This window comes from Streptomyces sp. NPDC005151 (assembly GCF_053599875.1).
The window spans coordinates 1-56,221 of the sequence record NZ_JBSFYR010000019.1 but is presented as its reverse complement, the minus strand read 5'-3'; the positions used below and the strand labels follow the sequence as shown (position 1 = coordinate 56,221).

General features: G+C 70.7%; 47 protein-coding genes, 1 tRNA gene and 1 pseudogene (1 of these 49 cut by a window edge). 23 read left to right on the top strand and 26 right to left on the bottom strand.

Annotation, left to right across the window (positions count from 1 at the left end):
* Positions 1–2,483: the 5' portion of an ABC transporter permease gene (locus ACWD6R_RS13565; protein ID WP_451818830.1), read on the bottom strand. It extends 100 nt beyond the left edge of the window; only the first 2,483 of its 2,583 coding nucleotides appear in the window; the start codon lies at positions 2,481–2,483; its stop codon lies off the left edge, out of view.
* Positions 2,480–3,268, bottom strand: coding sequence for an ABC transporter ATP-binding protein (locus tag ACWD6R_RS13560; protein WP_451818829.1), 789 nt, complete (start codon positions 3,266–3,268; stop codon positions 2,480–2,482). Before ACWD6R_RS13560 ends, ACWD6R_RS13565 begins: the two co-directional genes overlap by 4 nt.
* Before the next feature lie 430 nt (positions 3,269–3,698).
* On the opposite strand from ACWD6R_RS13560, the gene ACWD6R_RS13555 reads away from it, so the two are divergent.
* From ACWD6R_RS13555 to ACWD6R_RS13545, 3 genes are all read left to right on the top strand, one after another.
* The gene (locus tag ACWD6R_RS13555) at positions 3,699–5,315 is read left to right on the top strand and encodes an MFS transporter (protein WP_451818828.1); all 1,617 of its coding nucleotides are present in this window, start codon (positions 3,699–3,701) and stop codon (positions 5,313–5,315) included.
* Between the two features lie 241 nt (positions 5,316–5,556).
* Positions 5,557–5,976 (top strand): DUF485 domain-containing protein, encoded by a 420-nt coding sequence (locus tag ACWD6R_RS13550; RefSeq protein ID WP_451818827.1) that lies wholly within the window; start codon positions 5,557–5,559, stop codon positions 5,974–5,976.
* Positions 5,973–7,586: a sodium/solute symporter gene (locus ACWD6R_RS13545; protein ID WP_451818826.1), complete on the top strand. Its 1,614-nt coding sequence runs from the start codon at positions 5,973–5,975 to the stop codon at positions 7,584–7,586. The genes ACWD6R_RS13550 and ACWD6R_RS13545 overlap by 4 nt, the downstream gene beginning before the upstream one ends.
* A gap of 242 nt (positions 7,587–7,828) precedes the next feature.
* On the opposite strand, the gene ACWD6R_RS13540 is transcribed toward ACWD6R_RS13545, so the two are convergent.
* On the bottom strand, positions 7,829–8,368 hold the full coding sequence (locus ACWD6R_RS13540; RefSeq protein WP_451818825.1) for an ATP-binding protein: 540 nt from the start codon (positions 8,366–8,368) through the stop codon (positions 7,829–7,831).
* Between the two features lie 167 nt (positions 8,369–8,535).
* Here ACWD6R_RS13540 and ACWD6R_RS13535 point away from each other — a divergent pair, with 167 nt between their 5' ends.
* Together ACWD6R_RS13535 and ACWD6R_RS13530 are read left to right on the top strand one after the other, a co-directional pair.
* On the top strand, positions 8,536–9,450 hold the full coding sequence (locus tag ACWD6R_RS13535; protein WP_451818824.1) for a helix-turn-helix domain-containing protein: 915 nt from the start codon (positions 8,536–8,538) through the stop codon (positions 9,448–9,450).
* Positions 9,407–9,553: a DUF397 domain-containing protein gene (locus ACWD6R_RS13530; RefSeq protein WP_451818823.1), complete on the top strand. Its 147-nt coding sequence runs from the start codon at positions 9,407–9,409 to the stop codon at positions 9,551–9,553. The genes ACWD6R_RS13535 and ACWD6R_RS13530 overlap by 44 nt, the downstream gene beginning before the upstream one ends.
* Positions 9,554–9,648: 95 nt before the next feature.
* On the opposite strand, the gene ACWD6R_RS13525 is transcribed toward ACWD6R_RS13530, so the two are convergent.
* Positions 9,649–9,792 (bottom strand): hypothetical protein, encoded by a 144-nt coding sequence (locus ACWD6R_RS13525; protein WP_451818822.1) that lies wholly within the window; start codon positions 9,790–9,792, stop codon positions 9,649–9,651.
* A gap of 334 nt (positions 9,793–10,126) precedes the next feature.
* Between ACWD6R_RS13525 and ACWD6R_RS13520 the strand changes: the two genes are divergently transcribed.
* Positions 10,127–11,212, top strand: a complete 1,086-nt coding sequence (locus ACWD6R_RS13520) for a hypothetical protein (protein ID WP_451818821.1) — start codon at positions 10,127–10,129, stop codon at positions 11,210–11,212.
* Positions 11,213–11,234: 22 nt separating this feature from the next.
* Here the strand turns inward: ACWD6R_RS13520 and ACWD6R_RS13515 are convergent, their stop codons facing one another.
* The 3 genes from ACWD6R_RS13515 to ACWD6R_RS13505 form a co-directional block, all read right to left on the bottom strand.
* Positions 11,235–12,128, bottom strand: coding sequence for a cellulose-binding protein (locus tag ACWD6R_RS13515; RefSeq protein WP_451818820.1), 894 nt, complete (start codon positions 12,126–12,128; stop codon positions 11,235–11,237).
* A 216-nt stretch (positions 12,129–12,344) separates the two neighbouring features.
* Complete coding sequence (locus tag ACWD6R_RS13510) at positions 12,345–15,014, bottom strand: SUKH-4 family immunity protein (protein WP_451818819.1); 2,670 nt, start codon at positions 15,012–15,014, stop codon at positions 12,345–12,347.
* A 5-nt stretch (positions 15,015–15,019) separates the two neighbouring features.
* On the bottom strand, positions 15,020–15,997 hold the full coding sequence (locus ACWD6R_RS13505) for an SMI1/KNR4 family protein (RefSeq protein WP_451818818.1): 978 nt from the start codon (positions 15,995–15,997) through the stop codon (positions 15,020–15,022).
* 326 nt (positions 15,998–16,323) lie between these two features.
* Between ACWD6R_RS13505 and ACWD6R_RS13500 the strand changes: the two genes are divergently transcribed.
* Positions 16,324–16,848, top strand: a complete 525-nt coding sequence (locus ACWD6R_RS13500; RefSeq protein WP_451818817.1) for a YwqJ-related putative deaminase — start codon at positions 16,324–16,326, stop codon at positions 16,846–16,848.
* A 10-nt stretch (positions 16,849–16,858) separates the two neighbouring features.
* Positions 16,859–17,395 carry an SUKH-3 domain-containing protein gene (locus ACWD6R_RS13495; protein WP_451818816.1) on the top strand — a complete coding sequence of 179 codons (537 nt, stop codon included), beginning with the start codon at positions 16,859–16,861 and terminating at the stop codon, positions 17,393–17,395.
* A 231-nt stretch (positions 17,396–17,626) separates the two neighbouring features.
* Here the strand turns inward: ACWD6R_RS13495 and ACWD6R_RS13490 are convergent, their stop codons facing one another.
* On the bottom strand, positions 17,627–18,943 hold the full coding sequence (locus ACWD6R_RS13490) for a sensor histidine kinase (RefSeq protein ID WP_451818815.1): 1,317 nt from the start codon (positions 18,941–18,943) through the stop codon (positions 17,627–17,629).
* A gap of 162 nt (positions 18,944–19,105) precedes the next feature.
* Here ACWD6R_RS13490 and ACWD6R_RS13485 point away from each other — a divergent pair.
* The 7 genes from ACWD6R_RS13485 (at position 19,106) to ACWD6R_RS13455 (ending at position 24,884) form a co-directional block, all read left to right on the top strand.
* Positions 19,106–19,176 (top strand) — tRNA-Gln (locus ACWD6R_RS13485).
* 163 nt (positions 19,177–19,339) lie between these two features.
* The gene (gene glmU / locus ACWD6R_RS13480) at positions 19,340–20,773 is read left to right on the top strand and encodes a bifunctional UDP-N-acetylglucosamine diphosphorylase/glucosamine-1-phosphate N-acetyltransferase GlmU (RefSeq protein ID WP_451818814.1); all 1,434 of its coding nucleotides are present in this window, start codon (positions 19,340–19,342) and stop codon (positions 20,771–20,773) included.
* A gap of 120 nt (positions 20,774–20,893) precedes the next feature.
* Positions 20,894–21,868: a ribose-phosphate diphosphokinase gene (locus tag ACWD6R_RS13475; RefSeq protein ID WP_451818813.1), complete on the top strand. Its 975-nt coding sequence runs from the start codon at positions 20,894–20,896 to the stop codon at positions 21,866–21,868.
* Between the two features lie 183 nt (positions 21,869–22,051).
* On the top strand, positions 22,052–22,630 hold the full coding sequence (locus ACWD6R_RS13470) for a 50S ribosomal protein L25/general stress protein Ctc (protein WP_451818812.1): 579 nt from the start codon (positions 22,052–22,054) through the stop codon (positions 22,628–22,630).
* A 127-nt stretch (positions 22,631–22,757) separates the two neighbouring features.
* Positions 22,758–23,351 (top strand): aminoacyl-tRNA hydrolase, encoded by a 594-nt coding sequence (pth, locus tag ACWD6R_RS13465; RefSeq protein WP_359110152.1) that lies wholly within the window; start codon positions 22,758–22,760, stop codon positions 23,349–23,351.
* Between the two features lie 86 nt (positions 23,352–23,437).
* Entirely contained in the window at positions 23,438–23,908 is a 471-nt protein-coding gene (locus ACWD6R_RS13460; RefSeq protein ID WP_451818811.1) for a hypothetical protein, read from the top strand.
* Positions 23,909–24,116: 208 nt separating this feature from the next.
* Positions 24,117–24,884, top strand: coding sequence for an LPXTG cell wall anchor domain-containing protein (locus tag ACWD6R_RS13455; protein ID WP_451818810.1), 768 nt, complete (start codon positions 24,117–24,119; stop codon positions 24,882–24,884).
* Positions 24,885–24,953: 69 nt separating this feature from the next.
* Here ACWD6R_RS13455 and ppc read toward each other — a convergent pair whose 3' ends face one another.
* Positions 24,954–27,683 (bottom strand): phosphoenolpyruvate carboxylase, encoded by a 2,730-nt coding sequence (gene ppc / locus ACWD6R_RS13450; RefSeq protein ID WP_451818809.1) that lies wholly within the window; start codon positions 27,681–27,683, stop codon positions 24,954–24,956.
* A gap of 314 nt (positions 27,684–27,997) precedes the next feature.
* On the opposite strand from ppc, the gene ACWD6R_RS13445 reads away from it, so the two are divergent.
* From ACWD6R_RS13445 to ACWD6R_RS13435, 3 genes are all read left to right on the top strand, one after another.
* Positions 27,998–28,999, top strand: coding sequence for an acyl-CoA desaturase (locus ACWD6R_RS13445; protein WP_451818808.1), 1,002 nt, complete (start codon positions 27,998–28,000; stop codon positions 28,997–28,999).
* A complete protein-coding gene (locus ACWD6R_RS13440; protein WP_451818807.1) occupies positions 28,996–29,682 on the top strand; it encodes a TetR family transcriptional regulator in 687 nt (228 codons plus the stop codon). The genes ACWD6R_RS13445 and ACWD6R_RS13440 overlap by 4 nt, the downstream gene beginning before the upstream one ends.
* 121 nt (positions 29,683–29,803) lie before the next feature.
* Entirely contained in the window at positions 29,804–30,208 is a 405-nt protein-coding gene (locus tag ACWD6R_RS13435; protein WP_451818806.1) for a hypothetical protein, read from the top strand.
* A gap of 59 nt (positions 30,209–30,267) precedes the next feature.
* Here ACWD6R_RS13435 and ACWD6R_RS13430 read toward each other — a convergent pair whose 3' ends face one another.
* On the bottom strand, positions 30,268–30,633 hold the full coding sequence (locus ACWD6R_RS13430) for a VOC family protein (RefSeq protein ID WP_451818805.1): 366 nt from the start codon (positions 30,631–30,633) through the stop codon (positions 30,268–30,270).
* Positions 30,633–31,430, bottom strand: coding sequence for a trans-aconitate 2-methyltransferase (locus ACWD6R_RS13425; RefSeq protein ID WP_451818804.1), 798 nt, complete (start codon positions 31,428–31,430; stop codon positions 30,633–30,635). The genes ACWD6R_RS13430 and ACWD6R_RS13425 overlap by 1 nt, the downstream gene beginning before the upstream one ends.
* A gap of 89 nt (positions 31,431–31,519) precedes the next feature.
* Between ACWD6R_RS13425 and ACWD6R_RS13420 the strand changes: the two genes are divergently transcribed.
* Positions 31,520–32,017: a MarR family winged helix-turn-helix transcriptional regulator gene (locus ACWD6R_RS13420; protein WP_451306829.1), complete on the top strand. Its 498-nt coding sequence runs from the start codon at positions 31,520–31,522 to the stop codon at positions 32,015–32,017.
* Here the strand turns inward: ACWD6R_RS13420 and ACWD6R_RS13415 are convergent.
* The gene (locus ACWD6R_RS13415) at positions 31,976–32,761 is read right to left on the bottom strand and encodes a LuxR C-terminal-related transcriptional regulator (protein WP_451818803.1); all 786 of its coding nucleotides are present in this window, start codon (positions 32,759–32,761) and stop codon (positions 31,976–31,978) included. The genes ACWD6R_RS13420 and ACWD6R_RS13415 overlap by 42 nt on opposite strands.
* A 280-nt stretch (positions 32,762–33,041) precedes the next feature.
* Here ACWD6R_RS13415 and ACWD6R_RS13410 point away from each other — a divergent pair.
* Positions 33,042–33,473, top strand: a pseudogene (locus ACWD6R_RS13410) (GNAT family N-acetyltransferase); the annotation flags it as partial.
* Between the two features lie 4 nt (positions 33,474–33,477).
* Here ACWD6R_RS13410 and galK read toward each other — a convergent pair.
* The 8 genes from galK to ACWD6R_RS13370 form a co-directional block, all read right to left on the bottom strand.
* Complete coding sequence (gene galK, locus ACWD6R_RS13405; RefSeq protein ID WP_451818802.1) at positions 33,478–34,644, bottom strand: galactokinase; 1,167 nt, start codon at positions 34,642–34,644, stop codon at positions 33,478–33,480.
* The gene (gene galE / locus ACWD6R_RS13400) at positions 34,641–35,621 is read right to left on the bottom strand and encodes a UDP-glucose 4-epimerase GalE (RefSeq protein ID WP_451818801.1); all 981 of its coding nucleotides are present in this window, start codon (positions 35,619–35,621) and stop codon (positions 34,641–34,643) included. Before galE ends, galK begins: the two co-directional genes overlap by 4 nt.
* Complete coding sequence (gene galT / locus ACWD6R_RS13395) at positions 35,618–36,661, bottom strand: galactose-1-phosphate uridylyltransferase (RefSeq protein ID WP_451818800.1); 1,044 nt, start codon at positions 36,659–36,661, stop codon at positions 35,618–35,620. The genes galE and galT overlap by 4 nt, the downstream gene beginning before the upstream one ends.
* 588 nt (positions 36,662–37,249) lie before the next feature.
* Positions 37,250–37,945, bottom strand: coding sequence for a helix-turn-helix transcriptional regulator (locus ACWD6R_RS13390; protein WP_451818799.1), 696 nt, complete (start codon positions 37,943–37,945; stop codon positions 37,250–37,252).
* A gap of 247 nt (positions 37,946–38,192) precedes the next feature.
* Positions 38,193–40,073: an outer membrane protein assembly factor BamB family protein gene (locus tag ACWD6R_RS13385; protein ID WP_451818798.1), complete on the bottom strand. Its 1,881-nt coding sequence runs from the start codon at positions 40,071–40,073 to the stop codon at positions 38,193–38,195.
* Between the two features lie 85 nt (positions 40,074–40,158).
* The gene (locus ACWD6R_RS13380) at positions 40,159–41,979 is read right to left on the bottom strand and encodes an outer membrane protein assembly factor BamB family protein (protein ID WP_451818797.1); all 1,821 of its coding nucleotides are present in this window, start codon (positions 41,977–41,979) and stop codon (positions 40,159–40,161) included.
* A gap of 379 nt (positions 41,980–42,358) precedes the next feature.
* Complete coding sequence (locus tag ACWD6R_RS13375) at positions 42,359–44,038, bottom strand: outer membrane protein assembly factor BamB family protein (protein ID WP_451818796.1); 1,680 nt, start codon at positions 44,036–44,038, stop codon at positions 42,359–42,361.
* Positions 44,039–44,164: 126 nt separating this feature from the next.
* Positions 44,165–45,985 carry an ABC-F family ATP-binding cassette domain-containing protein gene (locus tag ACWD6R_RS13370; RefSeq protein ID WP_451818795.1) on the bottom strand — a complete coding sequence of 607 codons (1,821 nt, stop codon included), beginning with the start codon at positions 45,983–45,985 and terminating at the stop codon, positions 44,165–44,167.
* A 99-nt stretch (positions 45,986–46,084) separates the two neighbouring features.
* On the opposite strand from ACWD6R_RS13370, the gene ACWD6R_RS13365 reads away from it, so the two are divergent.
* Positions 46,085–46,726 (top strand): lipoprotein, encoded by a 642-nt coding sequence (locus ACWD6R_RS13365; RefSeq protein WP_451818794.1) that lies wholly within the window; start codon positions 46,085–46,087, stop codon positions 46,724–46,726.
* A gap of 114 nt (positions 46,727–46,840) precedes the next feature.
* Here ACWD6R_RS13365 and ACWD6R_RS13360 read toward each other — a convergent pair whose 3' ends face one another.
* The 6 genes from ACWD6R_RS13360 to rsmI all read right to left on the bottom strand — a co-directional run bounded on the left by ACWD6R_RS13360 (position 46,841) and on the right by rsmI (position 52,439).
* On the bottom strand, positions 46,841–47,734 hold the full coding sequence (locus ACWD6R_RS13360; RefSeq protein WP_451818793.1) for a 4-(cytidine 5'-diphospho)-2-C-methyl-D-erythritol kinase: 894 nt from the start codon (positions 47,732–47,734) through the stop codon (positions 46,841–46,843).
* A complete protein-coding gene (gene rsmA, locus ACWD6R_RS13355; protein WP_451818792.1) occupies positions 47,731–48,633 on the bottom strand; it encodes a 16S rRNA (adenine(1518)-N(6)/adenine(1519)-N(6))-dimethyltransferase RsmA in 903 nt (300 codons plus the stop codon). Before rsmA ends, ACWD6R_RS13360 begins: the two co-directional genes overlap by 4 nt.
* Positions 48,630–49,934: a ubiquitin-like domain-containing protein gene (locus tag ACWD6R_RS13350; RefSeq protein ID WP_451818864.1), complete on the bottom strand. Its 1,305-nt coding sequence runs from the start codon at positions 49,932–49,934 to the stop codon at positions 48,630–48,632. The genes rsmA and ACWD6R_RS13350 overlap by 4 nt, the downstream gene beginning before the upstream one ends.
* Positions 49,935–50,097: 163 nt before the next feature.
* Positions 50,098–50,964, bottom strand: coding sequence for a TatD family hydrolase (locus tag ACWD6R_RS13345; protein ID WP_451818791.1), 867 nt, complete (start codon positions 50,962–50,964; stop codon positions 50,098–50,100).
* Positions 50,965–51,005: 41 nt separating this feature from the next.
* Positions 51,006–51,386 (bottom strand): hypothetical protein, encoded by a 381-nt coding sequence (locus ACWD6R_RS13340; protein WP_451818790.1) that lies wholly within the window; start codon positions 51,384–51,386, stop codon positions 51,006–51,008.
* A gap of 159 nt (positions 51,387–51,545) precedes the next feature.
* Positions 51,546–52,439: a 16S rRNA (cytidine(1402)-2'-O)-methyltransferase gene (rsmI, locus tag ACWD6R_RS13335; protein WP_451818789.1), complete on the bottom strand. Its 894-nt coding sequence runs from the start codon at positions 52,437–52,439 to the stop codon at positions 51,546–51,548.
* A gap of 53 nt (positions 52,440–52,492) precedes the next feature.
* Here rsmI and ACWD6R_RS13330 point away from each other — a divergent pair, with 53 nt between their 5' ends.
* Both ACWD6R_RS13330 and ACWD6R_RS13325 read left to right on the top strand, forming a co-directional pair.
* Positions 52,493–54,274, top strand: coding sequence for a dolichyl-phosphate-mannose--protein mannosyltransferase (locus tag ACWD6R_RS13330; protein ID WP_451818788.1), 1,782 nt, complete (start codon positions 52,493–52,495; stop codon positions 54,272–54,274).
* Positions 54,275–54,426: 152 nt separating this feature from the next.
* A complete protein-coding gene (locus ACWD6R_RS13325; protein WP_451818787.1) occupies positions 54,427–56,076 on the top strand; it encodes a penicillin-binding transpeptidase domain-containing protein in 1,650 nt (549 codons plus the stop codon).
* The last annotated feature ends 145 nt before the right edge of the window (positions 56,077–56,221 follow it).

Below are 56,221 nucleotides of genomic sequence, written 5' to 3'. Positions count from 1 at the left end.
GTGAGGATCGTCGGCCACGGGATCTCCAGAACGCCGAGGCCCTCCAGGGCCAGCAGCTTCTGGGCCGCCGTGCCCCAGCCCATGCCCAGGCCGAGGCCGAGCAGGGCGCCGAAGAGAGCGATGACCACCGACTCCAGGCGGATCATGCGGCGCAGCTGGCGGCGGGAGAGGCCGATGGCGCGCATCAGGCCGATCTCACGGGTCCGCTCGACCACCGACAGGGCCAGAGTGTTCACCACACCGAGCACCGCGACGATGATCGCGAGCGCCAGCAGACCGTAGACGATGTTCAGCAGCTGGCCGATCTGGTCCTTCAGGTCCTGCTTGAAGTCGGCCTGGTTCTGCACGGTGTACTGCGGGTAGGCGGCGAGGGCGTCCTTGAGGGCGGCGTACGCCTCCTTCTCCTTGCCGTCCTGCGCCTTGGCGAACATGATCATGTTCTTCGGCATCTTGTCGGTGGGGACGTACTTCTCCGCGGTCGTGATGTTGGTGTACATCGCGCCCTTGTCGACGTTCGTGTCGTCCGAGGTGATCGCGGCGACCTTCAGCTTCGCCGTCTCGCCGTCCTTGAACGCGACGGTGATCCGATCGCCGACCTTGATCTTGTGCCGGGTGGCGTACGCGTCGCCGACCGACATGGCGTCCTTGCCGTAGGCGTCGGCCAGGTTGCCGGAGACCGTCTCGCGGCGCAGGTCTTCCTTGTACGTCGGGTCGGCGGCGACGACGCCTTCGTCCTCGACCGCGCCGTCGGGGGCGGTGAGCTTGGCACTGACGGCTTTGTAGTCGGTGATGTGCTCGATGCCCGGGACGGCCTCCAGGGCCTTCGCGGCCTGCGGCACGATCGGCTGTGGGTTGCCGCTCGGCTGGATGATGAAGTCCGCGCCGACCGACTTGTCGAGCTCCTCGGTCGCCGAGGCGACCATCGACGAACCGACGACCGAGAGGCAGGCGACCAGCGCGAGGCCGATCATCAGGGCCGCTCCGGTCGCTCCGGTACGCCGCGGGTTGCGCAGCGCGTTGCGCTCGGCCATCCGTCCGACCGGGCCGAACATCCGCAGCACCACCGTGCTGAGCACTCGGACCACGAAGCCGGCCAGCAGCGGGCCGATCACGATGAAGCCGATCAGGGTGAGGACCACGCCCACACCCAGGAAGAGCGATCCGTCGCTCGCCTTGTCGGCCTGCGCCGAGACATACAGGGCGGCGCCACCGGCGAGCGTGAGGACCAGGCCGATCAGGGCCCGTACCCGGCCGGCGCGGCCGTCCGCCGGGGTTCCGGCGTCGCGCAGGGCGGCCATCGGGGAGATCTTCCCGGCCCGGCGTGCCGGGATGTACGCGGCGAAGACGGTGACGACGACGCCGAGCGTCAGGCCGAGCACCGGGGTCGTCCACGCGACGGTCAGATCTTCGGTGGACAGGTTCATGCCCATGGAGTTCATGAGCTTCATCAGTCCGACCGCAACACCGATTCCCGCGCCAACACCGAGGAGGGAACCGACAAAGCCGAGGAACAGCGCCTCGATCAGGACCGACCGGTTGACCTGCTTGCGGCTGGAGCCGATGGCCCGCATCAGGCCGATCTCGCGGGTGCGCTGGGCCACCAGCATCGAGAAGGTGTTGACGATGAGGAAGATGCCGACGAGGAAGGCGATCCCGGCGAAGCCGAGCATCGCGTACTTCATCACGTCGAGGAAGGAGCCCATGGAGTCCTTGTTGGCGTCCGCGGCCTCCTGCTGGGTCTGGAGCTTGTACGCGGCGCTGTCACCGAGGGCGGTGGCGACGTTCTTCTTCAACTGCGCATCACTGACACCGGGCTTGGCGGTGACGGAGATCTGGGTGAAGACATCGGGCTTGCCGAGGAGCTTGACCTGCGCGGTGGCGGTGTCGAGGTAGACGACGGCCGCGCCCGGATTAGTGACCTTGAAGGAGGCGATACCGCTGATCCTCGCCCTGATGTCGCCGGTGACGGCGATGGTGCGCAGCTCGTCACCGATCTTCAGGTGGTGCTTGTCCGCGGTGTCGGCGTCGACCATGACCTCGGTCGGACCGCGCGGTGCGTGGCCGGAGGCGATCTCCATGGAACGCAGTTCGTTCTGCGTCCAGTTGCCCGCGATCGTCGGGGCGCCGGACGAGGAGCCCATGTTCTTGTTGTGGCTGTCGACGACGGTGACGGACATGCTGGTGACCGTGCCCTCGGCGGTCTTCACCCCGTCCGCCCTCCCGGCCTGCTCGACGGCGGCGGCGGGCAGCGAAACGGGCTTGCCGTTCTCCGGCATTTCGTCGACGTCCTGCGCGGCCCTGGGGCTCACGGTGACATCGGCCGACGTCGCGGCGAAGAGCTTGTCGAACGTGGTGTTCATGGTGTCGGTGAAGACGAGCGTGCCGCACACGAACGCCACCGACAGCAGGACCGCGACGGCGGAGAGCGCCATGCGTCCCTTGTGCGCGAAGAAGTTGCGCCTCGATGTCTTCCAGACGGTCATGACGTCCGCCCGCGCGCGTCGAAGTCCTTCATGCGGTCGAGGACCTGGTCGGCCGTCGGGTTGTGCATCTCGTCGACGATGCGTCCGTCCGCGAGATACAGCACCCGGTCCGCGTAGGAGGCGGCGACCGGGTCGTGGGTGACCATGACGATGGTCTGTCCCAGCTCGTCGACGGACTTGCGCAGGAAGCTCAGCACCTCGGCGCCGGCCCGCGAGTCCAGGTTCCCGGTGGGCTCGTCACCGAAGATGATCTCCGGCCGGGCGGCGAGCGCCCTGGCCACCGCGACGCGCTGCTGCTGGCCGCCGGAGAGCTCGGTGGGCCGGTGCTTCAGCCGCTCGGCGAGACCGACCGTCTCCACGACCTGGCGCAGCCAGCCGGCGTCGGGCTTGTGGCCCGCGATGTCCATCGGCAGCGTGATGTTCTCCAGCGCGTTGAGCGTCGGGAGCAGGTTGAACGCCTGGAAGATGAAGCCGATCCGGTCCCGGCGGAGCTGAGTGAGCTTCTTGTCCTTGAGCTGGGTGATCTCGGTTTCGTCGAGGTAGATCTCGCCCGAGCTCACGGTGTCCAGTCCGGCCAGGCAGTGCATCAGGGTCGACTTGCCGGAACCGGACGGGCCCATGATCGCGGTGAACTGCCCGCGGGCGATGTCCACATCGACATGGTCGAGCGCGACGACCCGGGTCTCCCCGGCGCCGTACGCCTTGACGACCTGCCGCGCCCGCGCAGCGACGGCCGTACGCCCTCCAGTGCCCCCGTGCCTGGGAATGGTTACAGCCGTTGTCACGGTGATTCTCCTAAGTCGGTGAAGACGTCGTCGGCGAAGACGTCCTGGGTCAGGACGTCGATTCGAGAGGGGCGCCGCCCGCTGAACGGACGGCGCTGTGTTCGTACTTGAGTCTCGCGTCCGGACGTGGTCCGGCGCACTGGTGCCCAGCGCAGTCTTGAGGTGGGGTTTTCCCCACCCCGCCCCCTGCGGTCACCCGCATTCGCGCTGTAGGAACACGTTAAGGAACGGGCCCCCGGCCTCACGTCCTCCGCCGGGAGGAACCGCCCCTGGACAGAAGTAAGGAGCTACCCCTAGGGGTCTCAGCCCCCAGGTGGAGCCGGATCTCAGGGGTTCCACCCCCAGGTGGCGGCCGACCGGTCCCGGGGCCCTGCCCGGCAGCGGGTGAGACAGTGTCACCGGAAGATACGTGCATGGGGAAGGGATCTTTATGAGCGGCTCGGACGGCGACACCGAAGCGAAATCGGGGTCCGGCGTGGACCCCGTCCCCTCCCCGTCCGAGCCCCGAGGCCGCGGCCCCGTCGTGGCCGCGCTGATGCTCTGCATGACGCTGGCGGCCATGGACGGCACCATCGTCTCCACCGCCGTCCCGCAGATCGTCGGCGATCTCGGCGGCTTCGCCGTCTTCTCCTGGCTCTTCTCCGGCTATCTGCTGGCCGTCACCGTCACTCTGCCGGTCTACGGGAAGCTCTCCGACACGTTCGGCCGCAAGCCGGTCCTGATCGCCGGCATCATCTTCTTCCTGGTCGGCTCGGTCCTCTGCGCCGCCGCCTGGAACATGGCCGCGCTCATCGCCTTCCGGGTCGTCCAGGGACTCGGCGGCGGGGCGCTGCAGGGCACGGTGCAGACGATCGCCGCCGACCTCTATCCGCTCAAGGAACGCCCCCGGATCCAGGCCAAGTTGTCCACTGTCTGGGCCACGTCCGCCGTCGCCGGACCGGTGATCGGCGGGCTGCTCGCCGGGTACGCCGACTGGCGGTGGATCTTCCTGATCAATCTGCCGGTCGGGGCGCTCGCGCTCTGGCTGGTCGTGCGCCACTTCCACGAGCCGTCCCGCGCCCGCGGAGCCGATGCGCCCCGGCCCCGGATCGACTGGGCGGGCGCCCTCGCCGTCTTCGCGACCGGCGCCCTGCTGCTGACCGCGCTCGTCCAGGGCGGGGTCGCCTGGCCCTGGCTCTCCGCGCCGTCGCTCGGCCTGCTGGCCGCGAGCGCGGTCCTCGCCGTACTGACCGTCGTCATCGAACGGCGCGCCGCCGACCCGATCATCCCGGGCTGGGTGTGGCGTCGGCGGACCATCGCCTCGGTCAATCTGGCCCTGGGCGCGATGGGGCTGCTGATGGTCGCCCCGACGGTCTTCCTGCCGACGTACGCCCAGTCGGTGCTCGGCCTCGGCCCGATCGCCGCCGGTTTCGTGCTCTCCGTGATGACGCTGAGCTGGCCGGTGTCGGCGGCCCTCTCCAACCGCGTCTACAACCGCATCGGCTTCCGCCGCACCGCGATCATCGGCATGGGCTGCGCCCTGTTGATCCTGCTCTCGTTCCCGCTGCTGCCGTACCCCGGCGAACCCTGGCAGCCGGCCCTGATCATGCTGCTGCTGGGCGCGGCGCTGGGGCTGTTCCAACTGCCGCTGATCGTCGGGGTCCAGTCGACGGTCGGCTGGTCCGAGCGCGGTACGACGACGGCTTCCGTACTGTTCTGCCGCCAGGTCGGCCAGAGTCTGGGCGCCGCGCTCTTCGGCGCCGTCGCCAACGGGGTCCTCGCCTCCCGGCTCGCCGACGCGCCCGTCCCCGGGCTGCCGGGCGACCTGGACGCGATCTCGCACGCACTGGACGACTCGGGCGCGCTCTCCGCCGCCGCGACGGACTATCTGCGGCGGGCCGTCGACGCCGCTGTCGACCAGGTGTACGTCGGGGCCGCGGTGGCCGCGACGGTGGCGCTGCTGGTGCTGGTCTTCATGGCACCGCGCCGCTTCCCGATCCTCACCGAGGACGCCGGAGCCGGCTCCGCAACCAGCCCTGGAAGCAACACCGAAGCACCACAGAATTAGACCGACCGGCAATGGGGGGTGGGTGAAGGAGCGGGGCTGGGGCACGCACCTCGCGGCGTTGTCGTCAATCACCCCCAATTGCCGGTCGGTCTTAGCCAACTTCTTTTTCACAGAGGGAAGTTCAGGCCAACCCCTCCCCCATTGCCCTACCCGCGAGTAGTGTTCCCGCTCCCAGCAGCGCTCACGCGCTCTCCCTTGCAGTCCGCCCCGGGACCCGAGCCATGCAAGGAGCAGCACTCAGATGTCGTACGAGCCCCCGCACGTCGAACCGTCGCGCCGCCCCCCGTACGACCCCGACCTCCTTCTCCCCTGGCAGAGTTCGCCGCCCGCGCCCCCGCCCCGCCGTCCGACGCCGGTACGCACGCCCATGCCCGCTCCCGGACGACACAGCGATCTGCGCCGGCTGCGCACCGCGTACCGGGTGCTGCGGCGGGTCGCGACCCTGACCGCGCTCGGCTACTTCACGTTCTTCCTGGTGCTGTCCGGCTTCGCCCCCGGGCTGATGTCCCGTCCGGTCGGCGGCGGACTCAACGTCGGCCTGGCGCTCGGTCTGTGCCAGCTCCCGGTGACCCTGCTCGCGATTGCCCTGTACGAGCGGACCGCACGGCGCACGGTCGACCCGCTCGCCGCCGCACTCCGAAGAACAGGAGCGGCCCGATGAACGGGATCGACGAGTCGGCGCAGGCGATGTCCCTCGTGGCGTTCCTCGCGGTCGCCTCCGTCACTCTGCTGCTCTGCGTGATGACCGGCCCCGACCACGACGACCTCACCGAGTTCTACACCGGCTACCACTCGCTCTCCCCCGTCCGCAACGGCCTCGCCATCGCGGGGGACTACCTCTCCGCGGCGACCGTCTTCGGCGCCAGCGGACTCGTCGCCCTCACCGGCTACGACGGGCTCGTGGTCGGTCTGAGCACCTCGCTCTCACTCGTCCTTCTGATGTTCCTGCTCGCCGAACCGCTGCGCAACGCCGGCCGGTTCACCATGGGCGATGTGTTCGCCCGCCGTGCCCCCGGCCGCGCGGTCCGGATCACCACCTGCGGCGTCACCCTCACCGCCCTGCTGCCACTGATGGTCGTTCAGCTCGCCAGCAGCGGCGATCTGATGGCCTTCATCCTGGGATTCGACAGTTCCGGCTTCCGTACCGGTTCGATCATCGCGCTCGGGATCATGATGATCAGTTACGCGGCGATCGGCGGGATGAAGGGGACCGCCCTGATCCAGATCGTCAAGACGGTCTTTCTCGTCGTCGCCTGTCTCACCATCTCCGCACTGGTCATGAACCACTTCGACTGGTCCGCCGCCGCGCTGCTCGCGGCCGCCCAGCGGGGCAGCGGTGCCGGGGCCGCCTATCTGCAGTCGGGGCTCCAGTTCGGCGGCAGCGGCCTCGACATGGTCAGCTCCGAACTGACCCTGGTGCTCGGTGTCGCCGCACTGCCGCACGTCACCATGCGGATGACGGGCGCCCGCAGCGCGCAGGCCGTCCGCCGCTCGATGTCCTGGGCGGTCTCCGTGGTCGTCGGGATCTCTCTGCTGCTCACCGTGATCGGTTTCGGTGCGGCCGCGTTGGTCGGCCACGACCTCATCGTCGCCGCCGGGGCACAGGGCAACGGTTCGGTGCTCCAGGTCAGCGGTGTGGTCGCGGGCAGCGGGAAGATCGGTGCACTGGTGCTCACGGCGATGACGACGGCGGTCTTCCTGACCCTGCTCGCCTCGGTCGCCGGAATGATCCTGGCCTGTGCGAACTCTCTGGCCCACGACCTGTTCGTCCACGGGATGCGCGACGGGAGCAGGCAGCCGGTCGCGGACCGGACCGAGATGGGCACCGCGCAGGCCGCGGCGGTCGGCGTCGGGCTGCTCGCCACCGTCCTCGCCGTGGCGGCCCGGCACTGGAACCTCCAGGCGCTGGTGACGCTCTCCTTCTGCATCGGGGCGTCGGCGCTCGCCCCGGCGCTCGTCTACAGCATGTTCTGGCGGCGCTTCACCCGTACCGGACTGCTCTGCACCCTCATCGGCGGCACCGTCGCGGTCCTCGTGCTGATCACCGGCACAAATCTGGTGTCGGGATCGCCCGGGTCGGTCTTCCCCGGACACGACTTCAACTGGTTCCCGTTCACCACGACCGGCCTCGTCTCGATCCCGGCCGGATTCCTGGCGGGCTGGCTGGGCACGGTGCTGCCCCGGCAGACCTCCGCCGAGGCACGCCGGCGGTACGAGGTGGAGGAGCCGCGGATCCTCGCGGGCGCGCCGCCGGCGACGGGGCGCCGCTGAGGGGTTGCGTCCGTCCCAACGGGCGCTCGTCCCGGTGAACGCGGCCTCGATGCCTTCGGCGAAGCTCGACTTGCCCGAGTCGTTACGCCCTATCTACCATCGCCACGCCGGGCTGGGGGGGCGAGGTCGAGCCTTGGCCCTGCGTCCGATGCCGCGGAATCCGGTTACGGCGACCGAGTCCAGGTAGAGATGCCACGGTCTACGGATCCATGAATCGACTGGTAACCCTGGTTATCAGTACGTCAGGTCTCTACGGCGCCAGTTGTTGAAGCGTGATACTCCACCCATACCGTCTTCCCGACGGGAGTGCGAGGAACCGAGCCCCACCGGCTGGCAAGAATGTCGACGAGGAACAGTCCACGCCCCGACTCCTCCTCGTCCGCAGGTGCAACGGGATCGGCGGGCGGCCGGTCCGGGCAGGCGTCCGAGACCTCAATACGGAACAGCCTCGCCCGCACTTCGTAGACCAAGCTCAGGAGGAAGTCACGGCCGGGCACCCGGCCATGGCGTACAGCGTTCGTGGCGAGCTCTGCGACCATCAGAGCGACGGTGCAGGAAGCGTCCGACATCGGCGGGAATCCCCACTGATCCAGGTGCCTCACGGCGGTCCGCCGGGCAAGGCGGGCGCCCCGGGGAGACGACGTGAACTGCATCGAGATGAGTTGCCGTTCGGCAGCCGGGGCCACGGCCGACGCCTGTCCGTGCGGCTGTGGAGTGTCATCCAATTCCCGCTTCGGGTCCTCGTCCGGCGGGGTCACTGTCTTGAGCATGGTGCGATCCATTCCGGTCGTTCGATCCATCGCACGTCCCCGTGCGTGTGGGGGTCGTGACGTTCCGTACTCAAGATTCGTCCGATGGGCCTACGCTCGAAAGGTGACGAAGCCTTACCTTCCAGGCTGTAAGGAACGGAAGTGACGCCTTGGCCAAAGCAATCGATCCCCAGTCCTCGATGGCCGCGCTGTTCGGTTCACGGGTGCGCAAACTCCGTACGGCTGCGGGACTGACCCAGGCCGAACTGGGCGAGAAGACGCACGTCGTCAGCTCCCGAATCACCCAGATCGAGCGCTCGTCCGGGGCCAGACCGACGCTGGAACTGGCACGGGCCCTCGACACCGCACTCGTAGCGGACAACCTGCTGATCGACCTGTGGCCGTACGTGTACCGGGAGGCATTCCCGGACTGGTCGCGGGCGTTCATAGCGCACTCGGCGCGGGCGGTGTCGATCCGTGAGTACGCATCCCACGTGGTGCCAGGGCTGTTACAGACCGAGGCTTATGCCCGAGCTCTTTTGAGCGTGGGGCGGACGCTCAAGGGCGAGGAGCACCTGGAGGAACGGCTCTCGGCTCGGCTGGGACGTCAGGAACGTCTCGGTGCGGCCGACTGCCCTGAGCTGTGGGTCGTTCTTGACGAGGCAGTATTGCGACGCCCTGTGGGTGGCCCGGCTGTCATGCGTGCCCAGCTGATCCGGCTGCTGGAAGCCGCGACCAAACCCCACATCACTGTTCAGGTATTGCCATTCGACCAGGGGGAGCACGACGCGATGGGTGGTTCCCTGACCGTCCTGGTCTTGCCGGACGGCACAGAAATGGCCTACACGGAGGGTGCCCACTACGGCCAGTTGATCGAGGATCCGGAGGAGGTCAGCCGCTTCGCGGTGACCTACGATCGGCTGCGGGCAGTAGCCCTGCCCCCGCTCATGTCACTCGACATGATCCGATCCGTGATGGAGGGCAACCCCCGTGGAGCGAGTGTCCCGTCTCGATCTGACCGGCGCCGACTGGCGCAAGAGCAGCTACAGCAATCAGGAGGGGGGCAACTGCGTGGAGGTGGCAGACGGATTCCCCGGCGTCGTCCCCGTCCGTGACAGCAAGAACGTGACCGGCCCTGCCCTGGCGTTCCCAGTGGCCTCCTGGGCCGCGTTCATAAGCGAGTTGAAGACGAACCACCGCTTCCGCCCCGGCCGGTAGCCGGCACTGGTTCGGGCTCCTGTGCCGAGCCGTGGTGCACCTTGCTGCCTGCCTCCTGCTCGGCCACGTAGGCGGGCTGCCGCTCGGCAGCCCGCCTACTGATCACGGCTGCTTCGCTCCAGGAGCCCACAGCCCAGATCCTCGGCGAGACGGGCCAGCGGAGCAGCAGTGGCGCCGACCGCGCGCAGCTCACGCAGGACGAACCAGTCCTCGGCAGACAACTTGCGCGTTGTCGACACCCTGCCCACCGTCCAAGCCACGCGTGCGCAGACGGCCCGTACCGGCACGGCACCGTGTCCGGACCGGCCGGGGCCCGGTCTGGAGCGGTGCTCCGGTGTCACCGGGGGCTCGTCTCCGAGGGGCCGGTGGGGCGCGGACCTCCCCAAAGAACTTGGGGAAAGAACCACTTACCCTCCCTCCCCTCCCCACTCGTCACCCGCACGAGTGACTTGGTTGCATATGCGGGGTGGGGCCGGTTACGTTCGCCGCGACAACCTCACACATGAAGACGGCCCCCGGCCGGGACGGCAATCCCGATCGAGGGCCTGACCAACCAGGAAGTAGCCCTTCCCGATGGCTGATTCGCAGTCTAACGCGCGCCCGCGCGCCGAAGCCGGAGCTCCGATCTCCGGCGTGATTCATGTACGCACGCGCCTCACCGCCCACTTCACCGTGATCGCCAACGCCCTTGCGCAGCGCCCCGGAAGTGCGGTCACGGTCGGCGTCGCCGCCTACATCCTCTCGTTGCCGGACGGCGCCCGCGTGAGCGTCGCCGCGCTGTGTGCGCACTTCACCGAGGGCGAGATCCTGATCTCACGGGCGCTCCGGGAGCTGGAGGACGCCGGCTATCTGGAACGCCGCCGGGTGCGCGGGGCCAACGGCCTGATCCACACCCGGACGTACTTCTACGACGTGCCCGGCCGGGGAGACCGGCCCACCCCGCCGCCACGTCCCCGGAAGCCTTCGACGGCGGAGGACATGCCCGCGCCGGGCGTGGAGGGCGCGCCCGCCCCGGACGTCGGAACCGGATCCGCGTCCACGGGCGACGCCCAAGCCGCCCCGGCACCTGCCCCTGGGGATGGGTCTGCCCCCGAGTCCGGTGCAAGCGCCGCCGCTGCTGCCGCATCCGGCGCTCCTGAGAGTGTCGAGGCCGCATGCGGAACTGCCGCCCCGGACAGTGCCGTTGCCCCTCCCCCGCTCTCTCTCGACGATGCCGATCCCCGAGCCGTCGTCATCCTCGCCTCACTGCGCATCGTCAACCCGAGGCTGATCCTGTCCCGGCGCGAAGTGGCCGAGCTCGCCCCTGCCGTCGCCGAGCGGCTCGCACGGGGCGTCGGCGCCGAGGAGATCACCCGGGCGCTCACCCTTGATCTCCCCGACCCGCTCCGGGCCCGCCCGTCCCGCATCCTGGCCTACCGTCTCGGGGAACAGCCCGTCGCCGTACCCGCCGCGTCCCATCCGGCCACACCGCTGGACCGGCCGGAAGCACTGCCCTGGCAGACCTGTGAGGGCGGCTGCGAACGCGCCTTCCGCGCCGCCCGACCCGGAAGTTTCCGCGACTGCGACGGCTCACCCGACAGTGAGGAGAACACGAGAGCCGAGTCCATTCACACCATGCGCGCGGCACTGCGCAGTGCGAAGGACAGGCAGGCAGCCTGAACCGCCGCCGGAGGTATACAGATCAGTTCTCCGCGGGCGCCACACGCCCGGTGAGCGCCGCGAGCGAGTTGCGTACGTGCGCCATGTGCGCCTGCACCTCCTCGCGGACCTCCTCGTGCTCCCGCAGGATCCGCTCGGTCTCCCGGACCACCCGCTCCTCGCGCACCCTGGCCGCCGCGATCAGCTCGGTGGCCTGCGCCTCGGCGTCCTCCTGGCCGTGCCGCGCCGCCTCCTCGGCCTCCGCCAGGGCCCGGCGCTCCTCGGCCAGCCGGGCCTCCGCCCGGTCGGTCAGCTCGTCGTGCCGCGCGGCCTGGGCTGCTTCGCCATCCGCCAGTTCACGTTCGGCGGTCTTCCACCGGTCGGTGTGCTCGTGCTCCTGGTTGTCCAGCACGCTCGCGGTACGGCTGCGGGTCTCCGCCATCGCGGCTTCCGCCTGGTCGCGCGCCTCTTCGGCTTCCTTGCGGGCAGCGGCGAGCGTGGAGTCGGCGCTCCGCTGCGCGGCGGCCACCGTCTCGTCGGCGTGGGCCCCGGCGGCCGACCGGAGGGCGTCGGAGTCCGCGCGGGCGGAGTCGCGGAACGTGCGTGCCGCCGCGTCCGCCGCGTCCCGCAGCGCCTGCCCCTCCTCCTGCGCGGTGCTGCGTACGGTCTGAGCCTCCGCGTCGGCGAGCGCCAGGATCTCCTGGGCCCGCTCGCCGAGCGAGGCGTACGTCTGCGGGGCGAGGGTGGCGACGACCTCGGTCAGCCGTGCCGACTCGGCCTCCAGCTCCTTCGCCAGCACGGCCAGCCGGGACAACCTCTCCCACGCCTCGCCCCGCTCCGCCGACAGATCGGCCACTCTCCCGTCCACCTGCTCCGGGCGGTAGCCACGTCCTCGCACCACGACGAAGCCGTACGCGGACACCGGTGCAGCACTCATCCTTGAAGCCTCTCTCCGACTCTCCGACCACCAAGCAATACGTCAAGGATGCGGCAATTGGCAGAGAAGTCCGAATCCATTCGGTGGTTTCCCGGGGGGAAGCGACAGGTGTCACATACAAGCGACAGGTGTCACATACAACAGAGCGCCCGGATCCCCTGGCGGGGTCCGGGCGCCTCGTGCTCGGCAGGTCGGGTCGGGTCGGGTCGGGTCGGATCAGATCAGGCCGTCCCACATCTGCTCCAGCAGCACCGACCACCAGCTCTCCGGCGACGCGAGCGCCGCCGGGTCCAGTGCCACCAGCTGCGCCTGGAAGTCGACCGTCCAACGGCCCGCCTGCTCCGGGTTGAGGCCGAAGCGGAGCCGCCACATCCGGCCGAGGAGCGCCATCGAGCGCGTGAACTCCGGCAGGCCGGTGTTCACGAACTGCGGCGGCACCGGCTGCCCGCCGGGACCCGCCTCCACCGGCACGGCCACGATGTTCGCCGTGCCGTACTGGACACAGATCGCCCGCCCGAAGTCGGACCCCACGACGAGGTACGACCCCGCGTCGGCGGCCGGCTGCACCTGCCGCTGCGCGGCCAGCTCGGCCAGCGTCGGCACCACCGGCTGACCCGGCTGCGCCCAGAAGAACGGCCCGAAGTCGGCGGGCAGACCCGCCCACACCAGCGTCTGCGCCACGATCTCGGGCACGCCCTGGCGAGACACCGCGCGCTGGTCGAAACGGAGCACGCCCTGCGGCCCGAAGGCCTGCAGCAGCTCCTCCGCGATGGCCTCCGGCGGGATCGGCATCGCGGGCGGCATCTGCGGCAGCGGGGCCCGCACCGGCGCCGGGCGCGCCGGACCGTCCGCGACCTGGTGCAGTTCACCCTGATGGGTGAGCAGATGCTGCATGCCCTGCTGGCGGCTGGCGTGATCGGTGCCGTACGGGGCGACGCTGGTGATCCGCACCTGCGGCCAGGTCTCCCGGATCATCCGCGCACAGTAGCCACCGGGCAGCTCGCACGACTCCAGCTCGGTGTGGAGCTCGATGACCTGCTGTGGCGGCACGTTCATGGCCCGCAGCTCGTGCAGCATCTGCCACTCGGGGTGCGGGGTCCCGGGCGCCGAGCGGCGGATCAACTGCTGCTCGCTGCCGTCGGGCGCGCGGAAGCGAAGCACGGCCTGGTAGCCGGGGCCGACGGTCGGCTGACCCGTCGGCGCCTGCGGATAGCCGTACGCCGGGGGCGGCGGGGTGTGCGGATTCGGCGGCACGGGACCGGGGGCGCCCCCCGGCGGCATGCCGGGGGCCCCGGGCGGGCCGACCTGGGCAGGTCCCGCGAGCATCGTGGCGGCATGGTGCGCGCCACCACCGGGCGGGGGCGGAGTCGACCCAGGAGGTCCGGGCGGGGCGGGAGGCTGCGGGGCGCCGGGGGCGCCGGGCGGGCCAGGGGGCCTGGGCGCGCTCGGGCCGCCCATGCCCGGGTCGGCGAACATCGTCGCTGCCTGATGCACTCCGCCACCGGGCGGGGGCGGAGTGGATCCGGGATGCCCGGGATGCCCGGGCGGACCGGGAGGCTGCGGGACACCGGGGGCGCCGGGCGGGCCAGGGGGCCTGGGCGCGCTCGGGGCACCCATGCCCGGGTCGGCGAGCATGGTCGCGGCGTGGTCGAAGCCGCCACCGGGCGGCGGCGTCGGCCCAGGAGGTCCGGGAGGTGCGGGAGGTCTGGGCTGTCCGGGCTGTCCGGGAGGTCCGGGAGGTCCGGGCCGTCCGGGAGGTCCGGGCCGTCCGGGAGGTCCGGGCTGTCCGGGAGGTCCGGGCTGTCCGGGAGGTGCCGGGGGCTGAGGTGCACCGGGCGGGCCGACCTGCGAGACGAGCTGCGTCGGCAGATACCCGCCCGCCGGGGCGCCGGGCGCGCCCGGACCCGAGGGCGGCGGCACGGGCGCACCCGGCCTGGCGCCCGGCGTGCCGGGGGCGCCGGGCGGCGGCGGAGTGGTCGACCCGCCACCGCGCGCACCGCGCGGCGGCCGCGTGGCCTTGCTGGTGGCGGCGTCGGCTATGTCACCGCTCCCGGGGGCTCCGGGGGCACCCGGCACGGGGGCTCCGGGACCGGGCGCACCCGGCCCCTGTGGGTTCAGGCCGGGGACGATCGCCGTCCGGGGCAGCCGGCTGCCGCCCGACATCAGCGCGGTCGGCGCTTCCGCGGAGACCACCGGCGGCGGGGTGCCGTCGTCATCGGCGCCCGAGAGCGGCGGCGCGAACACGGTGGCCGGCAGCGCGACCGCCCCGTCGTCGGAGTCCGCGTTGGTGTCGGTCCCGGCCCACGGGGTGGCCCCGGTGGGCACGCTCGGCGAAGAGGCCGGAACGCCGTCGGGGGCGGTGGGCTCGTGCTCGTCCTGCGCACCGGCGCCCTGCCAGGGCGGCCCACCGGACGGCGTCCCGGAAGGGGCCGCCTGCGCGGGAACAGAAGGAGCGGAAGGTACGGAAGAAGAGGAAGGCGCGGGGGGAGGGTTCCCGTCGCGCTCCGCCCGCCGGTCCGGGATCCCGAGCTTGTCCGCCGCTTCCTGGAGCCACTCCGGCGGGCTCAGCAGGAATGACGTCTGATTCAGGTCGACGCGCGCCGGCGGCGGGGCCGGGGCCGCGGCGACCGTGCCGTACTCCTCCTCGTACCGCCGGATCACCTCGCCCACCGGCAGTCCGGGCCAGAGCGTCGCCTCACCGCTGTCGCGGGCGATCACCAGCCGCTGCCGGCCGCCGTCCGAGACAGGGCCCTCGGCGCGGTCCTCGGCCCACACCACGAAGCCCAGCTCGAACTCGCGGACCCGCACCTCGCGGTGCTGGTACGCGGGCACGTCTCCGTTGACCCACTCGTCCGCGCGCTCCTGCGCCTGCGCAAAGGTCACCATTGCGCTCACCCCTCCACCGGGACGGCCCGCGCGAAGCCGCCGTCCACCATCAGGTTCGCCACGGTCTCCAGCTCCGGCGGGTTGCCCGCCAGCCGCTGCAGGAAGGCGTCGAAGTCCGCACCACAGGGCAGCAGCAGGCGGTCCACGCGCTCCTGCACGCTCCAGCCGTCCTGGTCCCGGGCATCGTCGTACGCGCAGAACCAGACCGAGCCGACGCCGTTGCCCCGGACCTTCACCGCGACGATGCCGCCCTGGACGAAGCCGACGCCCAGGTAGTCCTTGGTGAGGTGGTCACGCAGGCACTTGTTGACGTACACCAGGTCGTTCACCGCGGCCTCTTCACGCACCGTGAAGAACGGCTGATCGACCAGGAGACCGAGCTCCGCGTCGAGCGCCGCACCGACCGGGGCCGAGCCGCCGGCCGCCTTCAGGAACGAGCGGTACGCGCCCGGCAGCCGGTAGCCGAGGTCCTCCTCGACGCCCTGGATCTGCTGCTCGCTGACCGCGACCGCGCCCTTCGGGAGCCGGAAGTGCGCGGGCCGGGTCTCCTGCAGCGGACGCGTGCCCCGCTTGTTCTGGTCGACCGGGGTGGTCGCGAGACCACCGTGGTGCCGGAGCAGTGCCTTGACCTCGACCGGGACGAGCTCCATCCGCCGGCCGCCCGGCACGTGGTGCCAGGTCCAGCCGTGCGGGGTGGCGACCGCCGGAATCGTGTCCCACAGTTCGTGGCCACTCGCCGCCAGCGCCGCGTTGGCCGAGACGTAGTCGGTGAGCCGCAGCTCATCGACGCCGAAACCCTGCGGAGGCTCGGCGATCTCGGCGGCGGCGCGCGCGTACGGCGCGAATACCGGGCAGCCGTTCTCGTCCACGCGCACACCTCTGGGGTGGCGGGACGCCCGGACCGGATCCGGGAAGTACACGACCTGCCCGGCGTAGGCCGCGTTCGGTGGCGCGGCTTGCTGCCCGAGCCGACCTGTCGTCATGGCGGTTGCCCCCTGCTGCGTCTGTCTGGTGAGGACCGACCTGCCCATGGGGACGGTCCGGGCACAGCCTATGCGGTGGCGCACCAGGGGGTCTCGCCCGTCCGCTTCCCTTCCGGTTCACTTCCGCCATCCCCTCCCCTTCGGTCACGAACCGTCACAACTGAGTGACGGACGAGCGTCGGTCAGGCCACTGTCCGCGACACGCAGACACGTTTCACCGACCCAGCTTCCCCGCCGAGTGGCACATTTGGCAGGCTGTCACCGCAACTCGGGGGCGTGCACATCGTGCAGCTGCCGCTGCGGGGCACGGGAGGGACATTCGCACCATGCACACAGCACAATCAGCCACATCCGGGGATCCGCGCCTCAACTGGAGCAGCACCGGGACGAGCAGCACACCTCGTCTCCACCAACGCCGCGACGGCATCCTGCCGGCCGTGGCCGCGGCGCTGTCCGTCCGCGGTGAGACGCTGACCTGCACGGCGGGCAAGGGCGACCAGCCGCCCGTACTGCACCCGTTGGTCCAGGACTTCCTCGACACGCTCACCAGCGGGCAGCGCGAACGCTTCACCGGCCGCTGCCCCGAGGCGATCCTGCTCTCCCGGCAGCTCACCGCCGCCGAGGCCGGCCGGTCCAAGCGGGCCCAGCGCAAGCCGCTGACCAGCGGGGAGGCGCGGCGCGCACTGAAGCACTCGCGGCTGACCGCGCGTCGGATCCGCGAGGACGGCGACCCGATGCACGGCAGTTACGCGCCACCGTGCCGCTCCTGTACGGCGATGCTCGCCCATTTCGGCGTCCGTCCCGTCGACCTCACCACCACCATCGCGGTGACCACCGCCGAGAAGGGCTGATCGCGCGCCGATGCACGACCGAACCGACCTTCCCCAGCAGAGCGACCGCGCGACCCATGCGGACCGCGCCTCCGCCACTCGCTTTCCCGTCGCCGTCGACGCCGCCCTGCGGACCGCGGGCTGGCAGCCGGGACGCTGGGACATCCGGCAGGCGGAGGAGTGGGCGGACGCGCTGCGCGCCCACACATCGCCGGCCGGACATCAGCACGCAGTGTTCCCGGCGGCGGTGGAGGCGTGGGCGGAGTTCGGCGGCCTGCACATCGCGGCGCCCGCGCCGGGACGGCAGATCGCACCGGCGCCGGTGCGGATCGATCCGCTGAGCGGACTGCACCTGGCCCGCACCCTCGGTGACCTCGGGCGGGCGCTGCAGACCGAGGTCAGCCCGCTGGGCGAGGAGGGGGACGGGCAGGCGGTCCTCGCGATCGACGCCGAGGGGCGGGTGTACAGCATCGACCACACCGGGGACTGGTTCCTGGGCGCGGACATCGACCAGGCCCTGGCGACGCTGGTCGGCGGGTTCCAGCCGGAGCGTCTGACTTCGGGCTGAGCGGGTCCGTGGCGGGGGCGGTGAGGCGGGCCGGGGGCGTCCGGGGACCGCTCTGTCCTCAATCGCCGGACGGGCTTCACCTGCCGGCCCCCTCAGAGCCTGTCGGGTGACGAAGAGAACGCGCCGACCGCAATCGCCGGACAGGGTCGAAAAGCGGGTCTGCACAGCCCGCAGCCCTCGCGGGGTGAACGCCGCGTCCTCATCACCGGACGGGGCGAGACCGCAGGCGGGTTACGCGGCCCCGCGGGCCGGGAGTACCGCCGACACCCGGAAGCCCCCCGCGTCCGTCGGGCCCGAGACGAATACGCCGCCCAGGCCCAGCACCCGCTCCCGCATCCCCACCAGGCCGTTGCCGCCGCTCGGCAGCCCCGCGTCCGTCGCGGCGCCGTCCGACGGGCCGTTCTCCACCTGCATCGCGACTTCCGAGCCCCGGTGCGCCAGCCGCACCCACGTCTTCGCGCCCGCCGCGTGCTTGTGGACGTTCGTCAGGGCCTCCTGCACCACCCGGTACGCCGTCTGTTCCACCTCGGGGGCGTACGCGCACGCCTCGCCGTCCACCGACAGCTCCACCGTCATCCCGGCCGCCCGTGACTGCCCGACCAGCGTCTCCACCTCGTGCAGCCGTGGCCCGTCCTCCGTGGCGGCGGCGGCCGCAGCGGCTGCCGCCTCGCCCACCGCGGCCAGCGGAACCTTCGCGCCCCGGGTCACCGCCGGATCCCCCGTCCGCAGCACGCCGAGCATCTCCCGCAGTTCGGTCAGGGCCTGCCGGCCCATGTCGCCGACCAGCGCCGCGTTCCGTACCGCCTTCGCCGGGTCCTTCGGAGCGACGGCCTGCAGGGCGGCCGCATGCACCACCATCAGGCTGACCCGGTGCGCGACCACGTCGTGCATCTCGCGCGCGATCCGGGTCCGCTCCTCCGTGCGCGCCCACTCCGCCCGTTCCTCGGCCCGGTCGGCGAGCAGCGACAGTTCCCGTTCCAGTGAGTCCGCCCGCTCCCGCAGGCTCTCCATCAGCCGGCGCCGCGCCCCTATGTAGAGGCCGAACAGCACGGGCGGAGCCGTGAGGCCCAGCGACATGAAGAGGGACGTCAGCGGTACGTACCCATCGCCCGGCCCGAAGTCCCCGGACTGCACGGCGACGCTCTGCCGCAGCCGTACGTACGTGACGATGAACGACCCGACCAGCGACATTCCCATCAGCACCGCGGTGATCCGGCGCGGCACGTCGGACGCGGCCAGCGTGTAGAGGCCGACCAGGCCCATCAGGAAGCCCATCTCGGCGGGCGTCGTCGCGATCGCGACCAGCACGACGGCGACCGGCCAGCGCCGCCGCACCACCAGAACGGCCCCGGCGAGCAGGCCGAACACCACCCCGACGGGCACCGGCAGCCCGGTGTCCCCCGCGAACGCCACACCTTCCAGTGCGCATTCCAGCGCCGACAGGAGCGCCAGCCCCACGTCCAGGGCGACACTGCGCCGCCGTTCCCACCACCAATAGCTGCGAGTAGTTGTTCCCGCGCCTTCCCGGTATGCCCCCGTTGCGGTCATGCGTCCAGCCTACGGGCGGGCGCACCTCATTTTCGGGCTACGCGGATCACAGCGCGCCTCGCCGGGGCGCGCGGACCCGTCGCGTCGAAGGCCGGTGGTACGGCATAGTGTTGTCTGCCCGGTCGACGGCCTGACGGTCTGTCCAGTCGATCGGCTTTGCTGTCCCCTGTGGTGTAACGGCAGCACGGTGGCTTTTGGTGCCATTTGTCCGGGTTCGAATCCTGGCAGGGGAGCATGCACGGGCGGGCCCCGACCATGACGGTCGGGGCCCGCGCCCGTTTCGGCCAGTAGCTCCCCCGGTATCCTGCGGATGTCCACCATCCGAAGCCGAAGGGCACGTCCGTGTGCGCCGGACCTCCTCAGGTCCGCGGCGCCGCTCGATCAGGGGAGGCCTCAATGGCAGCCGTCATCGTCCTCGCAGCGGGTGAGGGCACCCGCATGAAGTCGAAGACCCCGAAGGTTCTGCACGAGATCTCCGGGCGCTCACTCGTCGGGCATGTCGTCACCGCCGCACGCGAGCTGGACCCCGAGCACCTCGTCGTGGTCGTCGGCCATGCGAGCGAGCAGGTCACCGCACACCTCGCCACCGTCGACAGCCAGGTGCGGACCGCCTACCAGGCCGTCCAGGGCGGAACCGGCCACGCCGTGCGCACCGCGCTCGAAGAACTCGGCGGCACCGTCGAGGGCACGGTGATCGTCGTCTGCGGCGACACCCCGCTGCTCTCCGGCGCGACGCTCACCGCGCTCGCCGCCGTCCACACCGCCGACGCGAACGCAGTCACCGTGCTGACCGCCGAGGTCCCGGACACCACCGGCTACGGCAGGATCGTCCGCGACGCCGCAAGCGGCGCGGTCACCGAGATCGTCGAGCACAAGGACGCCACCGACGCGCAGCGCGCCATCCGCGAGATCAATTCCGGGGTCTTCGCGTTCGACGGACGGCTGCTCACGGACGCCCTCGGCAAGGTCCGCGCCGACAACAGCCAGGGCGAGGAGTACCTCACCGACGTGCTGTCCATCCTGCGTGAGGCCGGGCACCGCGTCGGCGCCTCCGTCGCTGCCGACCACCGCGAGATCCTCGGGATCAACAACCGCGTCCAGCTCGCCCAGGCCCGCACCCTGCTGAACGAGCGGCTGCTGGAGCGGGCGATGCTCGCCGGCGTGACCGTCGTGGACCCGGCGACGACGCTGATCGACGCCACGGTGACGTACGAGCAGGACGCGATCGTGCACCCCGGCACCCAGTTGCTCGGGACCACGCACCTCGCCGAGGACGCCGAGGTCGGCCCGAACAGCCGGCTGACGGACACCACCGTCCACGCGGGCGCCCGCGTGGACAACACGGTCGCGGTCGGGGCGGAGATCGGCCCGGGCGCGACGGTCGGCCCGTACGCGTATCTGCGCCCCGGCACCACGCTCGGCCCGAAGGCCAAGGCCGGTACGTACGTGGAGATGAAGAACGCCACGATCGGCGAGGGCACGAAGGTGCCGCACCTGAGCTATGTCGGCGACGCGACCATCGGCGACCACACCAACATCGGCGCCGCCAGCGTCTTCGTGAACTACGACGGGGTGTCGAAGCACCACACGACGATCGGGTCACACTGCCGCACCGGGGCGGACAATATGTTTGTGGCGCCTGTCACGGTCGGGGATGGCGGGTACACCGCCGCCGGCTCGGTCATCACCAAGGACGTACCGCCCGGTTCACTGGCCGTCGCCCGCGGCCAGCAAAGGAATATCGCGGGTTGGGTGGCCCGTAAGCGTCCGGGCAGCGCCGCCGCGCAGGCGGCTCAGGCCGCCGCGGAGGAGACCGACAGCGAAAGCTGACCGGAAACGGGTACGCCGCGCACGGCGTACCGTGATAGATGCTCACCCCATTTCGGCTGGCTCGTTGCACATCGGGACGCATGCGTGCAGCGCCAGGAACACGTCTGAGGAGACTGTGCTGTGACCGGGATCAAGACGACCGGCGAGAAGAAACTGATGCTCTTCTCCGGCCGCGCCCACCCCGAGCTGGCCGAGGAGGTTGCGCACCAACTGGGTGTCGGCCTCGTGCCGACGAAGGCCTTCGATTTCGCCAACGGTGAGATCTACGTCCGCTTCCAGGAGTCCGCACGCGGCGCCGACTGCTTCTTGATGCAGAGCCACACGGCTCCGATCAACAAGTGGATCATGGAGCAGCTGATCATGCTGGACGCGCTGAAGCGCGCGTCGGCCCGCTCCATCACGGTGATCGTGCCGTTCTACGGCTACGCCCGCCAGGACAAGAAGCACCGTGGCCGCGAGCCGATCTCGGCCCGCCTGATCGCCGACCTGATGAAGACCGCGGGTGCCGACCGCATCCTCACGATCGACCTGCACACCGACCAGATCCAGGGTTTCTTCGACGGCCCGGTCGACCACCTCTTCGCGCTGCCGATCCTCGCCGACTACGTCGGTGCCAAGGTCGACCGCTCGAAGCTGACGATCGTCTCCCCGGACGCCGGCCGCGTGCGCGTCGCCGACCGCTGGTGCGACCGGCTGGACGCCCCGCTGGCGATCGTCCACAAGCGCCGTGACAAGGACGTCGCCAACCAGGTGACCGTCCACGAGGTCGTCGGCAACGTCAAGGGCCGGGTCTGCGTCCTGGTCGACGACATGATCGACACCGGTGGCACCATCTGCGCCGCCGCCGACGCCCTGTTCGCGCACGGCGCCGAGGACGTCATAGTGACGGCGACGCACGGCGTGCTCTCCGGCCCGGCCGCGGACCGGCTGAAGAACTCCAAGGTCAGTGAGTTCGTCTTCACGGACACCCTGCCGACCCCGGGTGAGCTGGAGCTCGACAAGATCACGGTGCTCTCGATCGCGCCGACGATCGCGCGCGCGGTGCGCGAGGTCTTCGAGGACGGCTCGGTCACGAGCCTCTTCGAGGAGCAGTAGAAACACCTGACCCAGAAGATCCACTTTGGGTGCGGCCTCCCCGCCGGGTAGACTCAGCGAGTTGCTCGGCGAGGGAGGCCGTACTCATGGGTACGGCGGTCCGTTATCGACGCGCTCTTCGTAGCAGGCCTGTCGTGGGCCGGGTGACCATCCAGTTTTCGTCACCCCACGAGGAGTGCAGTCATGGCCGAGATCAAGCTCGCCGCCCAGCCCCGTACCGAGTTCGGCAAGGGCGCCGCCCGCCGCGCCCGTCGTGACAACCTGGTCCCCGCGGTCGTCTACGGCCACGGTGCCGAGCCGGTCCACGTCACCCTGCCGGCCCACGAGCTGCTCCTTGCACTCCGCACCGCCAACGTCCTGATCGGCCTGGAGCTCGATGGCAAGGACGCGCTGGTCATCCCGAAGGCCGTGCAGCGCAACCCGCTCAAGGGCGACATCGAGCACGTCGACCTGCTGACCGTCAAGCGCGGCGAGAAGGTCAACGTCGAGGTCGCCGTGCACGTCGAGGGCGAGCTGGCCCCGGGCGGCAACCTCCTCGAGTACGTGCAGAACACCCTGCTCGTCGAGGCCGAGGCCACCCACATCCCCGAGTCCGTCACGGTCTCCATCGCGGGCCTCGACGCCGGTGACTCCATCGTCGCCAAGGACATCCCGCTGCCCGCCGGCTCCGTGCTGGCCGGCGACGAGGACGCCGTCGTGCTGCAGGTCGTCTCCGCGCAGGCCGAGGAGCCGACCGCCGAGGCCGAGGGCGCCGAGGCCTGAGCCTCGTCCTCCCCGCTTCACCTGCTTCACTGACGGGGCGGCGGTTCCTTCCCCAGGGACCCGCCGCCCCGTCCGCCTGTATCCGGGCCATCCGGAACCATCCGTACGCGAAGGAGACCGAGCGCAGATGTCCGACGCCACCGACCCCTGGCTCATCGTGGGCCTCGGCAACCCCGGCCCCGAGCACGCGGCGCAGCGGCACAACGTCGGCTTCATGGTCGCCGACCTCCTCGCCGAGCGGATCGGCGGGAAGTTCAAGCGGGCCCAGAAGGCGCAGGCGCAGGTCGTCGAGGGCCGCATGGGCCCGCCCGGACCGGCCAACCGCCGCGTGATCCTGGCCAAGCCGATGTCGTACATGAACCTCTCCGGCGGCCCCGTCACCGCGCTCCGCGACTTCTACAAGGTGCCGACCGATCACATCGTGGCGATCCACGACGAGCTGGACATCGACTACGGGACGCTCCGGCTGAAGCTGGGTGGCGGCGACAACGGGCACAACGGGCTCAAGTCGATGACCAAGTCGATGGGGTCCGGCTACCACCGGATCCGGTTCGGGATCGGCCGCCCGCCGGGCCGGATGCAGGTCGCCGACTTCGTACTGAAGGACTTCTCGTCCACCGAGCGCAAGGAGCTCGGCTATCTCGTGGACCGGGCGGCCGACTCGGTGGAGTGCCTGCTCGCGGAGGGTCTTGAGCGCGCACAGAGCGCGTACAACTCATGAGATAGCAGGGCGATCCCGGACCTTTTCCGACCCGGGTCCGACGTGAAGTTGACCGAAAGCGTTCGCCTGCCCAAGGATCGCTCCCCATGAAGCGGAGCACCTCCCACCGCGCACTGTTCTACGGCCGCGGCGCCGCCCTGGGCTGCGTCGTCCTGCTGTTGCTCGTCGCGGGCGTCCTGTCGTCCTGGTCCTCGGCGCAGCACATCGTCCTCGCCAAGGGCCGTGAGCACGGCACGATGACCGTCACCGGCTGCGGCGCCGACGTCTGCACGGGACCGTTCGCCCCCGCCGAGCATGCCACCGCGCGCTCGCGTGTGACGGTCGAGCGGTCCGTCGCGGTGAAGAAGGGCGGCAGGTTCCCGGTCGTCGTGAAGCCCGGTACCGACGAGGTCGTACGCACCGGGACGCCGGGCTTCCTGCACTCCTGGGTGCCGCTCGGCGGCGCTCTGCTGCTCGCCGCCCTGATCATCGGCGGCGGCCTGCGGCTCACCCGGACCGCATGGGGAACCGGGATCGCGGGCGCGGCCCTGCTGGTGGCGACGTTCATCGCCCTCTGAGCCGCGCCCTGAGCGCTTCCCCGGGACGCCCCGAGGCGTGGACTCCCGTACCGGAGCCGCGTGTTCGCCCGATCGTTATCCGGAACCATTGAGGCAGAGCACTACACAGGGGACGGATGTGGACACATCCAACTTGACGGGCGGAAGCAACCACAAGAAGCTTGGCCGACCCCCCACGGCATCCCTCATCCCCTACGTTGGACTGCCCATGCGCATACTTATTCCCGCCGGCGCTCTGGTCACCGCGGTGACCGCCTCGCTGCTGCTGGCACCTTCCGCCTTCGCGACGCCCAAGGGCGACAACGGCACGGTGAAGATCCACGACGCCAAGACCGGCGAGGAGCTTCGCAGGAACGAGCCGAAGGTCTGCTCCTTCTACCTCGACGCGTTCGGCTTCGACGCCGCCCAGAAGGTCCAGTGGCACATCGAGGCCTGGGCCAACAATGACCTGGACAAGGGCGAGACGGTCAAGACGGGCGCCTTCGCGCTCGACGGTTCCGGCCACGGCCGTACCACCGACATGACCCTGCCCGACGGCCAGTACAAGCTGTTCTGGAACTTCGAGGGCGAGAACGGCAAGGCCAAGCACAAGGTCTTCAAGACCGACTGCGAGCCGGGCAAGCCCGGCGAGAAACCCACCAAGCCCGGCGAAGAACCCACCAAGCCCGGCGAAGAACCCACCAAGCCCGGCGAAGAACCCACGAAGCCCGGCGAAGAGCCCACGAAGCCCGGCGAGGAGCCCTCGGCCACGCCGTCCAGCAGCCCGTCCGCTCCCGGCGGCGAGCAGCCGTCCGGCGCCCCGTCCCCCTCGGAAAGCACCCCGGCCGGTGCCCCAACCACCCAGGGCGGCGCGTCCGGCAACCTCGCCGAGACCGGAAGCAGTGCCCCGGTCGGCACGATGGCGGCGGTCGCCGCGGCGCTCGCCGCGGCCGGCGGCTTCCTGGTGATGCGCCGCCGCAAGGCCCAGCAGCACTGACGTCCGCGCAGCGGAGTGCCCCCACCGGATGCGTCCGGTGGGGGCACTGTCGTGCTGCGGGCGAGCGGGTCAGCCGGTGTTGCGCAGACCCGCGGCGACACCGTTCACCGTGAGCAGCAGGGCCCGGGCGAGCAGCGGGTCGGCCTCCTCGCCGCGCTCGGCGGCACGGCGCTGGCGGGCCAGCAGCGAGACCTGGAGGTACGAGATCGGGTCCAGGTAGGCGTCCCGGATGGCGAACGTCTGCTGGAGCACCGGGCTGGTGCCGAGCAGCTCGGTCCCGCCGGTGACCTTCAGGACTTCCCTCACCGTGAGCGCATGCTCGGCCTCGATGTCGGCGAAGACGTGCTTCAGCTCGTCGGGGACGAGCGTGTCGACATAGTGGCGGGCGATCCGCAGGTCGGTCTTGGCGAGCGTCATCTCCACGTTCGAGAGGAAGTTCCGGAAGAAGTGCCAGTGCTCGTGCATCTCGTCCAGAACGGTGTCCGGACCGGCCTCGCGCAGCGCCTTGAGCCCCGAGCCGACGCCGTACCAGCCGGGCACGATCTGCCGCGACTGGGTCCAGCCGAAGACCCACGGGATGGCCCGCAGGCCGTCGAGACCGGCGCCGGAGTCCGGGCGCCGCGACGGGCGGGAACCCAGGTGCAGCTCGGCGAGCTGGTCGACCGGGGTGGACGCGAAGAAGTACGCGGGCAGGTCCGGGTCCTCGACCAGCTTGCGGTAGGCGTCGTGCGCGGCGTCGGAGACGGTGTCCATCGCCGCGTCCCAGCGGGCCAGGGCCTCGTCGGACTGGCGGGGCGCGGTGTGCAGCGCGGAGGCCTGGAGGGTGGCCGCGACGGTCAGCTCCAGGTTCTCCCGGGCGAGCGCCGGGATGAGGTACTTGTCGGAGATGACCTCGCCCTGCTCGGTCACCTTGATCTCACCCTCCAGCGTGCCCCACGGCTGCGCGAGGATCGCGTCGTGCGAGGGGCCGCCACCACGGCCGACGGTGCCGCCGCGGCCGTGGAAGAGCCGCAGCCGTACGCCGTAGCGGTGCGCGACGTCACGCAGCCGGCGCTGCGCCCGGTGAATCTCCCACTGCGAGGTGGTGATGCCGCCGAACTTGGAGGAGTCGGAGTACCCGAGCATGACCTCCTGGACGTCGCCACGGAGTGAGACGAGCCGCCGGTACGACGGGTCGGCGAGCATCTCGTCGAGGATCACATCGGCGGCGCGCAGCTCGTCGGTGGTCTCCAGGAGCGGCACGATGCCGATCTTGGCCCAGCCGCCGTGCAGATCGATCAGACCGGCCTCGCGGGCGAGGACGGCGGCGGCGAAGACGTCGTCGGCGCCCTGGCACATCGAGATGATGTACGACTCGATGACCTCGGGGCCGAACCGCTCGAACGCCTCCTTGATGGTGAGGAAGACACCGAGGGTCTTCGCGCCCGCGGCGTCCAGCGGGGCCGGGGTCGGGGCGAGCGGGCGGCGCGAGCGGAGCTCCTTGGCGAGCAGCTTCTGCCGGTAGTCGCGCGGCATGTCGGCGTACCGCCAGGACTCCTCGCCGAGCCGGTCGAAGAGCTGGCCGAGGGCGTGGTGGTGGGCGTCCGCGTGCTCGCGTACGTCCATGGTGGCGAGCTGCAGACCGAACGCGGAGAGCGTGCGGATCGTGCGGTCCATCCGGCCGTCGGCGAAGAGACCGCCGCGGTGCTCGCGCAGCGAGGTCTGGATGAGCACCAGGTCCTCGATGAGCTCGGCGGTGCCGAGGTAGTCGCAGCCGGGGCGGTGCGGGGTGCCGTTGGCCAGCCGCTCGCGGGTGTTGACGAGCTTCTGCCGGATGCAGGTGGCCTTGAGGCGGTACGGCTCCTCGGCGTTCAGCCGCTTGTAGCGCGGGCTGATCTCGGGGAGCCGCTCCAGGTCGGCCTGGAGGGAGGTGAGCAGCTCGTCGGTGGCGCCCGTGTAGCGGATGGAGTTGGAGAGCAGTCCGCGCAGATAGTCGATGAGCTCCAGCGCGTCGGTGATGCCGTGCTCGTGCTGCAGGATCAGCACCTCCCAGGTGACGGCGGGCGTCACGTTGGGGTTGCCGTCGCGGTCGCCGCCGATCCAGGTGCCGAAGGTCAGCGGCCGGGTGCCCGCGGGCAGCTCGACGCCGACGCGCTCCAGCTCGGCAGCGAGGTCCTCGAGTACGTCCCCGACGGCGTTGGTGTGCAGCTCGTCGAGGTAGTAAATGGCGTTACGGGCCTCGTCGGCCGGCTCCGGGCGGACGACGCGCAGTTCGTCGGTCTGCCAGATGAGGTCGATGTTCTCGGCGAGCCGCAGGTCGTGGCGGCGCCGGTCGGCCTCGATGACAGGGGTGTCCAGCAGCTCGGCGATGCGGCGGAGCTTGTTCAGCACGGAGCGCCGCGCGGCCTCGGTCGGGTGCGCGGTGAAGACGGGCCGTACGTTGAGGTTCTTGACGGTCGCGCGCAGGTGCTCGGGGTCCGCGTCCTTCAGCCGGTCGGCGGTACGGGCCAGCAGACCGCCCTCGGCGGCGCGCCGGTCGCGCATCTCGTGGGCGCGGTGGACCTGCTCGGTGACGTTGGCGAGGTGGAAGTAGGTGGAGAAGGCGCGCACCAGCTGCGCGGCGGTCTCCAGGTCCGTGTCGCCGAGGAGTTCGGCGGCTGCCTCGCCGTCGGTACGGGTCAGGGCGCGGACACGCTCGACGAGGTCGAGGAGTTCCTGGCCCTCCTGACGTACGAGGGTCTCGCCCAGCAGATCGCCGAGGCGTCGGATGTCGGCGCGCAGCTCGGGGCTGGCGGCGGGGGTCTGGTCGGCACTGCTCACAGTGTGCGGCTCCTTGCAGTGATTGAGGAGGTGCGTCGCGAAGCGTCTCCCCACAAGGGGGTCCGGGGTCCGCGGCTGCAGCGGTGCTGTCGCCGCCCCGGGAAAGCAGAGTGCGGACCGCGCTGTCCGACGCTTCCAGGATAGGTGTCCGTGCCGTCGGCGCTGCCCGCAGCCCTCGTCGGCCCGGTGGAGCGGTAGCTCCGACGGCTCAGCTCTCGTGCTGCGGCCTCCGCGCTGTCATACTTACGAAACCGTAGGTTACGGATGCGTAGCCAGAGTTGTCCTCGTACTCCTCACCCTCCAGGGGACCCCCCATGAACACCAGCCCCGATGTGATCGACGACGCCCCGGCAGCGGCGGCCGACGGTCCGGTCCCCCCTTCCGCCACGCTCGGCGACGACAACAAGCGGTCGATCGAGCAGTTCGCCCTGCTGCTGTTCATCGTGGTGCCGTTCATGGCCCTGGTCGCGGCGGTGCCGCTGGCCTGGGGCCGCGGTGTGAGCTGGCTCGATCTCGGTCTGCTGGTCGCGATGTACTTCATCGGCTGCCACGGCATCACGATCGGCTTCCACCGCTACTTCACCCATGGCTCCTTCAAGGCGAAGCGCCCGCTCCGCATCGCCCTGGCCGTTGCCGGATCGCTGGCCGTGGAAGGCCCGCTGGTGCGCTGGGTGGCCGACCACCGCAAGCACCACCGCTTCTCCGACGCCGAGGGCGACCCGCACTCGCCGTGGCGGTTCGGCGAGACACTCCCTGCCCTGATGAAGGGGCTGTGGTGGGCGCACATCGGCTGGATGTTCGACGAGGAGCAGACCCCGCAGCAGAAGTACGCCCCGGACCTGATCAAGGACCCGGCGATCCGCGGGATCTCCCGCCACTTCCTCACCCTCACGATCGTGTCGCTGGCGATCCCGCCGCTGGTCGGCGGTCTGGTGACGATGTCGTGGTGGGGAGCGGCGACGGCGTTCTTCTGGGGCTCTCTCGTACGGGTGGCGCTTCTGCACCACGTCACCTGGTCGATCAACTCCATCTGCCACGCGGTCGGCAAGCGCCCGTTCAAGTCCCGTGACCGGTCCGGCAATGTGTGGTGGCTGGCGGTCCTCTCCTGCGGTGAGTCGTGGCACAACCTGCACCACGCGGATCCGACGAGCGCCCGGCACGGGGTGATGAAGGGCCAGGTCGACTCCAGTGCCCGGCTGATCCGCTGGTTCGAGAAGCTCGGCTGGGCGTACGACGTGCGCTGGCCGGACTCCGCCCGGATCGAGTCCCGCCGGATCGACTCCCGGCGCGAGTCCGCGCACGCCGACGCGGCATGATTGACGACGTGGCGACCGACGGCAGCACGAGCAGCGAGAAGAACCGTCCCTCCTCCACCCGGCGTACCCGCCGCGTGAGGATGACCGGCAAGGAACGCCGTGAACAACTGCTGGACATCGGCCGCACCCTCTTCGCCGACAAGGGCTTCGAAGGCACCTCGGTGGAAGAGATCGCGGCCCGCGCCGGCGTCTCCAAGCCGGTCGTCTACGAACACTTCGGCGGCAAGGAGGGCCTGTACGCCGTCGTGGTCGACCGCGAGATGCGCCAGCTCCTCGACATGGTCACCAGCGCCCTGACCGCCGGCCACCCGCGCGAACTCCTGGAACAGGCGGCGTTCGCGCTGCTCGACTACATCGAGAGGTACACGGACGGCTTCCGCATCCTGGTCCGCGACTCCCCGGTCGCCCAGTCGACCGGCACGTTCGCATCCCTGATCAGCGACATCGCCACGCAGGTCGAGGACATCCTGGGGCTGGAGTTCAAGGCCCGCGGCTTCGACCCGAAGCTCGCCCCGCTGTACGCGCAGGCGCTGGTCGGCATGGTGGCGCTGACGGGCCAGTGGTGGCTGAACGTCCGCAAGCCGAAGAAGGCGGAGGTGGCGGCGCATCTGGTGAACCTGGCCTGGCACGGCCTGGAGAACCTGGAGTCGAAGCCGCGCCTGGTAGGCCACCGGAAGAACTGACCCGACAGGAGCCGGCACCGCACACGGTACGGCGGTGCCGGACGGGCGGGCGGCGGGCCGGGGCGGGGCGGGCCGGCCCGAGCTCATCCCCTCGGCGCCCCTCACCTGTTTCAATACAAGAGTGATCGAATTCGTGATCGATTGTGTGGTGCTCGGCGTCGTCGGTTCTCTCGTCGGCATGCTGATCCGCCGCAGACACCGGCGGAGGTCGGCGCGGGCGGCCTGCGGAGCACCGACCGGGATCCCGTGCATGATCAAGCGGGCGTCCCACGGCAACCGCTGGCGCCCCGGGCAGCTGCTGATCAACGCGAAGCCCCTGACCTGGCGCCCCGCCTACGGCAGGTCGGCGGTCGTCCTCCCCGAGGATCTGCACCGGACTGCGGTGCGCGCGGTATCGACACGTGAGGGTCTGGTCATCAATCCGGGTTCCCGGATCGTGGAGTGCGCGTCGTCGGACGGGACTGTCCTGATCGCGGTCATGCCGGTGGATCTGGAGCTGGTGACCGGGGCCCTGAGCGGCGCATAGCCCACCGTGACACCGCACCGATCGGGATCGGCATCACCCCGCGCGCGCTCGACCGACTCTCACCCGTCCACCGGCTCCAGGAATTCCAGCCGGTTTCCCACCGGGTCGCAGGAGTAGAAGCGCCGGTGCCCCGGCAGGCCGGCGTCCCGGTGCACCTGCGCGCCGTGTGCCTCCAGTCGTGCCGCGAACGCCTCGATGTCCGTGACGCGCAGCCCCGGGTGGGCCTTCTTCGCCGGGCGGAAGTCGGCCTCGATGCCCAGGTGCAGCTGGACCGGTCCCGCCTGGAACCAGCAGCCGCCGCGGGCCGCCAGGTCCGGGGGCTTGGGAAGTTCGGTCATTCCCAGGATGTCCACGTAGTACGTGCGCAGGGCGGGCTCCGAGCCTGCTGGGGCGGCCAGTTGAACGTGGTCCACTGCGGCGATCATCACTTCTCCTTGTGGGCGACGGCGAAGATGCGGCGGAACGGGAAGACCGTGCCGTGCGGACCCTTCGGGTACGCGGTGCGCAGCAGGTCCCGGTAGTCGGTGAGGAACGCCTCGTGCGCCTCCGGGTCGTCCGCGAGCGCCGTCAGGACGGGGCGCAGGCCCGTGCCCTTCACCCAGTCGAGGGCGGCGTCCTCGCCCTGGAGGAGGTGGAGGTACGTGGTCTCCCAGACGTCCGCCGTGATGCCGGGGGCCGTCAGGGCGTCCAGATAGTCGGTGGGGCTGAGGACCGCGTCGGCGTGGCGCAGGACGCCGGTCAGGCGGGAGCGCCAGCGTGGGGACTCCGCCAGTCCGCGCATCAGGGTGTGGGTGGGCTGGTCGAAGTTGCCGGGGACCTGGAAGGCGAACGTGCCGCCCGGGGTGACGCCGTCCAGCCAGTCGGGGAAGCGGCGGGTGTGGCCGGGGACCCACTGGAGCAGGGCATTGGAGACGATCAGGTCGTACGGTTCCGCCGGCGTCCAGGTCGTCGCGTCGGCCTCGGCGAAGTCCAGGAGGGGTGTGGCGTGGGCACGGGCCTGTTCCAGCATCTGGGGGGAGTTGTCGTACCCCGTGATCCGGGCCGTCGGCCAGCGGGCCGTGAGGAGTGCCGTGACGTTGCCCGCGCCGCAGCCCAGGTCCGCGATGCGGGGCGTGGGGGCGGCCGGGGGCTCCGGGATGCGGGACAGGAGATCCTGGAACGGGCGGGTGCGGTGGTCCGCGTGACGCAGGTACTGCTGCGGATCCCAGGTCGGTGTCGTCATGGCAGCCAGGATCACCGCCGAGATATCTTGATGTCAAGACACTCGAATTCAAGAGACTTCATGTCGACAGACCCTTTACACTGATCCACATGGAGGACGAGGTTGACCGACTGGTCGCTGCATGGCGTCGCGAGCGCCCCGACCTCGACGTGGAACCACTTGAGGTGCTCAGCCGCGTCTCACGCCTGGCCCGCCACCTCGACCGGGCCCGCCGGATCGCCTTCTCCGAGCACAGTCTTGAACCGTGGGAGTTCGACGTACTGACGTCGCTGCGCCGCGCCGGAGCCCCGTACCAGCTCTCCCCCGGTCAGCTGCTCACCCAGACGCTGGTCACCTCGGGCACGATGACCAACCGCATCGACCGGCTGACCAAGAAGAACCTCGTCGAACGGCTCCCCGACCCCAGCGACCGGCGCGGCGTGCTGGTCCGGCTCACCGCGGAGGGGCGCGACAAGGCCGACCAGTCGCTGGCCGGACTGCTCGCCCAGGAGCGCGCCATCCTCGGCGAGCTCTCCCGCCACCAGCGCGGCGAACTGGCCGGGCTGCTACGCCAGTTGACCGCCCCGTTCGACAACATCCCCGGATAGCTCGGCCGGTCCGACACCGGCGCGTCGGGCCAGCGCCACCGCAGCCAGCGTCGAGTGCACGCCCAGCTTCCCCAGCACGTTCTGCATATGCGTACGCACCGTGTGCGGGGAGAGGTACAGCCGCTCCGCCACCGCCTTGCGGCCCAGCCCCGCCACCATGCAGCGCAACACCTCGCGCTCGCGCGGGGTCAGCGACTCGATCAGCTGCTCGCTCTCGGTGCGGTGTTTGCGGGCTGCCGTCAGCTCGCGCAGGACACCGGTGAGCAGCGCCGGAGGCAGATGCGTCTCGTCGCGGAGCACCCCCCGGATCACCGTGAGCAGCCGTTGCAGCGAGCAGTCCTTGGCGACCCAGCCGGACGCCCCGGCCTGCAGCGCCAGCGCGGCCCGGCGCGGGTCGTCCTTCTCGGCGAGCACCACCGTACGGACGGACGGCTGGCCCGAACGGACCCCGGCGACCAGCGAGATCCCGTCGACCGGGGCGTGTTCGCCACTTCTCGGGGCGGGGACCGGGACCGGGCCGGGAACGGTGCGTCCCGTGGCCGTCGGCAGGATGCCCAGGTCGGCATCGACGAGTATCACGTCGTACCTACGGCCTTCGGCTGCCGCCCGCTCCAGACACCGAAGCGCGGCCGGGCCGCTGCCCGCCGCCGCCACCTCGACGTCCGGTTCCGCCGCGAGTGCCGCCGCGAGCGACTCGGCGAAAATGCGGTGGTCGTCCACCACGAGAACCCGGATACGAACCACAGGTACCCCCCACACTGCATCTGTTCCGGGGCCACCCCAGAACCCCCCGAACGGGACGGACCGGTGCGGGCACGACGCCCGGAGCGATGAGGGTGAACCGCAGTTCTACGGCCGCCGCCGTATGCCGACTGCCACCCCGCCCCGGGCGTCGTGCCCGACTGTCTCGTACCCCTGAATCAGCACCGGCCCCCACCGGTGCTGAGCATCAGCGTACGGCTGGCGGCCCGGAGCGGAAGGCAATTCACAGAACTGATGAACCTCGGTGTTTAGGGTGTGGTTCATGTTTCGTCTTGAGACAGAAGTAGACAAAGATCGTCGCCTTCTGCTGGGTGAGCGGCTGCACCACAGCAATACGGAATGTTCCCCGGAGCTCCGCGCACTCCTCGCCACGCCCGCCGAGCGCGAACTCCCGCTGGAGGTCTGGGCGATGGACGGCAAAGGTGCGCCGGCGGGTGGACTGGCCGGGCGCACCTGGGCCTACTGGCTCCATGCGGATCTGCTCTGGGTCGAGCCGCTCCACCGCGGTTCGGGCCTCGGCTCGCACCTGCTCGCCGAGGCGGAACGGGTGGCCGTGACGGACCGTGGCTGCGCCCGCTCCCGGCTGGAGACCTGGGGTTTCCAGGCTCCGGACTTCTACCGGAAGCGGGGCTACGAGGTGATCGGGCAGGTCGACAACTACCCGCCCGGAGTCACCGAGTTCATCCTGACGAAAACCTTCACCCGATGCGACGGGCGCCTGCCGACGGGACCGCCGGGAAGACGCCGGGCGTCGCGTACCCGGCCGAGGTGAATGCCTCCAGCACCGACTTGGTGACCGCATCCCCGTCCGCCTCGTCCACCAGCACGATCGCCGAGCCACCGAAGCCGCCGCCGGTCATCCGCGCACCGAGCGCCCCGGACGCGTTCGCCGTCGAGACCACCAGGTCCAGTTCCGGGCAGGAGACCCGCAGATCGTCACGGAGCGAGACATGACCCGCGGTGAGGACCGGTCCCGCCGCCCGCACGTCGCCCGCGTCGAGCAGTGCGATGACCTGCTCCACCCGCGCGTTGTCGCTGACCACGTGGCGTACGTACCGCACGACCGACTCGTCCGCGCCGGACTCGGCGAGCGTGTCGAGCGCGGCATCCAGACCCTCGTACGGAACATCGCGGAGCGTCCCTGTGCCCAGCGCCCGCGCGCCCTCCTCGCAGCCGGCCCGCCGCTCCGCGTACGCGCCGTCGCCCAGCGCGTGCTTGACCCGGGTGTCGACCACCAGCAGCTGCAGACCATGCGCGGCCAGGTCGAACGGGACCTGGCGCTGGGTGAGGTCGCGGGTGTCGAGGTGCAGGGCGTGGCCCTCGACGCAGCACGCCGACGCCATCTGGTCCATGACCCCGCACGGCACGCCGACGAACGCGTTCTCGGCACGCTGCGCCAGCACCGCCAGCTCGGCTGCGGACAGGCCGAGTCCGAAGAGGTCGTTCAGCGCGAGCGCGGTGACCACTTCGAGGGCGGCCGACGAGGAGAGCCCGGCGCCGGTCGGGACGGTCGAGGTCAGCTGGATGTCCGCGCCGGTGACCTGGTGGCCCGCCTCGCGCAGGGCCCAGACGACACCGGCCGGGTACGCCGCCCAGCCGTGGCCCTCGTGCGGTGCCAGCTCGTCGACCCGCAGCCGGACGACACCGCCCGGCACGTCGGTGGAGTGCAGCCGCAGCTCGCCGTCGGTGCGGCGGGCGACGGCCGCGCGCGCGGTGTGCGGCAGCGCGAGCGGCATCACGAAACCGTCGTTGAAGTCGGTGTACTCGCCGATCAGGTTGACCCGGCCGGGGGCCGCCCAGACTCCTTCGGGGTCGGTGCCGTACAGCTCGGTGAAAGCGGTGACCAGCTCAGCGTTGTCGGTCATGGGGCGGTGGGCTCCTCTCGGCGGGCGAACGTCCAGGCATCGGAGACGATTCCGGCCAGGTCGGCGCGGGACGGCTGCCAGCCGAGCCGCTCCCTGGCGGTGGTGGCGGAGGCGACCAGCACCGCGGGGTCGCCGGCGCGGCGCGGGGCCGCGGTCTCGGGGACCGGGTGGCCGGTGACCTTGCGGACGGTCTCGATGACCTCGCGCACCGAGAAACCGTTTCCGTTGCCGAGGTTGCAGATCAGGTGCTCGCCCGCGGTGGCCGCGTCCAGGGCGAGGAGGTGGGCCTCGGCAAGATCGGCGACGTGGATGTAGTCGCGTACGCAGGTCCCGTCGGGGGTCGGGTAGTCGTCGCCGTACACGGAGATCGACTCGCGCTGCCCGAGCGCGACCTGAAGCACGAGCGGGATGAGGTGCGACTCCGGGCTGTGGCGCTCGCCGCAACTGCCGTACGCCCCCGCCACGTTGAAGTACCGCAGCGAGACCGCGGCCAGTCCGTGCGCGGCCGCCTCGCCGGTGATCATGTGGTCGACGGCCAGCTTCGTGGCGCCGTACGGGTTGGTGGGCGCGGTCGGGTCGGACTCCGTGATGTGGCTGGAGACCGGTTCGCCGTAGGTCGCGGCGGTGGAGGAGAAGACCAGGGTGCGGACCCCCGCGTCGCGCATCGCGGCGAGCAGCGCGGTGGATCCGCCGACGTTGTTCACCCAGTACTTCTCCGGGTCGGTGACGGACTCGCCGACCTGGGAGTACGCGGCGAAGTGCAGCACCCCGTCGTAGGAGGAGTCCAGCCAGCGGGCGGCGTCCTGAATGCGGCCCTCGATGAACTCGGCCCCGGCCGGGACACCCTCCCGGAACCCGGTCGACAGGTCGTCGAGGACGGTCACCGCGTGACCGGCCTCCAGAAGGTGCGCGGCAACCACGCTGCCGACATATCCCGCGCCACCCGTGACCAGGTACTTCTTCTGGGGCTTGCTCACTCGCTCGCTACCTCTCTCAGTCGCTGTGCCGCGGCCTCCGGCGGCACATCGTTGATGAACACGTTCATGCCGGATTCGGAACCCGCGAGGAACTTCAGCTTGCCGGAGGTGCGTCGGATGGTGAAAAGCTCGAGGTGGAGCCCGAACTCCTCCCGCCCGGGCACCCCGAACGGCGCCTGGTGCCAGGCCGAGATGTACGGCGTCGGCGGCTCATCGGGGCCGAAGATCCGGTCGAATCGCCTCAAGAGTTCCAGATAGATCTGTGCGAACTCCGTGCGCGCGGCATCGTCGAGTTCCCGCAGGTCGGGGACGCGTCGGCGCGGGTGGAGGTGGATCTCGTACGGCCAGTGCGCCGCGTAGGGCACGAACGCCACCCAGTGCTCGCCGGTCAGCACGATCCGCTCGTTGTCGGCCAGCTCGCGGGCCACGACGTCGTCAAAGAGGTTGCGGCCGGTCCGCTCGCGGTGCGCCTCCATCGAGCGGAGCATCAGCTCGGTGCGCGGGGTGACGAACGGGTACGCGTAGATCTGCCCGTGCGGATGGCCGAGCGTCACACCGATCTCGGCGCCCCGGTTCTCGAAGCAGAACACCTGCTTGACCTGCGGAAGCTCGGCGAGTTCGGCCGTGCGGTCGGTCCATGCCTCCAGGACCAGGCCGGCCTGCTCCTCGGTGAGGTCGGCGAAGGACGCCTCGTGGTCGGAGGTGAAGCAGACGACCTCGCAGCGGCCGGAGTCCCCGGCGAGCGAGGGGAAGCGGTTCTCGAAGACGGCCACGTCGTAACTGTCGTCGGGGATCTCGCTGAGCCGCCCGTCCCGGGACGGGCAGAGCGGACACTCGTCGGCCGGCGGGTGGTACGTGCGCCCCTGGCGGTGCGAGGCGATGGCGACGCTGTCCCTGAGAAGGGGGTCGCGGCGGACTTCCGATGAGGTCGAGACGGCGTCGAGCGGTCGCCGGTCGACGGCGTCCCGGACCGCGTCGTCGCGACTGTCGTAGTAGAGCAGCTCCCGGCCGTCGGCGAGCGTCGTAACCGTCTTCTTCACCAGGTTCCTCCAAACATAACCGACCACAACAAACCACAAGTCAACACATGCGTCAATGATGTGACGGCATCGCCCCTGCACCTCTTGCGAGGTCACGCCCATAGAACCTGGATCTTTCCTCTCATTCGATCACCATCAAACAAGGAACCTCAGGAAGAATCTTTATTTGCACAAGAGCGTGGTTCCTTCGGGTTCCGTTCGCGCAACGAAGCGAGTACCCCCACATGCAATACCTGGCCGAAGGGGTCCGGCTCCCCACGAACGGGGGGCGACGACGCCTGGTACCGCAAGCCGGCCCCGCTCGGCTGCGGCGCGATCGTCCTCGCCGCCCTCTGCCAGTGCCGTGACCGGCAATGTTTGCCCCATGAGGAGCGTCGTCCGGTGCGTGCGATCGCAAGGCGGCCGGAAGTCCCCCAGTGGGGTCTCCCCTGCTCGAACGAAGTTAAGAGTTTGGGGAAGGAGGAGTCGACGCGGAGCGTCGGTGACCGACGACAACGCCGCAAGCGGAGTCACAGGACGCCGGGAGCCCACTCCCTGTCGCGGGGGAGGCCGTAAGCAGTCGGCACACCGCCCCACGGGGGCCGGATGTCACACAGGGTCCGGCCCCGTCTGCCCTGTGTCCACCGCCGCCCGTTCCAGCAGCCCGGTGCGGGCCGCCAGCGCCGCGGCCTCCAGCCGGGAGCCGACACCCAGCTTCATCAGCACCCGCTGCACATGTGTACGGGCGGTGCTCGGCGCGATCCGCATCCCGACCGCGATCAGCCGGGTGTCCTCGCCCTCCGCGACCCGCACCAGGACCTCGATCTCGCGGGGGGTGAGCATCTGCAGGAGCCGCTGTCCTTCGTCGTCCGGCTGGACGGCCGGGTTGAGCAGCTCGGCGAAGGCGCCCTGGAGCAGTTGCGGCGCGACCGCCGTCTCCCCGGCGCGCGCCTTGACCATCGCCCGCTCGACGCCCTCTATCCGCTCGTCGTGCCTGACGTATCCGGCGGCACCGGCGGCGAAAGCGGCCGCGATCCCGCGCGAGCTGGGCACCGGTCCGAGCACCACGACCGCCACTTGCGGGCGCTCCCGTTTGATCCGGGCGATCGGGTCGAAGGCGCCCGGGTCGGCGGGCGTCGCGGTACCGAACAAGCAGACCTCCGGGGCGCGGTTCACCACGATGTCCGCCGCCCCGGCGGTCGGCGCGGCCGCCGCCAGCACCCGGTGGCCCCGCAATTTCAGCGCCGAGGCGAGCGCCTCGGCGAGCAGTCGGTGGTCATCGACCACCATGAGCCGCACGCCCATCGAGAACCCCCTATCAGGACCCAGGCCCCCCCGGCCCTCTTGACCCGGCAAGCTACACGCTTGTTCGACCTCGTGTGCCCCTTACCAGGCAGAAGCCCCCCGGAATGCCGAATCATGTGCCATTCAGGGGCACTTGGCCGATGGCAAGCGGGCAGAAGGGAGCAGGAACCGGGCGGCAAACGAACAGCCCTGCCGGTCGGACGATCGACCGGCAGGGCTGTGGTGCGTGGTGCTTCCCGTGAAGGCGTCAGCCGGCGCCGAACGAGACCGCGAGGTGCCGATCGGCGTCGAGCGAGCTGTCGCCCCGCTTGCTCACCATCGTCTCGGAGATGAACAGCCGGCCGCCCGAGTAGAGGAACTCGGCGTAGTCCGCGGAGAAGCTGGTCTCCGCGTTCCGGTCGGCCTCGTCGGCCGGGTTCTCCAGCAGCACGGTCTGCTTGAAGGTGGACCCGTCGATGGAGACGATCTGGCCGCCCTTGTCGTACGGGGGCTCCTTGTACGCGATGATGTTGGACCCGTCCATACGGATCGGGAACATCGTGTACCGGTCACCCGCGTCGGCCTTGTCGCTGGTCGGCTTGCCGGTGGTGAGGTCGAACGAGACGATCTCGTTGGTGTCGCCGTATTCGCCCGTGCTCCCCTCGTGCCTCTCGGTCGGCAGATAGATGCGGTTGTTGCCGACCGCGAGATGCTGGCAGGTCTCGACCTCGGTGGAGCCGCAGCGGGCGGCGTACTTCTCGCCGTCCGCGGCGATCTTGGTGAGCAGCTTGCCGGTCGACGCGTCGATCGAGAAGAAGTCCGAGATCCCACTGCCGTCACCGGCGGTGTCGCCGACGTCGGCGGCGACGACCAGCGGCTTGGTGGAGACGATGCTCGCGTACTCGACGCCGAGCGGCATCTTGTACGAGGAGAGCGGGGCTCCGGTGGTCGGGTTCAGCGCCTGGATGACGAGCTGCGGGTCGTCGTACGTACCGCACTTGCGGACCACGGCGAGCGCGTCGCCGCCGCCGTACCCCCTGTCGTAGCACCCGTCGGCGCTGACCTTCGGCTTCCAGCGCTCGGCGCCGGTCGCCAGGTCGAATGCGGCGCCGCCCTCGGTGCCGCCCGCGGCGACCGTGGTGCCGCTGAGCGTGATCTCGTCGAACCGGATCGGCTCGTCACCGCCGCTGGCGGCGGTCACCGACTTGCTCCACGTCAGCTTGCCGGTGGTCAGGTCGAGCGCACCGACCTGGGTGCACGGCGGGTACTTGTTCGCCTTGGTCGCCTTGCCCGCCCCGAAGGCGATGGCGGTCTTGAAGTCCTTGGACATGTGCCGGGAGGCGGCGCAGAGCTGGCCGTCCAGCGGGATGGACCAGAGCTTGGTCCCCTTGACCTTGTCGTAGGCGACGATCTCGTTCAGGCCGGTCTTCACGAACGCCTTGTCGGTCAGCCAGGAACCGTTGACCGCCGTGACGTCGGTGACCTTCGGTTCCGGGAGCTGGAAGGCGACCGTGGCCTTGGTGTTCGCCGGGGCCTTCTCCTTGCCGCCGCCGAGACCGCTGCCGGAGCCGCCCTTGCCCTCACCGGTGGTGCCGGTGGAGTTGGACGCCTCCTTCTTCTTGCCGCCGCCGCCCCCGCTGGAGGCGAACCAGACGCCACCGCCGACGATCAGCGCCACAGCGACCACTGCGGCGACGATGATCTGCGTCTGGGTGCCGAACTTCTTGCCGCCGTTCCCGCCCTGCTGCGGCGGCACGTACTGCGGCTGCATCGGAGCGGTCGGGTAGCCGTACCCCTGCTGCGGCGGCTGACCGGGCGGCATGCCGTACCCGCCGCCCGGAAGTGTCTGCGGGTAGCCGTAGCCGGGCTGCTGCTGCGGGGTCTGCGGGTAGCCGTAGCCGGGCTGCTGCTGCGGCGGACCCGCGGGCGGTATCTGCGGAGCACCGAACCCACCGGCAGGCGGCGTCTGCGGGGCACCGAACCCACCGGCAGGCGGCGTCTGGGGCGACGGGGGCTGCGGGGCCGGCTGCTTGCCGAACGGGTCGGCGGGCGGCGGGGCCGGTGCCCCGAACCCTCCGGGCGGCAGGTCCTGCGGGGCACCGAACCCGCCCTGGGGCGGCTCGTTGGGCGGCTGGGGCGGCTGTGTCATGGCGTACGTACCTCGGGGGAAAGGGAGCCGGTCGGTCGGGACCTGGCGTGGTCGGTCATGGTCCGTCTGGTGCCTGCGTGAGCCGTCACTTGCCGAAGGCCATCATGGTCTTCGTCTCCAGCTCTTCCTTGTCGTTGGTCGCGCTGACCGCCCCGCTCGCGATGAAGGAACGGCCGCCCGCGTAGACAATCTTCGGGTTGTAGAACGAGCTCTCGATCTGGGACGTCGACGCCGGGTGCTGCAGCAGCACCTGCGGGGTACCACCGGTCGGTGCCAGGGTGGCGATCCCGCCACCCTTGTTGTACGAGGCCTCCAGGTAGAGCAGCACGTTGCCGCCCTCCATCCGCAGCGGCGTCATGGTCCGCTCGGCCGGGGCCGCGGCCTTCCACTTGGGCTTGCCGGTGTTCAGGTCGAACGCCACGACCTTGTTCGTACGGGCGGTGCCGCTGGAGTCGGCCGTGGTCGCCATGTAGAAGGTGTTGGCGTCGGCGGCGACGCCGACACAGCCTTCCAGCGACTTGCCGAAGATGGCGAACGCGCTGCCGCAGTCCGGCGCGAACTTGTCGCCCTTGTCGCTGACCAGCTGGGAACGGAGCGTGCCGTTCTCCTTGATGGCGAGGATGCTCCACTTCTCCTTCTCGCGCTGGGTCAGCGAGACGACGAGCGGGCTCACCGAGTAGACCCGGTCGACCTCCCAGCCCACGGCGGGACGGTACGTCCACTTGGGGTTGCCGGTGACCGGGTCGAGCTCCTGGATCTGGTTCTGGGGCTTGTCGACGTCGGCGGTGCGGCAGCTGGAGGCGGCGATCAGCTTCGTACCGCCGGCGAAGGCGTACGGCTGGCAGTTGCCCGACTGCTTGCCGAACAGATCCTTGCCGTCACTGACGCGGTAGGCATTGGAGTTGCCGGTGCGTCCGACGGTCACGGTGTCGCCGCTGATGGCGAGGGAGATGTCCGACATCATGTCCCAGATGCCGTTCTGCTTGATCGGCTTCTTCCAGCCGGCCTTGCCGGTGTTGAGGTCGATCATCTGCAGGTCCGCGCAGTCGGCCTTGTCGGTCGTGCCGTTCTTGACCCCGATGACGATCTTGCCGTCCGCGGTGGTCCGGGCGGGCGCAGCGCACAGGTCCGCGGGCAGCTTCAGCGTCCACTTCTGCTTGCCGTCGGCCGCGGAGTAGCCGGAGATCGCCCGGTACATGCCCTTGACGACGGTGTCGCCGACGACCCACGGACCGTACACGTCGGCGCCGTTGCGCGGCAGGTCGACGTCGTTCTTCTGCAGCCAGAGGACCTTCGCCTCGCCTGCCTTGCGCCCGGCGTTGAGGTCGTCGTCGCCGGCGTCGCGGCCGTCGCCGTTGCCGTTGCCCTCGTTGACGGAGGGCGAGGCGCTCGCCTTCTCGTCGTCGGCGCTCCCGTGCGCGACGGGCTTCTTGTCGTCGTCACCGCCGCTGGTGGCGAGGAACACGCCACCGCCGATGACCAGCAGCGCCGCGACCGAGGCACCGATGATCACTGCGGGCTTGCCCTTGAAGGGGTTGCCGCCGCCGGGACCCGCCGGGCCGCCGGGGACCGGGGCGCCGGGGTACTGCTGCTGCGGGTAGCCGTAACCGGGCTGCGGCTGCTGGCCGTACGGTCCGGGCTGCTGGCCGTAGGGGCCCGGCTGCTGGGCATACGGGCCCGGCTGGCTGTACGGGCCGGGCTGCTGCGGGTAGCCGTAGCCGGGTGCCTGGCCAGGCTCCTGACCCGGTGCCTGCGGATAGCCGTAACCCGGCTGGGCAGGAGGCGCAGCAGGCGGCGCGGCCGGCATCTGCGGCGGCTGCGCGGGCGGTTGAGGACTCCCCTGCGGCGGCTCCTGCGGAGCGCCGAAGCCTCCCTGCGGCGGTTGCTGGCTGGGCGGCTGGGTCATCAGCACGTCCCCCTTCGTGCGGTCCGGTACCCGTTCCGGTCTCCCCCGCGATTCCGCAGGGCTGAATTCCCTTCGGAAAGGAGCGAATCGGGCATGGTTCCCGCGGCGTCACGACAGTCGAGCGGGGCTTCTTTGTACCACCCGCACACGTTCGAACACTGGGTCGGTTCATCCCCTGTTCCCAAGGGAGAACCGCCTTGTGATGCCGCCGTTACGCAGTCGGAGGACGCTCCGGACGGTCGCGGCCGCCACGGACGTCCGAGGGTGCCGGATGTGCGGGTGCCAACTCTGTGCAAACGGCCATCAGTTCGGACAGCCGGCCTCCGGCGTGCCGGAGGCCGGCGTGGAGCCCGGGTCACCGGGGGCTGCGCGGGCGGTCTCAGGGGCCGAAGACCATGAGCGTCTTCACCGTCCGCTCCTCCTTGTCGTTGTTCGCGCTGACACGCGCGTTCACCAGGAGGGAGCGGCCGCCCGCGTAGTCGAGCCTCGATGCGCTGAAGGTGCTCTCGGCCTTGGACGCCGAAGCCGGATGCCGCAGCAGCATCTTCAGGGCGCCGCCGGTCGGAGCGAGGGTGGCGACGGCTCCGCCCTTGCGGTACGTGCCCTCCACCCGCACGAGCACGTTCCGGCCCTCCATCCGCAGCGGCTGCACGATCTGCCCGGCCGGGGCGGCAGCCCGCCACTTGGCCTTGCCGGTGTTCAGGTCGAACGCGACGACCTTGTTGGTGAGAGCGGAGTCCACGGTCACGGGCTTGGTCGCCAGGTAGAACGTGTCGCCGTCGGCCGCGACGCCGGCGCAGCCGTCGAGGTTCCTGCCGCTCACCACGAAGTCCGTGTCACAGGTGACGGCGTAGTTCTCGTTCTTGCCGCCGATCATCTGGGAGCGGTACGTGCCGTTGTCCCGCAGCGTGACGATGGCCCACGCCCCGCTCTCGCCCACGCCCTTCTTCAGCGAAATCACCGGCGGATCCGTCGAGTAGACCTGCGCGACCCGCCAGCCGGTCTTGACCCGGTACGTCCACTTCGGCTTGCCGGTGGCCGGGTCGATCCCCTCGACCCGCTCCTTGTCCTGGGTGTCGGCGTCGGTGCGGCAGTTGGTCGCGGCGATCAGCCGGGGACCGCTGGTGAACGCGAACGGCTGGCAGAGGCCCTCCCGCTTGCCGAACACCTCCGTGCCGTCACTGACCCGGTATCCCACCGAGTTGCCGGCCCGCCCGAAGGTGACCAGGTCTCCGCTGATGCCCATGGCGACGTCCGAGAGCAGGTCGACGACGCCCTTGCGCTCGACCGTCTTCTTCCAGCCCGCCTTGCCGGTGGTGAGGTCGATCATCTGCAGCACGGCGCAGTCCGCGCCCGCCGCCGTGCCGTCGTTGAGGGCGACGACCGTCTTGCCGTCGGTGGTGGGCAGCGTCGGCGCGGCGCACAGGGGGGCGGGAAGGTCCAGCTTCCACTTCCGGGTGCCGTCGGCGGCGGAGTAGCCGGAGACCGTGCGGTACATGCCCTTGGCGAGGGTGCCCCCGGTCAGCCAGGGGCCGTACACGTCGGCGCCGAGCGGCGGTACGTCGATGCCGTTGTCACGCATCCAGAGGACCTTGGCCTCGCCCGGCTTGCGCCCGGCGTTGAGCTTGCCGACCGGTGCGGAGGTGTCGACGGCATCGGCCTCCGCGGCGGGCGGGGCGGGCTGCGAGGCGGCGGGCGGCTTGGGGTCGGCGCTGCCGTGTGCGACGGGCTTGCCGCCGCCGTCACCCCCGCGGACGGCGAACCAGACGCCGCCCCCGGCCACCAGGACCACGGCGACCACCGCGGCGACGAACGCGGTGCGGCGGCGCCGGGAGGGGGTGCGCCCTCCCGGTCCGCCGGCCGACGGACCGGCGGGGTACGGCGGTTGCTGAGGGGCGTACCCGTATCCGTACGGACCTGGCTGGGGCTGCGCCGGAGGCGGGGCCTGCGGGCCGTACCCCTGGGTCGGCCGCATGGGTTCCACCGGCTCGAACGGAGCCCCGAACTCCCCCTGCGGCGGCTGCGACTGCTGTGGCTGCGGGCCGAGCGGCCAGGTCATCGGGACGTCCCCCTTGGTGCGGTCGAACGGGCCTCCTTTGTACCACCCGTATCGAACACACCATCAGCACCAACGGCCGGGGCCGCCGTCGAATCCGCCGGACCGCCGCCCGCAACGGCGCAACCGTCAGGAGTCCTCGGCCAGTTCCAGCCAGCGCATCTCCAACTCGTCCCGCTCGGCGACCAGTTCCCGCAGCTCCGCGTCCAGTTTCGCCACCTTCTCGAAGTCCGTGACGTTGTCGGCGATCTGTGCGTGCAGGGTCGTCTCCCTGCTCGACATCTTGTCGAGCTGCCGCTCGATCTTCTGCAGTTCCTTCTTCGCCGCCCGCGCCGCCTGTGCGGACACCGCCGGTGCCACCGCCCCGCCGGACTCCTTCACCGCCGGGGCAGCCGGGGCGGACGAGGACGCCTCCTCCATCCGCTCCCTGCGCTCGATGTACTCGTCGATGCCGCGCGGCAGCATCCGCAGCGCGGCGTCACCGAGGAGCGCCATCACCCGGTCCGTGGTCCGCTCGATGAAGAACCGGTCGTGCGAGATCACGATCATCGACCCGGGCCAGCCGTCGAGGAGGTCCTCCAGCTGGGTCAGAGTCTCGATGTCGAGATCGTTGGTGGGCTCGTCGAGGAAGAGGACGTTCGGCTCGTCCATCAGCAGGCGCAGGATCTGCAGCCGGCGCCGCTCGCCGCCGGACAGGTCGCCGACCGGGGTCCACTGCTTCTCCTTCGAGAAGCCGAACTGCTCGCAGAGCTGCCCCGCGGTCATCTCCCGGCCCTTGCCGAGGTCGACCCGGTCCCGCACCTGCTGCACGGCCTCCAGCACCCGCAGGTTCGGGTTGAGCTCGGCGACCTCCTGGGAGAGGTAGGCGAGCTTGACGGTCTTGCCGACGACGATCTTCCCGGCCGCGGGCTGCGCCTCGCCCTGGGTGCGGGCCGCCTCGGCGAGCGCCCGCAGCAGCGAGGTCTTGCCCGCGCCGTTGACGCCGACCAGGCCGATCCGGTCGCCGGGGCCGAGGTGCCAGGTGAGGTGGGTGAGCAGCGTCTTGGGTCCGGCCTGGACGGTCACGTTCTCCAGGTCGAAGACGGTTTTGCCGAGCCGGGCGTTGGCGAACTTCATCAGCTCGCTGGTGTCGCGCGGCGGCGGCACATCGGCGATCAGCTCGTTGGCCGCCTCGATGCGGTAGCGCGGCTTCGAGGTACGGGCGGGGGCGCCGCGCCGCAGCCAGGCCAGCTCCTTGCGCATCAGGTTCTGCCGCTTGGACTCCTCGGTCGCGGCGATCCGCTCGCGCTCGGCGCGGGCGAAGACGTAGTCGCTGTATCCGCCCTCGTACTCGTGGACGGTGCCGCGCTGAACGTCCCACATGCGCGTACAGACCTGGTCGAGGAACCACCGGTCGTGAGTGACGCAGACCAGCGCCGAGCGCCGGCGCTGCAGGTGCCGGGCCAGCCAGGAGATGCCCTCGACGTCGAGGTGGTTGGTCGGCTCGTCGAGGACGATCAGGTCCTGTTCGGCGATGAGCAGCTTGGCGAGCGCGATCCGGCGCCGCTCGCCGCCGGAGAGCGGGGCGATGACGGTGTCCAGGCCGTGCTCGAGGCCGGGCAGGTCGAGCCCGCCGAAGAGTCCCGTCAGTACGTCACGGATCTTGGCGCTGCCCGCCCACTCGTGGTCGGCGAGATCGCCGATGACCTCGTGGCGGACGGTCGCCTTCGGGTCGAGCGAATCGTGCTGGGTGAGGACACCGAGGCGCAGGCCGCCGTTGTGGGTGACGCGGCCGGTGTCCGCGTCCTCCAGCTTGGCGAGCATCCGGATGAGGGTCGTCTTGCCGTCGCCGTTGCGGCCGACGACACCGATCCGGTCCCCCTCGGACACACCGAGGGACACACCGTCGAGCAGGGCACGGGTGCCGTACACCTTGCTGACCTGCTCGACATTGACCAGATTGACGGCCATTTCACTCCTGACTGGGGGATCGATCGACCTCCCAGGGTAATCGCCACGCGGGTGGGTTAGCGTGCGGCGATCGATCAAGGGCGGAGACAGGGGATTTCCATGGTGCGCAATTCGGTACGGGGCACGGTCACGGCCGTGCTGGCGGCGGTGTCGGTGGCGGTGACCGGCTGCACGTCGTCCGCCCCGGACGACGGCGGGAACGGCAGGAAGACGGCGCCGGAGCCGAGGACCGCGGCAAGGAGTGCGGTGAAGGGCGGCAGCATCGGAGGCCCCGGTTCTGCCTGCGCCCTGCCCGTCACCTTCGACCTCGCGGCCTCCTGGAAGCCGGCGGCCGTCCAGGTCGTCGAGGACGACGAACTGAGCGAACTGGGCAAGCAGGGCCCGGTCACGCTCGTCTGCGAGATCGACGCGAAGCCCGCCGGGAACATCGGCTTCCTGCGGGTGTGGACGGGGGACCGTACCGACGGCACCCCACGCCAGGTCCTGAAGGCGTTCCTGGCCGCCGATCCGAACGCCGGCCGGGCCACGTACACCGATGTGAAGGCCGGCTCCCTGACCGCGGCCGAGGTCGGCTACACCGTCAGCAGCGAGCTGGTGGACGAGCCCAAGAAGGAGCGGGCCTTCGCCGTCTCCACCCCGAGCGGACCGGTCGTGGTGCACCTCGGCGGGCTGGACTCGCAGGAGCACCAGGAGATGCTCCCGGCGTACGAGCTGGCGAAGAAGAGCGTGCGGCTCGGCTGACACGAGCGTGGGTCCCGGCCGGGACGGGCGCGTCCCGGCCGGGACGGGCGCGTCCCGGCCGGGACCGGCACGACCCGGCCGGGACCGGCACGACCCGGTCTGCGGCACCCGCGGTCAGAGCACCGTGGCACCCGGCGCCGGGGACACCGCGACGCGCGCGGTCCGGCAGGTCCCCGACGTCAGCAGCGCGTCCGCGACCTTCCACGCCGACTCGGCGTCCGCCACCAGGAACGCGGTGGTCGGCCCGGAGCCCGAGACCAGGGCGGCCAGGGCGCCCGCCCCGGTGCCCGCGGCGAGGGTGTCGGCGAGCGAGGGCCGCAGGGACAGCGCGGCGGGCTGCAGGTCGTTGGACAGCGCACCGGCGAGCGCGTGGGTGTCGCCGGTGCGCAGAGCGTCGAGGAGCGCCGGGGAGGCCGCCGGTGCCGGGACGTCGGTGTCCGCGGTGAGCCGGTCGAACTCGCCGTAGACGGCCGGGGTGGAGAGCCCGCCGTCGGCGACCGCGAAGACCCAGTGGAAGGTGCCGCCGACGTCGATCGTGGTCAGTTGTTCGCCGCGGCCGATCCCGAGGGCAGCGCCGCCGACCAGGGAGAACGGCACGTCGCTGCCGAGTTCCGCGCAGATGGCGAGCAGCTCGTCCCAGGTGGCGCCGGTGGACCAGAGGGCGTCGCAGGCGAGCAGCGCTGCCGCACCGTCGGCGCTGCCGCCCGCCATGCCGCCCGCGACAGGGATGTCCTTGGCGATGTGGATGTGCACGTGGGGCGCGATGCCATGGCGTTCGGCGAGCGCGATCGCGGCGCGGGCTGCGAGGTTGGAGGCGTCCAGCGGGACCTGGGCGGCGTCCGGGCCCGAGCAGGTGACCGTCAGCTCGTCGGCGGGGGTGACGGTCACCTCGTCGTACAGGCCGACGGCGAGGAAGACGTTGGCCAGGTCATGGAAGCCGTCGGGGCGCGCAGCACCTACCGCGAGCTGGACGTTGACCTTGGCGGGGACGCGGACGGTGACGCTCACTCATTGCTCCCGGCGGTCTGGTCCTCATCGGTCTTCAGGGCGGGCTTGTTCTCGGCGATGGCCGCGAACTCCTCGACCGTCAGCGCTTCGCCCCGTGCCTGCGGCGAGATCCCGGCCGCGACCAGGGCCGCCTCGGCGGCGGGCGCGGAACCCGCCCAGCCGGCCAGGGCCGCCCGGAGCGTCTTGCGGCGCTGGGCGAACGCCGCGTCGACGACGGCGAAGACCTCGGCCCGGCTCGCGGTCGTCGTGATCGGCTCGGTGCGCCGGACCAGCGACACCAGACCGGAGTCGACGTTGGGGGCCGGCCAGAAGACGGTGCGACCGATGGACCCGGCCCGCTTGACGTCCGCGTACCAGTTGGCCTTCACCGAGGGCACGCCGTAGACCTTGTTGCCCGGCCGGGCGGCCAGCCGGTCGGCGACCTCGGCCTGCACCATGACCAGGGTCCGCTCGATGGTCGGGAACCGCTCCAGCATCGTCAGCAGGACCGGCACGGCGACGTTGTACGGCAGGTTGGCGACGAGGGCGGTGGGCGCCGGGCCCGGCAGCTCCGTGACCAGCATCGCATCGGAGTGGACGAGCGAGAACCGGTCGGCGCGGCCCGGCATCCGGGCCGCGACCGTGGCGGGCAGCGCCGCCGCGAGCACGTCGTCGATCTCGACGGCGACGACCCGGTCCGCCGCCTCCAGCAGCGCCAGGGTCAGCGAACCCAGCCCCGGCCCGACTTCCACCACCACGTCGTCCGGGCGGACCTGCGCGGTCCGCACGATCCTGCGGACGGTATTGGCGTCGATGACGAAGTTCTGACCGCGCTGCTTCGTGGGACGTACGCCCAGCTTCGCGGCCAGGTCGCGGATGTCTGCGGGCCCCAGGAGGGCGTCGGGCTCTGTGCTGCTCACCCGGTAAGCCTACGGCCGCAGTGCGGCCACGGGCTCGCCCCCCGTTGCACGTAGAGCTTCTTCGCCCGGAACGTCTGCTCGGACGCCGGGGCGTCCTGCGGGCGCCCTCTGCCGCCGAGGGCATGCCAGGTCTGCCTGTCGAACTGGTACAGCCCGCCGTACGTGCCGCTGGCGCCGACCGCCCCGGGCCGGCCGCCGGACTCGCAGGCCGCGAGCCCGTGCCAGTTCAGCCCGTCCACGTCCGCCACCGACTGCGGCTGCCGCCCGGTGCCGACCTTCACGATCCGGTCGACCGGCGTGCGGACGGTCTCCGCGTCCAGCGCCCGGGGCCGCTGCCGGACGCCGTTGACGGTCCGCACGGCGTACGTGATCCGGCGGGCGCCCGGCCTGCCCTCGCGCTCGACGACTTCCGTACCGGCGAAGAGCGAAGGGTCCTCGGAGCGTTGCTCGGCGTACGGGATGGGCTCCTCGCGCACCTCGCGGGAGCCGGTGATCCGCATGACGGAGACCGTCTGGCCGTCGCGCGGGAAGCTCTGCGGGTCCACAGAGGTGGTGTCCTCGCCGCGCAGCGTGATGCCCGCCTCGTCGATGGCCTCGCGGACGGTCGCGGCGTTGGTGCGGACGGTGCGTTCCCGGCCGTCGGCCATGAAGGTCACGGTGCGTTCGGTACGGACGTCCAGGGCGAGCCCGGTCCGGCCGATCGCGGAGGAGCGGGTCGCGGAGAGGTACGCCCCCTCGGCGCGCACCCCGAGCTGGCGCAGGGCGCCGTCGACCGTGTCGGCGGTGGTCCACACCCGGCGCCGGACCCCGTCGAGGGTGAGGGTCACCGGGCGGCTGTGCCGGACGGTGACCTCGTCGCCGTGTGCGAGCTCACTGCCGCGCGCGGGGGTGAGGACGTCATGGGCGCCGACGGTGATGCCCTGCTCGTCGAGGAGCTCGTCGATGTCGTCGGCGAACGTGTGCAGGGTGCGCGGCTCCCCATCGACAGTGAGTTCCACCGCTTTGTCGTCGGCGAGGAAGGCGGTGGTGCCGCCTGCCAGGAAGGCGATGACCAGGGCCTGCGGGACGAGTCGGCGCAGGTTCTCCGGGCGGACGGGGGCCCTGTGCCGCCGTGCGGCACGCCGGGCCTCGGCCCGGCCGCCGGTGCGGATGCCCGCGGGGGCGGGAGGTGGCACCTGGGTGTCGACGACGGTCGGTTCGTGGACCGGCCCCGGGGCGACGAGCGTCTGCTCCTCGTGGAACGACTCATGGACCGGCTCAGCGAGCGACAACGGCGCGGGGACGTTCGGCGGCGTCCCCACCGCCGTACCCCTGCCGGCTGCCGCACGGTGACTGCCCTGCAGATTGCTCACGACGCTCCAGAAGATCCGTCCGTCCCGGTCGCCCGAGGGGCGTCCGGGACGACAGTGGACCTTCTGTCACTCTCCAAAGCGGCGCGGCTGCACACCGTCATGGCGCGATGCGTCAGTAATCGAACGCGCGAGCCGTGTTCTCGTTGATCGCCGACGCCAGGGTGTCCTCGTCGACGCCCTTCACCTCCGCCATGGCACGGAGCGTGACGGGAATGAGATACGGCGCGTTGGGGCGTCCGCGGTACGGGGCGGGGGTGAGGAACGGCGCGTCCGTCTCCACCAGGACCAGCTCGATCGGCGCCACGGACAGCGCGTCCCGCAGCGGCTGGGCGTTCTTGAACGTCACATTGCCCGCGAACGACATGAAGTACCCGGCGTCCGCGCAGATCCGGGCCATCTCGGCGTCACCGGAGTAGCAGTGGAACACGGTCCGCTCGGGGGCGCCCGCGTCGGCGAGGACGCGCAGCACATCGGCGTGCGCCTCGCGGTCGTGGATGACGAGCGCCTTGCCGTGCCGTTTGGCGATCTCGATGTGGGCCCGGAAGGACTCCTCCTGGGCGGCCATGCCCTCGGGGCCGGTACGGAAGTAATCGAGCCCGGTCTCACCGACGCCGCGCACCTGGTCGAGGGCGGCCAGCCGGTCGATCTCGGCGAGCGCCTCGTCGAGTGCCGCCTTCCCGCCGGGTTCCCGGCCACCCTGCCGCGACCTGCCCTCCGGGTCCCCGTGCACGATGCGCGGCGCCTCGTTGGGGTGGAGCGCCACCGCCGCGTAAACACTCGGGTGCGCGGCGGCGGTCTCGGCGGCCCAGCGCGAGCCCTTCACGTCGCAGCCCACCTGGATCACGGTGGTGACGTTGACCGCCGCGGCCCTGGCCAGGCCCTCCTCGACGGTGGCGTCCTGCATGTCCAGATGGGTGTGCGAATCGGCGACCGGTACCCGAAGGGGTTCGGGCAGCGGCGGGGCGTCCTTGGGGCTCATAGGGCGATCCTATGAGAGCCCGGTGTCACCGGGCCCGGACCTCACTTACGGCGCTGCCGCGCGCGAAACATATGCACGAAACGCCACTGGTGCGGGGAGCGCTCCGACGCGCTCTCCGAAGACGGTATGGGCCCGGCGGTGGCGCCGGTCGGGGTCGCGAAGTTCAGGCGTCGCAGGGTTTCCGCGATGGAGGAGACCTGCCCGGCGCGCATGATGCGGACTTTGTGCCCGTCGCAGTTGAGGCAGGTGAGCCGGTTCAGCGGTGAGGGAACGAGCTGCCCCTGCACGCGGTACACGACGAAGGGCTGGCCGCGGCCGTCCGTGTGGTGCTCGATGTCGTAGACCTGTTCCCAACCGTGTCCGCAACCCATGCAGGCGAAGGCATACGCCTCATGCACGGTGGTTGCTGCGATGTCGCTCATGCCTGCTCCTCTTGTCCGCCGGACAAGCACTCCGGAGAATGCGTCCCTGATTCAGTGGACGCCTTTACCGGCGGGAGCGCACCAGGTCCTGTCGAGTGTTGGAGCGGTCTTGGCCTTCTCGTGGCAAAAGTGGCCGGTGCGCGGCTCGCGCTTTGCTTTTTACGATAGACCTTTGCCGTCTGCTGGGCCGGTCCGAGCCGCATTCTTTGCCGCGACGACCGCATCGAAAACGTCGCGTTTGGGCAGGCCGGCGGCCGCGGCGACGGCGGCGATCGCCTCCTTGCGCCGCTCCCCCGCCTCCTCGCGCACCTGCACCCTGCGTACCAGCTCGGCGGCGTCCAGTTCCTCCGCCGATTCCGCAGCGCCCTCGACGACGACGGTGATCTCGCCGCGTACGCCTTCGGCCGCCCAGACCGCGAGATCGCCCAGCGGGCCGCGCTTCACTTCCTCGTACGTCTTGGTCAGCTCCCGGCACACGGCGGCCCGGCGGTCGCTGCCGAACACCTCGGCCATCGCGGCGAGGGTGTCGTCGAGCCGGTGCGGGGCCTCGAAGAAGACCATGGTGCGGCGCTCGTCGGCGACCTCTCGGAGCCGGCCGAGCCGTTCGCCGGCCTTGCGCGGCAGGAAACCCTCGAAGCAGAACCGGTCGACGGGCAGCCCGGACAGGGCGAGCGCGGTGAGCACGGCGGACGGGCCGGGGACCGCGGTGACCTTGATGTCCTTCTCCACGGCGGCGGCGACGAGCCGGTAGCCGGGGTCGGAGACCGACGGCATCCCGGCGTCCGTGACCAGCAGCACCCGGGCGCCGCCCATCAGCGCCTCGACGAGTTCGGGCGTACGGGCCGACTCGTTGCCCTCGAAGTAGGAGACGACACGCCCCGTGGTGTGGATGCCGAGCGCCTGCGTCAGACGGCGCAGCCGACGGGTGTCCTCCGCGGCGACGACATCGGCCGTCTCCAGTTCGGCGGCAAGCCGTGGCGGGGCGTCCGCCACATCGCCGATGGGGGTTCCTGCGAGTACCAGCGTTCCAGTCGTTCCAGTCACATCAGCCATCCTCCCAGCACGGGCGACAGCAGTCGCACAGATGCGTTCCCTACGATGGCGCGGTGACGAGTACTGCGCCCGATGCCCAGCAGGGTCAAGACGCCGGGAACCAGCACGGTGAAGAGCTGCCGTCCTGGCAGCAGCGGCTGCGCCGCTTCGGCCATACGCCCCGCTCCGTAATCGGGCTGCGTGAACGGCTGGTCCCGACGTACACCCGGCCGGGACAGCAGCTCTGGGCTGTGCTGGGGGTGTCCCCGCCGACGGCCGGCCGGCTGGTGCGGTGGTCGGCCTGGGGCGGGCCACTGCTGGTGGCGCTGGTCGCCGGGGTGCTGCGGTTCTGGCATCTGGGCAGCCCGAAGGCGGTGATATTCGATGAGACGTACTACGCCAAGGACTCCTGGGCCCTGATCAAGCAGGGGTACGAGGGGTCCTGGCCGAAGGACGTCGACAAGTCGATCCTGGCCGACCCGTCGCTGGTGCCGGTGCCGACGGATCCCGGTTATGTGGTGCATCCGCCGGTCGGCAAGTGGATCATCGGGTTCGGTGAGCAGCTCTTCGGGTTCACGCCGTTCGGCTGGCGGTTCATGGTGGCGGTGCTCGGCACGCTGTCGGTGCTGATGCTGTGCCGGATCGGGCGGCGGCTGTTCCGGTCGACGTTCCTGGGATGCCTGGCGGGCGCGCTGCTCGCCGTCGACGGGCTGCACTTCGTGATGAGCCGCACGGCGCTGCTCGACCTGGTGCTGATGTTCTTCGTGCTGGGGGCGTTCGGCTGCCTGCTGATCGACCGGGACTGGGCGCGGCGCAGGCTGGCTGCGGCGCTGCCGGTCGACGCGGAGGGCGTGCTGCGCCCGGACACGCAGATCGCGGAGACGCTGCGGCTGGGGTGGCGGCCGTGGCGGATCGCTGCGGGGCTCTCGCTGGGCCTGGCGTCCGGCACGAAGTGGAACGGGCTGTACTTCCTGGTCGCGTTCGGCCTGATGACGGTGTTGTGGGATGTCGGCGCCCGCCGGACGGCCGGTGCGGTCCGCCCGTACCAGGCGGTGATCAAACGCGATCTGCTGCCGGCGTTCGTCTCGACGGTGCCGGTCGCGATCCTGACGTACCTCGCGTCCTGGACCGGCTGGATCATCAGGAACGACCCCCAGCGCCACGGCTACTACCGGGACTGGGCGACGACCGACGGAGCGGGCGGCCACTGGACCTGGCTGCCGGACTGGCTGCGCAGCCTGTGGCACTACGAGTACCAGGTCTACGAGTTCCACGTGAACCTGACCTCGGGGCACACGTACCAGTCGAACCCCTGGAGCTGGATCGTCCTGGGCCGTCCCGTCTCGTACTTCTACCCGGAGGAGCAGAACGGCTGCACGGGTTCGGCGACCGGCAAGTGCGCCCGCGAGGTCCTGGCGATCGGCACACCGCTGCTGTGGTGGGCCGCGTGCTTCGCGCTGCTGTACGTGCTGTGGCGCTGGTTCTTCCGCCGCGACTGGCGGGCGGGTGCGATCGCGTGCGGGGTGGCGGCGGGCTGGCTGCCCTGGTTCCTCTACCAGGAGCGGACGATCTTCCTCTTCTACGCGGTCGTCTTCGTGCCGTTCCTCTGTCTGGCGGTGGCGATGATGATCGGTGCGATGCTCGGCCCTGCGGCGGGGAGCGGCCCCAGACAGGAGCTTGGCCTCATCACCGGCGATCCCTCGGGCGAACGGCGGCGCACGCTGGGCGCGATCGCGGCGGGCGTGCTGGTCCTGCTGATCATCTGGAACTTCATTTATTTCTGGCCCATCTACACGGGATCGCCCATTCCCGACGAGTCCTGGCGGGACCGGATGTGGCTGGATACCTGGATTTGACCGGCACACCATGATTCGACCGTTGCATTCACGCCACACGTATCGCGTTCCTTATAACAACCATCTCGACTGTCACCACAGTCCCGTAGGGTGCCCAGCAGCATCCCCTTGAACACGTTCAAGGGGAACTCCTGGGGAGGGGGACTGCAGGGATGCGCAGTGGAGCGAAGGTCGCGATAGTCGGCGGAGTGTTCGCGGTCGTGGTCGGCGGGGTGGGCTACGGCGCGTACAACGTCCTGGACGGGCTGAACGGCGGTGGCGGCGACGGTACGGACAGCAAGTCCACGTCCGCCGAAGTGAAGACGGGGCCGGTCACCAAGGCGGAGATCGACGACACGTCGAAGAAGTTCCTCAAGGCCTGGGCGAGCGGTGACGCGACCGTCGCGTCCCAGCTCACGAACAACGCGACCGAGGCCGAACCGGCCCTGAGCGGCTACCGCGAGAGCGCCCACGTCACCGATGCGGTGATCACTCCGGGCCCGGCGGTCGGTACGAAGGTGCCCTACACGGTGAAGGCGACCGTGTCGTTCGAGGGGAAGAGCAAGCCCTGGTCGTACTCCTCCGAACTGACCGTGGTGCGCGGCCTGACCACCGGCCGGCCACTGGTCGACTGGGCCCCCGCCGTGGTCCACCCGCAGTTGACGGCCGGTGCGTCGCTGAAGACGGGTGAGGCGTCGGCGCCGTCGATCGAGGCCGTCGACCGCAACGGCAGGGTGCTCACCAAGGAGAAGTACCCCTCCCTGGGCCCGATCCTGGACGCCCTGCGCGAGAAGTACGGGGAGAAGGCCGGCGGCACGGCCGGTATCGAGACCTGGATCGAGAGCGCGAACACGGACGGGCCGGACAAGACCCTGCTGACCCTCGCCAAGGGCAGGCCGGGCAAGCTGCAGACCACGCTGGACGCGGGGATACAGGCGGCTGCGGAGCAGGCCGTGAAGCGGTTCGGGGAAACGTCCGTGGCGGCGGTCCAACCGACGACCGGGGCGATACGGGCGATCGCCAACAACCGGAAGGACGGCTACAACGCTGCCATGTCGGGCCAGTTGGCCCCGGGATCCACGATGAAGATCGTCACGGCCGCGATGATCGTCCAGAACGGTCTCGGGAGTGCGGGATCGAAGGTGGAGTGCCCGTCCACCGTGTCGTGGGAGGGAGTGGTCTTCCATAACCTGAAGGACTTCTCCATTGCCGACGGCACCCTGCGGGACGCCTTCGCCCGGTCCTGCAACACAGCCTTCATCAAGCCGGTCAAGCCGCTGGGCGACCGGGCCGGTACGGCACTGGGCCAGGAAGCCCGTGACTACTTCGGCCTCGGCCGGGACAACTGGCAGACCGGTGTGCCGTCCTTCGACGGCTCCGTCCCCGAGTCCTCGGGGGCCGAGACCGCGGCCTCGTACATCGGCCAGGGCAAGATCCTCATGAGCCCGCTGAACATGGCGTCGGTCACCGCGACCGCGAAGAACGGCGCTTTCAAGCAGCCGTATCTCGTCGCCCAGGACCTGGACGACCGTCCGTTCGCCACCGCCCGCGAACTGCCGGGAAACGTGGCGGAGCAGCTGCGGCAGATGATGCGCTACACCGCGACCAGCCCGAGCGGCACTGGCACGACAGCCATGGCAGGCGTGGGCGGCGACAAGGGCGCCAAGACGGGCTCGGCGGAGGTGGACAGCCAGTCCACGTCCAACAGCTGGTTCACCGGCTTCAGCAATGACCTGGCGGCAGCGGCCGTCGTCCAGTCCGGCGGCCACGGCGGCGACGCGGCGGGGCCGGTGGTGGCCCAGGTACTGCGCGCGGGGCCGTGACACGTTCCCCCGGTACCCGAAACCGGATCGCGTGCCCCGCTGGGCGGCCGCTAGTGCTGTGACCGGGAAGGTTCACCGGGTTGCTAGTCACGGCCAGAACTGGTGAGACGGTTGGATGTGGTGACACATTCGATCCGGCAAGGTG

Coding starts and splice junctions, on each gene's coding strand:
- ACWD6R_RS13505 (WP_451818818.1), bottom strand. CDS start 15,997: ATGACGACAGGTCGGCTCGGGCAGCAAGCCGCGCCACCGAACGCGGCC.
- pth (WP_359110152.1), top strand. CDS start 22,758: ATGTCCGACGCCACCGACCCCTGGCTCATCGTGGGCCTCGGCAACCCC.
- ACWD6R_RS13375 (WP_451818796.1), bottom strand. CDS start 44,038: ATGACCTGGCCGCTCGGCCCGCAGCCACAGCAGTCGCAGCCGCCGCAG.
- ACWD6R_RS13340 (WP_451818790.1), bottom strand. CDS start 51,386: ATGAGCGACATCGCAGCAACCACCGTGCATGAGGCGTATGCCTTCGCC.
- ACWD6R_RS13425 (WP_451818804.1), bottom strand. CDS start 31,430: ATGACGACACCGACCTGGGATCCGCAGCAGTACCTGCGTCACGCGGAC.
- ACWD6R_RS13500 (WP_451818817.1), top strand. CDS start 16,324: ATGCACACAGCACAATCAGCCACATCCGGGGATCCGCGCCTCAACTGG.
- ACWD6R_RS13515 (WP_451818820.1), bottom strand. CDS start 12,128: ATGAGTGCTGCACCGGTGTCCGCGTACGGCTTCGTCGTGGTGCGAGGA.
- ACWD6R_RS13470 (WP_451818812.1), top strand. CDS start 22,052: ATGGCCGAGATCAAGCTCGCCGCCCAGCCCCGTACCGAGTTCGGCAAG.
- ACWD6R_RS13325 (WP_451818787.1), top strand. CDS start 54,427: ATGCGCAGTGGAGCGAAGGTCGCGATAGTCGGCGGAGTGTTCGCGGTC.
- ACWD6R_RS13545 (WP_451818826.1), top strand. CDS start 5,973: ATGAACGGGATCGACGAGTCGGCGCAGGCGATGTCCCTCGTGGCGTTC.
- ACWD6R_RS13495 (WP_451818816.1), top strand. CDS start 16,859: ATGCACGACCGAACCGACCTTCCCCAGCAGAGCGACCGCGCGACCCAT.
- ACWD6R_RS13550 (WP_451818827.1), top strand. CDS start 5,557: ATGTCGTACGAGCCCCCGCACGTCGAACCGTCGCGCCGCCCCCCGTAC.
- ACWD6R_RS13540 (WP_451818825.1), bottom strand. CDS start 8,368: ATGGATCGCACCATGCTCAAGACAGTGACCCCGCCGGACGAGGACCCG.
- ACWD6R_RS13390 (WP_451818799.1), bottom strand. CDS start 37,945: ATGGGCGTGCGGCTCATGGTGGTCGATGACCACCGACTGCTCGCCGAG.
- ACWD6R_RS13380 (WP_451818797.1), bottom strand. CDS start 41,979: ATGACCCAGCCGCCCAGCCAGCAACCGCCGCAGGGAGGCTTCGGCGCT.
- ACWD6R_RS13535 (WP_451818824.1), top strand. CDS start 8,536: ATGGCCGCGCTGTTCGGTTCACGGGTGCGCAAACTCCGTACGGCTGCG.
- glmU (WP_451818814.1), top strand. CDS start 19,340: ATGGCAGCCGTCATCGTCCTCGCAGCGGGTGAGGGCACCCGCATGAAG.
- ACWD6R_RS13385 (WP_451818798.1), bottom strand. CDS start 40,073: ATGACACAGCCGCCCCAGCCGCCCAACGAGCCGCCCCAGGGCGGGTTC.
- galK (WP_451818802.1), bottom strand. CDS start 34,644: ATGACCGACAACGCTGAGCTGGTCACCGCTTTCACCGAGCTGTACGGC.
- ACWD6R_RS13445 (WP_451818808.1), top strand. CDS start 27,998: ATGAACACCAGCCCCGATGTGATCGACGACGCCCCGGCAGCGGCGGCC.
- ACWD6R_RS13455 (WP_451818810.1), top strand. CDS start 24,117: ATGCGCATACTTATTCCCGCCGGCGCTCTGGTCACCGCGGTGACCGCC.
- ACWD6R_RS13510 (WP_451818819.1), bottom strand. CDS start 15,014: ATGGTGACCTTTGCGCAGGCGCAGGAGCGCGCGGACGAGTGGGTCAAC.
- ACWD6R_RS13460 (WP_451818811.1), top strand. CDS start 23,438: ATGAAGCGGAGCACCTCCCACCGCGCACTGTTCTACGGCCGCGGCGCC.
- ACWD6R_RS13370 (WP_451818795.1), bottom strand. CDS start 45,985: ATGGCCGTCAATCTGGTCAATGTCGAGCAGGTCAGCAAGGTGTACGGC.
- ACWD6R_RS13520 (WP_451818821.1), top strand. CDS start 10,127: ATGGCTGATTCGCAGTCTAACGCGCGCCCGCGCGCCGAAGCCGGAGCT.
- ACWD6R_RS13490 (WP_451818815.1), bottom strand. CDS start 18,943: ATGACCGCAACGGGGGCATACCGGGAAGGCGCGGGAACAACTACTCGC.
- rsmI (WP_451818789.1), bottom strand. CDS start 52,439: ATGGCTGATGTGACTGGAACGACTGGAACGCTGGTACTCGCAGGAACC.
- ACWD6R_RS13420 (WP_451306829.1), top strand. CDS start 31,520: ATGGAGGACGAGGTTGACCGACTGGTCGCTGCATGGCGTCGCGAGCGC.
- ACWD6R_RS13440 (WP_451818807.1), top strand. CDS start 28,996: ATGATTGACGACGTGGCGACCGACGGCAGCACGAGCAGCGAGAAGAAC.
- ACWD6R_RS13345 (WP_451818791.1), bottom strand. CDS start 50,964: ATGAGCCCCAAGGACGCCCCGCCGCTGCCCGAACCCCTTCGGGTACCG.
- ACWD6R_RS13555 (WP_451818828.1), top strand. CDS start 3,699: ATGAGCGGCTCGGACGGCGACACCGAAGCGAAATCGGGGTCCGGCGTG.
- ACWD6R_RS13430 (WP_451818805.1), bottom strand. CDS start 30,633: ATGATCGCCGCAGTGGACCACGTTCAACTGGCCGCCCCAGCAGGCTCG.
- ACWD6R_RS13365 (WP_451818794.1), top strand. CDS start 46,085: ATGGTGCGCAATTCGGTACGGGGCACGGTCACGGCCGTGCTGGCGGCG.